The 49,638-nt window shown below is 60.7% G+C and carries 31 protein-coding genes, 11 tRNA genes and 1 other RNA gene (1 of these 43 running past the window's edge); 18 read left to right on the forward strand and 25 right to left on the reverse strand.

What is annotated here, in order from left to right; genetic code table 11:
• On the forward strand, positions 1–489 hold the 3' portion of the coding sequence (locus tag BV106_RS15160) for a hypothetical protein (protein ID WP_038166048.1). It extends 192 nt beyond the left edge of the window; only the last 489 of its 681 coding nucleotides appear in the window; the start codon falls outside the window, past its left edge; the stop codon is at positions 487–489.
• A gap of 4 nt (positions 490–493) precedes the next feature.
• Here the strand turns inward: BV106_RS15160 and BV106_RS15165 are convergent, their stop codons facing one another.
• From BV106_RS15165 to BV106_RS15175, 3 genes are all read right to left on the reverse strand, one after another.
• Entirely contained in the window at positions 494–1,459 is a 966-nt protein-coding gene (locus BV106_RS15165) for an FAD:protein FMN transferase (protein WP_051945901.1), read from the reverse strand.
• A gap of 120 nt (positions 1,460–1,579) precedes the next feature.
• Positions 1,580–3,295, reverse strand: a complete 1,716-nt coding sequence (locus BV106_RS15170) for an FMN-binding protein (RefSeq protein ID WP_038166050.1) — start codon at positions 3,293–3,295, stop codon at positions 1,580–1,582.
• A 244-nt stretch (positions 3,296–3,539) separates the two neighbouring features.
• A complete protein-coding gene (locus tag BV106_RS15175) occupies positions 3,540–5,303 on the reverse strand; it encodes a glycine--tRNA ligase (RefSeq protein ID WP_038166052.1) in 1,764 nt (587 codons plus the stop codon).
• Positions 5,304–5,411: 108 nt separating this feature from the next.
• Here BV106_RS15175 and BV106_RS15180 point away from each other — a divergent pair, with 108 nt between their 5' ends.
• The 3 genes from BV106_RS15180 to BV106_RS15190 all read left to right on the forward strand — a co-directional run bounded on the left by BV106_RS15180 (position 5,412) and on the right by BV106_RS15190 (position 9,406).
• The gene (locus tag BV106_RS15180) at positions 5,412–6,281 is read left to right on the forward strand and encodes a carbon-nitrogen hydrolase (protein WP_081891764.1); all 870 of its coding nucleotides are present in this window, start codon (positions 5,412–5,414) and stop codon (positions 6,279–6,281) included.
• 332 nt (positions 6,282–6,613) lie between these two features.
• Entirely contained in the window at positions 6,614–7,675 is a 1,062-nt protein-coding gene (locus BV106_RS15185; RefSeq protein ID WP_038166057.1) for an agmatine deiminase family protein, read from the forward strand.
• A gap of 132 nt (positions 7,676–7,807) precedes the next feature.
• The gene (locus tag BV106_RS15190; RefSeq protein WP_038166059.1) at positions 7,808–9,406 is read left to right on the forward strand and encodes a hypothetical protein; all 1,599 of its coding nucleotides are present in this window, start codon (positions 7,808–7,810) and stop codon (positions 9,404–9,406) included.
• 37 nt (positions 9,407–9,443) lie between these two features.
• Here the strand turns inward: BV106_RS15190 and BV106_RS15195 are convergent, their stop codons facing one another.
• On the reverse strand, positions 9,444–10,829 hold the full coding sequence (locus BV106_RS15195) for a replication-associated recombination protein A (protein WP_265595699.1): 1,386 nt from the start codon (positions 10,827–10,829) through the stop codon (positions 9,444–9,446).
• Between the two features lie 130 nt (positions 10,830–10,959).
• Here BV106_RS15195 and BV106_RS35645 point away from each other — a divergent pair, with 130 nt between their 5' ends.
• The 3 genes from BV106_RS35645 (at position 10,960) to BV106_RS15210 (ending at position 14,137) form a co-directional block, all read left to right on the forward strand.
• Positions 10,960–11,373, forward strand: coding sequence for an Rrf2 family transcriptional regulator (locus BV106_RS35645; RefSeq protein ID WP_050029745.1), 414 nt, complete (start codon positions 10,960–10,962; stop codon positions 11,371–11,373).
• Between the two features lie 620 nt (positions 11,374–11,993).
• Positions 11,994–12,349: a transfer-messenger RNA gene (ssrA, locus tag BV106_RS36820) on the forward strand.
• A gap of 1,350 nt (positions 12,350–13,699) precedes the next feature.
• Positions 13,700–14,137: a hypothetical protein gene (locus BV106_RS15210; RefSeq protein ID WP_265595700.1), complete on the forward strand. Its 438-nt coding sequence runs from the start codon at positions 13,700–13,702 to the stop codon at positions 14,135–14,137.
• Positions 14,138–14,189: 52 nt separating this feature from the next.
• Here BV106_RS15210 and BV106_RS15215 read toward each other — a convergent pair whose 3' ends face one another.
• On the reverse strand, positions 14,190–16,658 hold the full coding sequence (locus BV106_RS15215) for an Amuc_1098 family type IV pilus outer membrane protein (RefSeq protein ID WP_081891766.1): 2,469 nt from the start codon (positions 16,656–16,658) through the stop codon (positions 14,190–14,192).
• 116 nt (positions 16,659–16,774) lie between these two features.
• Positions 16,775–17,599 (reverse strand): hypothetical protein, encoded by an 825-nt coding sequence (locus BV106_RS15220; protein WP_081891768.1) that lies wholly within the window; start codon positions 17,597–17,599, stop codon positions 16,775–16,777.
• A gap of 512 nt (positions 17,600–18,111) precedes the next feature.
• On the opposite strand from BV106_RS15220, the gene BV106_RS35650 reads away from it, so the two are divergent.
• Together BV106_RS35650 and BV106_RS15235 are read left to right on the forward strand one after the other, a co-directional pair.
• Entirely contained in the window at positions 18,112–19,302 is a 1,191-nt protein-coding gene (locus BV106_RS35650; RefSeq protein ID WP_265595701.1) for a histidine kinase, read from the forward strand.
• Positions 19,299–20,057, forward strand: a complete 759-nt coding sequence (locus tag BV106_RS15235; RefSeq protein WP_038166073.1) for a LytTR family DNA-binding domain-containing protein — start codon at positions 19,299–19,301, stop codon at positions 20,055–20,057. Before BV106_RS35650 ends, BV106_RS15235 begins: the two co-directional genes overlap by 4 nt.
• Positions 20,058–20,572: 515 nt before the next feature.
• Here the strand turns inward: BV106_RS15235 and BV106_RS15245 are convergent.
• On the reverse strand, positions 20,573–22,765 hold the full coding sequence (locus BV106_RS15245) for a TonB-dependent siderophore receptor (RefSeq protein WP_038166077.1): 2,193 nt from the start codon (positions 22,763–22,765) through the stop codon (positions 20,573–20,575).
• Positions 22,766–22,893: 128 nt separating this feature from the next.
• Positions 22,894–23,961: a prenyltransferase/squalene oxidase repeat-containing protein gene (locus BV106_RS15250; RefSeq protein WP_038166079.1), complete on the reverse strand. Its 1,068-nt coding sequence runs from the start codon at positions 23,959–23,961 to the stop codon at positions 22,894–22,896.
• Between the two features lie 210 nt (positions 23,962–24,171).
• Between BV106_RS15250 and BV106_RS15255 the strand changes: the two genes are divergently transcribed.
• The 4 genes from BV106_RS15255 to BV106_RS15270 all read left to right on the forward strand — a co-directional run bounded on the left by BV106_RS15255 (position 24,172) and on the right by BV106_RS15270 (position 27,740).
• Positions 24,172–25,287 (forward strand): hypothetical protein, encoded by a 1,116-nt coding sequence (locus BV106_RS15255; RefSeq protein ID WP_038166080.1) that lies wholly within the window; start codon positions 24,172–24,174, stop codon positions 25,285–25,287.
• Between the two features lie 110 nt (positions 25,288–25,397).
• Positions 25,398–25,724 (forward strand): hypothetical protein, encoded by a 327-nt coding sequence (locus BV106_RS15260; RefSeq protein WP_265595702.1) that lies wholly within the window; start codon positions 25,398–25,400, stop codon positions 25,722–25,724.
• Between the two features lie 381 nt (positions 25,725–26,105).
• Positions 26,106–27,182 (forward strand): fatty acid desaturase, encoded by a 1,077-nt coding sequence (locus BV106_RS15265; protein ID WP_265595703.1) that lies wholly within the window; start codon positions 26,106–26,108, stop codon positions 27,180–27,182.
• Between the two features lie 108 nt (positions 27,183–27,290).
• Complete coding sequence (locus BV106_RS15270; protein WP_051945903.1) at positions 27,291–27,740, forward strand: isoprenylcysteine carboxylmethyltransferase family protein; 450 nt, start codon at positions 27,291–27,293, stop codon at positions 27,738–27,740.
• 454 nt (positions 27,741–28,194) lie between these two features.
• Here the strand turns inward: BV106_RS15270 and BV106_RS15275 are convergent, their stop codons facing one another.
• From BV106_RS15275 to BV106_RS15295, 5 genes are all read right to left on the reverse strand, one after another.
• Positions 28,195–30,051, reverse strand: coding sequence for a hypothetical protein (locus BV106_RS15275; protein ID WP_038166082.1), 1,857 nt, complete (start codon positions 30,049–30,051; stop codon positions 28,195–28,197).
• A gap of 123 nt (positions 30,052–30,174) precedes the next feature.
• The gene (locus tag BV106_RS15280) at positions 30,175–31,587 is read right to left on the reverse strand and encodes a DUF1552 domain-containing protein (protein WP_038166083.1); all 1,413 of its coding nucleotides are present in this window, start codon (positions 31,585–31,587) and stop codon (positions 30,175–30,177) included.
• A 50-nt stretch (positions 31,588–31,637) separates the two neighbouring features.
• Positions 31,638–34,142 carry a DUF1592 domain-containing protein gene (locus BV106_RS15285; RefSeq protein WP_265595704.1) on the reverse strand — a complete coding sequence of 835 codons (2,505 nt, stop codon included), beginning with the start codon at positions 34,140–34,142 and terminating at the stop codon, positions 31,638–31,640.
• A gap of 91 nt (positions 34,143–34,233) precedes the next feature.
• Complete coding sequence (locus BV106_RS15290) at positions 34,234–36,798, reverse strand: DUF1592 domain-containing protein (RefSeq protein WP_265595705.1); 2,565 nt, start codon at positions 36,796–36,798, stop codon at positions 34,234–34,236.
• A 70-nt stretch (positions 36,799–36,868) separates the two neighbouring features.
• On the reverse strand, positions 36,869–38,131 hold the full coding sequence (locus BV106_RS15295) for a DUF1552 domain-containing protein (protein ID WP_051945905.1): 1,263 nt from the start codon (positions 38,129–38,131) through the stop codon (positions 36,869–36,871).
• A gap of 289 nt (positions 38,132–38,420) precedes the next feature.
• Between BV106_RS15295 and BV106_RS15300 the strand changes: the two genes are divergently transcribed.
• Both BV106_RS15300 and BV106_RS15305 read left to right on the forward strand, forming a co-directional pair.
• The gene (locus BV106_RS15300) at positions 38,421–40,361 is read left to right on the forward strand and encodes a sensor histidine kinase (RefSeq protein ID WP_265595706.1); all 1,941 of its coding nucleotides are present in this window, start codon (positions 38,421–38,423) and stop codon (positions 40,359–40,361) included.
• A gap of 6 nt (positions 40,362–40,367) precedes the next feature.
• On the forward strand, positions 40,368–41,105 hold the full coding sequence (locus BV106_RS15305) for a response regulator transcription factor (protein ID WP_038166086.1): 738 nt from the start codon (positions 40,368–40,370) through the stop codon (positions 41,103–41,105).
• Between the two features lie 67 nt (positions 41,106–41,172).
• Here the strand turns inward: BV106_RS15305 and BV106_RS15310 are convergent, their stop codons facing one another.
• From BV106_RS15310 to BV106_RS15350, 12 genes are all read right to left on the reverse strand, one after another.
• Positions 41,173–42,387 carry a hypothetical protein gene (locus BV106_RS15310; RefSeq protein WP_038166087.1) on the reverse strand — a complete coding sequence of 405 codons (1,215 nt, stop codon included), beginning with the start codon at positions 42,385–42,387 and terminating at the stop codon, positions 41,173–41,175.
• A gap of 182 nt (positions 42,388–42,569) precedes the next feature.
• Positions 42,570–42,642 (reverse strand) — tRNA-Leu (locus BV106_RS15315).
• A 15-nt stretch (positions 42,643–42,657) separates the two neighbouring features.
• A tRNA-Glu gene (locus BV106_RS38515) sits at positions 42,658–42,733 on the reverse strand.
• Positions 42,734–43,253: 520 nt separating this feature from the next.
• Positions 43,254–43,329 (reverse strand) — tRNA-Leu (locus tag BV106_RS15320).
• Positions 43,330–43,339: 10 nt separating this feature from the next.
• A tRNA-OTHER gene (locus BV106_RS38520) sits at positions 43,340–43,418 on the reverse strand.
• 16 nt (positions 43,419–43,434) lie between these two features.
• Positions 43,435–43,510, reverse strand: a tRNA-Leu gene (locus BV106_RS15325).
• Positions 43,511–43,645: 135 nt separating this feature from the next.
• Positions 43,646–43,718 (reverse strand) — tRNA-Gln (locus tag BV106_RS15330).
• A 132-nt stretch (positions 43,719–43,850) separates the two neighbouring features.
• Positions 43,851–43,927 (reverse strand) — tRNA-Pro (locus tag BV106_RS38525).
• Between the two features lie 451 nt (positions 43,928–44,378).
• Positions 44,379–44,452, reverse strand: a tRNA-Gly gene (locus BV106_RS15335).
• Positions 44,453–44,550: 98 nt separating this feature from the next.
• Positions 44,551–44,626: transfer RNA gene (locus BV106_RS15340), tRNA-Ile, on the reverse strand.
• A gap of 226 nt (positions 44,627–44,852) precedes the next feature.
• Positions 44,853–44,929 (reverse strand) — tRNA-Asp (locus tag BV106_RS15345).
• A 256-nt stretch (positions 44,930–45,185) separates the two neighbouring features.
• Positions 45,186–45,262 (reverse strand) — tRNA-Met (locus tag BV106_RS15350).
• A gap of 1,429 nt (positions 45,263–46,691) precedes the next feature.
• Here BV106_RS15350 and BV106_RS15360 point away from each other — a divergent pair.
• Genes BV106_RS15360 through BV106_RS15370 form a run of 3 tightly spaced genes read left to right on the forward strand, consistent with a single transcriptional unit; the run spans position 46,692 to position 49,294 of the window.
• Entirely contained in the window at positions 46,692–47,345 is a 654-nt protein-coding gene (locus BV106_RS15360) for an RraA family protein (protein ID WP_038166090.1), read from the forward strand.
• Positions 47,346–47,354: 9 nt separating this feature from the next.
• Positions 47,355–48,851 (forward strand): M81 family metallopeptidase, encoded by a 1,497-nt coding sequence (locus BV106_RS15365; RefSeq protein ID WP_038166091.1) that lies wholly within the window; start codon positions 47,355–47,357, stop codon positions 48,849–48,851.
• 53 nt (positions 48,852–48,904) lie between these two features.
• Positions 48,905–49,294: a RidA family protein gene (locus BV106_RS15370; protein WP_038166092.1), complete on the forward strand. Its 390-nt coding sequence runs from the start codon at positions 48,905–48,907 to the stop codon at positions 49,292–49,294.
• The last annotated feature ends 344 nt before the right edge of the window (positions 49,295–49,638 follow it).

Here is a 49,638-nt window from a genome sequence, read left to right on the forward strand (position 1 = left end):
CGTACTGACGACCAGACCTCCGCAGAATGGGCCGGACGTTGTCTGGACCGTCTCAAGTCCGTGGACACAGACTACTGGGCGCTGACGGGGTTACTGGGCCTCCCGCTGGAAGCGGCAACTGGCGCCCTGGCTGCGAGGAACTATCATCTGCTCGGGATCCGGTTTGCCACCACATACAAGGACGGCCGGTGGTTGATTGCGACGTTCTGCTTACAGCGTCCCTCACCCATGTCCAAGGTGGCTGCCCCCATCGTCGAGGTCGGCTGGAGTGAGGGCGTGGTGACGGAGGCCTCGCGGTGGCGTGCAGTGATTCTCTCTGAGCAGCGCGAAGTGGCTGGAAACCTGTTTGGAGAGGGCAGTGGCACCTACTATCTGCGGGCCAAGTTGCCTTATGGCTGCTGGCGCATTGCCGAGGATGTCTTTGAGCTGCGTGAAGACTGGATGGTGCCGAAGTCGGAAACGCCACTAGCGGACTATCCGGTTTTTTGAACGATCACTTTTCCTCAAGATAAAACGCATGCAGCCCAAGGCGCTTGGCCAGGGTTGTTCCCTCCTTGGGGCCTAGTGCAAGCAGGGCGGTGGACCAGGAGTCGGCCTGAAAACAGGTGTCTGCGACCACGGAGACGGATACGGCGCGATGCGTGACCGGGCGACCGGTGCGGCCATCCAGTACATGCGCATAGCGGTGCCCGCCTGTTTCATAGTACTGGCGGTAGGTGCCGGAGGTGGACAGGGCTTGATTCACCAGCGGCATGCGGAGCATGGCCTCGCCTTTCACCGCGTCAGGTTGCTGTATGCCCACTTGCCACGGGGTGCCATCGGCCTTGTTCCCCCGGGCGACCAACTCGCCACCGACATCAAGAAGGAAGTCACGATATCCTGCAGCCTCCAGCTTGCGCACGATGTCGTCTGCGGCGTAGCCTTCAACCAGGGCGGAGACGTTGATCTGAAGATCAGGGTGCGTTTTCCGGAGCTGGGGAGGATTGAGTTTTACCTCCAACCGTTGCCAGCCACACTGGCTCTGGGCCTGGATGATGGCGGCTTCATCCGGCGGCGTGTCACGACGGCCTTTGGCTCCAAAGCCCCAGAGATCAATGAGCGGGCTCAGAGTGATGTCGAAGGCTCCACCGGTCTCCTGACTGAGTTTCTGGGCCTGCGTCACCACTTCGGCGAGTTCCTTTGGCACGGTCTGCCAGTCAGTGTTGCTTGACTGGTTGAACCTGGAGACTGGGGAGTCGGGCTTCCAGTTGGTGAAAAGGGATTCCAGTTCATCGAGTCTGCCTTGAATGAAATCGGCAGGCTGGCTGTCGAGCGTCTGGCCAGCGGGCAAGACCAGTTGGATGCTCCAGGTGGTGCCCATGGTGCGACCTTCTGCATGGACTACCTGCGGGCCGCGGTCGCGACAGGCAGTCAGTGACAACACAAAGGCCAGGAGGATGAGGCAAGGCTTGGTGGTCATGGGCAGATGGATTTATTCTCACACAAAGGCACGAAGGCACAAAGGTTTGAAATGCCTCACTGCTCCAGTCGGCAACGCTACGGAGTCATTTCTTTGTGCCTTCGTGCCTTTGTGTGAGGATTACTGAAGGAACGGCAGGATGTGCGCTCGTTGCCAGAGGAGCACTGCAGCGAGGGCTACGAGAACCAAGGCAGCAATGTCGCGCTTGCCGAAGCCATCGCCATGACCGGCGTAGCGGAGGAACTTGAACAGGGCTCCGGTGGGGCACCCGTACTTGCAATAGGCCATGGGAATGAAGAGGGAGGCGACGAGGCCAACAATGGCGACGGTGAGGGTGCCCCAGCCGGCCACGCGGATGAGCCAGGCATCGAAGGGCTCCAGGGCGTTTAAGTTCACATTCAGCCCCAGCATGGAGATGATGACCACGGCCACCAGAAGCGTCCAGGGGATGCGCTCCAGCCAGCGGCCTACATTGGGCGGGATGTGAAAGCGCACCTTGGTGCCGAGTCGATTGGCCAGCACCATCTGGAGCGTGCCATGAGGGCAGTAGTGGTGGCAGTAAAACTGACGACGGAAGAAGACGGGGATGGAGAGCGCCAGCGCGGCCAGCAGCACCAGCATGGGGGCCGTCTGCCAGGGTGCGCCGTGACGAGCCCAGCCCACGAGCAGTCCCTGCGAAAGCATGGCCCCGCTGAAGGCACCTGCATAGCCGATGAGCACGGCATGATGCAACCAGCGCAGCCATTTCTTCCCACGCCAGGGGGAGAAGGTGAGGATCGCGGAAAGCACCAACACCGCCAGCAGACCCCAGTCGGCCGCCTTCATGGAGATGCTGGAGAACGCATCGGTGGCCTGAGGGCGGGGGGCGCTCAGCACGGCGGCGCGTTTCTTCAAACCCTCCGCTACGGACCAGCTGGTCTCGGTGGCTCCAGATACCCCTTCGATGTGGGACTGGGCGAAGTCGATCTTGCCCAGTTCGTCCAGCGTCTTGCCATTGAAGAGATTCAGGAAATAGCTGTCGTCCGTGACATAGCCCACATAGTCCTTGGTATCGAAGCTCTTCCGCAGTCGGATGCCGGTGACCTTCTCCCCGGCGGCATCCAGCATGACGAGGGTGTCAGTGGGGCCCTTGTAGCCGATGATCGTATCCGCAGAAGGGGAGGTGCGCGTGACGTGGGCGATGCGGGTGCCTTTCTCATCCAGCACTTCCAGGATGCCAGCGCGCTCCGCCAAGGGGCGGAGGGATGCTGCACCCTCAATGAGCGGCTTCACCTCCTCCAAAGTAATTTCCTGGGGGAATCTCAGGGACTTGCCCTCCTGACCCAGACGGCGGCGCACGCCATCGGCTATCGCAGTGCTGGTGAGGGTGGCCCCGCTCACGGCATCCACCTTGAGCTGCGCGTCGTGATCGCCCAGCTTCAGCCCTTTGAAGGCCTCGAAGAACGGCCGGTGACGGATGATCTCTGCCAGGTGGTCCGGGGTGTCATCGCTGTGCAGGATGCGGAGGCCGATGACCTTCTTCTGCGCATCACAGACGATGAGGCTGTTGGTAGGGCCGGCGTAGCCCAGAATCTTGTCTGAGAGCGGGGCGGTCTGGGTGACCATGCCGAGCACGCTGCCGGATTCACTGAGCACCTGCTGCACGCCCGTCTCCGGATCCCGCGGGCCCATGGAGACCGCGCCCGGGAAGAAGTCCTTCACCTTGGAGACCGGCACGGTGGCCTCCCGCTGCGCCTTCATCCACTGGTGCTGGTTGTGCAGCAGCCAGACGATGATGGCCAGCACCCCCACGCGGTAGAGCCGGATCAGCAGCGGAGTGAGGCGGGAGGAGGACATGGCTCTGGTCTTGGTGGAAGACTAAAAACGCATGCCAGGGAGTGAATTGGACTGACAAATACGGATTTAACCACCGAGACACAGAGTGCTCAGAGACTGATCTTAGACAGGATTAACAAGATTTTTAGAAGATTCACAGGAGAGGGCAAGGGAGGCTGATGGAGCCTCCCTTGAAGTTTGAAGGTTGAACCTTGAAGTTTTGATCCCCCTCTGTGTTCTCTGCGCCTCTGTGGTTTAACCAGAACTAGCTCAGGCGCTGAAGCAGCCAGCCGAGGAGATCGCTGATTTTCACGCGCTCCTGGGCGTTGCTGTCGCGCTCGCGCACGGTGACGGTGTCTTTGAACTCGTCGCCTTTCTCGCCGAGGGTCTCGAAGTCGATCGTGACGCCGAAGGGGGTGCCGGCTTCGTCCTGGCGGGCGTAGCGGCGGCCGATGGCGGCAGTCTCGTCATAGAAGCAGTTCATGTGCTTCTTGAGCAGGTCGTACACTTCACGGGCCTTGCCCACGAGTTCCGGCTTATTCTTCAGCAGCGGGAACACGCCTACCTTGATGGGGGCGATGCGCGGATGGAGACGCATGATGGTGCGCACTTCCGTCTTGCCGTTGACGTCGGCTTTCTCTTCTTCTGTGAAGGCCTGGGCCAGCACGGCGAGAGCAAGGCGGTCGAGACCAGCAGACGGCTCGATGACGTGTGGGACGTAGAAGCCCTTGAAGAGGCGGTCGAACCAGGCGCGGACTTCGGCCTCCGTGAGAGGGGTGCCCTTGGTCTTGGCGGCCTCGAAGGCGATGCGCTTCTGGATGAGGGCTTCCTTCTGCTCGTCGGTAAGCTTGGCGGCGGCCACCTTGAGTTCGTCGTCGAAGAACTCCTGGGGCTTGCCGCTGTGCTTCTGGTGCTGGCTGAGATCGAAGTCGCCACGGGCGGCGATGCCTTCCAGCTCCTCGGTGCCGAAGGGGAACTTGAAGAGGATGTCCACACACGCACGGGCGTAGTGGGCGAGGTCGTCCGGACCCTGCCAGTAGTAGTCCAGCACATCCGTGCCCAGGCCGATGGAGTTGTAGTACTCCACGCGCTGGCTCACCCAGTAGCGGTGCCACATGTCCCAGCCCCAGTTGGGCTGCGGTGCGGAGAGGTCGGCACCTTCTGACCACGTGACCACGGAGCCAGCCAGGATTTCCACGGCCTCGTCCGGCTTGATGAAGAACTCGAGCTCCATTTGCTCGAACTCGCGGGAGCGGAAGGTGAAGTTCTTCGGCGTCACCTCGTTGCGGAAGGCCTTGCCGATCTGGCAGATGCCGAAGGGCACCTTCACGCGGGAGGAGTCCACCACGTTGCGGAACTGGGCAAAGATCGCCTGAGCGGTCTCCGGGCGCAGGTATGCCACGTCCTTCTCCGTGGCGGTCGGGCCCACGTAGGTCTTGAACATGAGGTTGAACGGGCGTGGCTCCGTGAGCTGGGCACCGTTCTCGGGATTGTAGGCACGGGTGTTTTCCACCTTCTCGCCCTGCTCGCCGCCGGTCGGCTCAGGCGTCTTCACACCGCGGGATTCGTAGAAGAGCTTCGCCACTTTCAGGGCGGATTCACGGGGCTTGCCGAAGGGGGTGAGCACTGCGAAGGGTACGTCACTCTTGGTGCCTTCCTCACCGGTTGCGCCGGTGAAGTGGTACACCATGCCGCTCTGGAGATCCACGTGGTCGGCACGGAAGCGCTTCTTCGTGAGCAGGCAGTCCGCCATGGGGTCCGTGAAGGTGTCCACGTGACCACTGGCCTTCCAGATTTGCGGGTGCATGATGATGGTCGCGTCCAGGCCCACCACGTCTTCACGCTCGCGGGTCATGGCGCGCCACCAGGTGTCGCGCAGGTTGCGCTTGAGCTCGGCTCCGAGCGGACCGTAGTCCCAGAAGCCGCCGATACCACCGTAGATCTCGCTCGACTGGTAGATGAAGCCTCTGCGCTTGCAGAGACTGACGAGCTTTTCCATGGAGGACGTGTCTTTCTTGTCGGTGGACATGCTGGGGTCTGGGTTGAAAGGGACCGCGAAGAAGCCACCTTTCGGGGGAAAAGCAAACGGGCTTTTGTTTGCTTGCAGCGCCCGCCAAATCCGTACAGTTCAATGACAATGAGCATCGTAAATCTCGGACTGATCCAAACCCACGCCACGGATGACAAGGCGGACAACCTGCGCCGCACCCTGCAACTGATCCGGGACGCGGCCGCGAAGGGCGCGAACATCGTGTGCCTGCAGGAGCTGTTTTTGACCCCCTATTTCTGCAAGCGCGAGGACACGGATCTCTTTGATCTGGCGGAAGATGTGCCGGGCGACACCACCGCGCAGTGCCAGGCCCTGGCCAAGGAGCTGGGGGTGGTGATCATCGCCTCCCTTTTCGAAAAACGCGCCCCCGGCCTGTACCACAACACGGCGGCGATCATCGACGCGGACGGCACCTACCTGGGCAAGTACCGGAAGATGCACATCCCCGAAGATCCGGGCTTCAACGAGAAATTCTACTTCACCCCTGGTGACCTCGGCTACCGGGTCTGGGACACGAAATTCGGACGCATCGGCGTGCTCGTGTGCTGGGACCAGTGGTACCCGGAGGCAGCCCGACTCACGGCCATGGCCGGAGCGCAGATCCTCTTCTACCCCACCGCGATCGGCTGGCTGAAGTCCGAAAAAGACTCGCTGGGCACCTCCCAGCATTGCGCCTGGGAGACGGTCCAGCGTGGCCACGCCGTGGCCAATGGCTGCTACCTCGCCGCAGTGAACCGCGTGGGGACCGAGGAAGAGACGGAATTCTGGGGCCAGTCCTTCGTGGCCAGCCCGTACGGCGAGTTCGTCGGCAAGGCGTCCTCAGACAAGGAGGAAGTGCTCATCGTGCCCTGCGACCTGAAGGCTGTGGAGGACTTCCGCCGCATCTGGCCGTTCTTCCGCGATCGGCGCATTGATAGCTACGAGGACGTGACCAAGCGGTGGCGCGATCGCGATTGAGGCTGCTTTCTAGAGACAGGATTAACAAGATTTCGGGCAGATTAACAAGATGGGTCCGGAGTCTTGGGGGAAGGGTTTGGACAGAATTAACAGAATTTACGGAATTGGGGTTTCCTGATTCGGGCCACGTTGGGAGGGGGAGTATTTGGAACCATGCTTCCTCCAGCCTGCGAAGCGGGCGTCTTAACGGCCCGCTTGCGGGCCCCTCAACCAACGAAGTGTCTCAACCAGCGCAGCGTCTCAACTACCTTCCCCAGCGGGGATGGTATGTGGCGAGGTTGCCAACAGAAAGGGATTGAGTCGAGCCTGATTCTCGCTTTGGAAGGGGGACGATGTCTGCCAGCAACGCTACCCTTGATTCAAGCGAGAACTACTACATGCCTGCCGAGTGGGCACCGCAGGAGGCGGTGTGGCTTTCCTGGCCGGCGAATCGTGACAGTGCGCCGGAGACGCATGAGGTGCTGCAGGCGAAGTTCGGGGAGATTGCTGCGGCAATCACGAAGTTCGAGCCGGTGCGGATCAATGCGGCGGGAGACTGGCACAAGCGCATCTGGGCCGCGATTGAGGCGCAGAAGGGCGACATGTCCAAGGTGGAGCTCTATGAGCACCCGACCAATGACGTGTGGTGCCGGGACCACGGACCCATCTTTGTGAAGCACAAGGAGACGGGCAAGCTGGCGCTGACGGACTGGCAGTTCAACGCCTGGGGCGGCAAGTTCCCGCCGTGGAATCTGGACAACGAGGTGCCGGAGCGGGTGGCCAAGGCGCTGGACCTGCCGCGTTTCTCCTCGCCCATGATCCTGGAAGGCGGCTCCATTGAGGTGAACGGTGAAGGCGTGCTCCTCACCACGGAGGCGGTCTTGCTGAACAAGAATCGCAACCATGAGTGGTCGCGCAAGGAGATCGAGGCAGAGATCAAGCGTCACCTCGGCATCAGCAGCATCTTCTGGCTGCGTGAAGGCATCGAAGGGGATGACACCGATGGGCACATCGATGACATCACCCGCTTCGTGCGTGAGGATGTGGTGCTGACCATGGTGGAGAAACGCCAGAGCGATGCCAACTACCGGATTCTGGAAGAGAACCGCGAGAAGCTGGCGGATCTGCGCACGACCAAGGGCGGAAAGGTCGAGGTATTAACGCTGGAGATGCCCGAGCCTCTGGTGCCCAAGGTGGGCTGGCGGCTGGATCGCCTGCCCGGCAGCTATGCGAACTTCCTGATTGTGAACGGCGGCGTGCTCGTGCCGGTGTTTGATCAAGGCAAGCGCGATGATCACGCCCTGGGCTTCATCCGCGAGTGCTTCCCCGGTCGCGAGGTGATTGGCATCGAGTCCTCGGACATCGTGTTCGAAGGTGGGGCACTGCATTGCATTTCCCAACAGCAGCCGCGATAGATGGCCGCGCTAGCGGTCGTTTGGGCTGGGAAGCTTGCTCCTTGGTCCGGTTGCTGCGTGCTGGCAAATACTCCCGGGCAGCATGCTGGGCCTTCGTCCTGAGATTTTTTCTTGGGACGTGTATATAATCAGATGGGTGCTTTCCAATTGACCGTGTTTAACAAGATCTTCTTTGGCTTCGTTGCAGGAGCATTCGTGGTGACGGGCTTCTATGCGGGAATGCGGGTCCAGCGAAAGGCGGACGCCGCAGAGCGCCGGCTTTTTGAGGACGCGAAGCGGGATGATGAAAAGCAGACCAGCAAGTGGGTGAAGATGGCGCTGCGCCAATTGGGCCTGCAGAGGGAAAAATCCCAGCCGCCTCCTAGTGCACTGATGATCCAGGCGGTGGCCCAGCGGGCCGAAAGTCTGAGCAAGTATCCCTGTCAGGTGGCCAAAATCTCGGGGCTGCCAGACTTTACGACCCAGGTGTACCCGGACTGGCTTACAAAGGTGGAGTTCATTGGAACGCCTGAGGATCCTTCGGAGCGTTATCAGGTGGTGTTCGAGGCCTGTAATGGGAAGAAGAGGACGGAGGCCTCATGGATGCTGCCTGGCATGAGATTCCGGCTTCAGCTGGAGCCTTTTGATGAGCAACCGGAATCCTTGAGGCGCAGGCCGATGGTGGATGATCTGAAAGACGTCACGCTGCCCCTGTACTGGGCGAAATCGTATGAACACGATGATGCGTTGCTGAAGCTTCTGGCGACTCCGCGGGAGAACGTCTTCGCGGGTCAATTCGTCGAGTCGGTCGTCCGCTCACCTATTGAGGTGGAGATTGGCGGGCAGATGAAGTCCTTCTTTTTTTATGGGAATACGTGGGGTGTCTATCGCCCTGCACCGGACGCCCGGATCATGAGATTGGACCGCGGTTCACCCCGGCGCTCTGTCCGCGACGTCTCCCGTTTTTTGGCGGAGAAAGGGATCACGGTGATTTTTGCCCCGGTGCCTCAGGCGGCGAGTTTGTTTGAAGACGTTGCCGCCGGAGTGGATCGAGGGCTGGAGAATCCGGCTCCGGCTCCCAATGGGGCGACGCTGGGATTGCTGAAGACCCTGCGTGAAGACGGAGTGGAAACCGTGGACCTCACCGCAGTGCTGCGCAAACAACGCTATGCCGAGTTTGAAAACAAGCGGTACCCGGTCTCGCTGGTGAATGACTCGCATTGGTCGCCTACAGGAGCCAAGCTTGCAGGAGAGGCCGTCGCCTCCTACTTGCAGGAGTTTCATCCAGAGGTGGCACCACGCGTGAAGGAGTCATTGGGCATTTCTGAGCGCTGTGATGTGTTCTCCAATGCTGGCGACATTTCTACTTTGCCAGCGGTCAAGTCGCTCCGGGTTGAGACAGGGCCGGTCTTGGCCTTGCGTCATGGACTCACGGCAGCGGATGAAAAGGCTGCGGCGTGTCTTGAGTTCGACGACGGAAATTGTCCGATTCATGTGATCGGAGACTCCAATCTCGACGTTGCCAAAGAGGTAAAAGGTGGATTTGCCGCCCATCTGGCCAAAGCACTTCAGCAGCCGGTGTGCCTGACCGCCGTTGCCGCTGGTGGCAACGGTGTCGCGCTGGATACCTGGTGGCGGAACCGGAGGTATGAGCGCGCGAAGATTCTGGTGTGGCTCGTGGCGGAGCGCTTCCTGGACGGCGATGGATGGATCGATCCAGAGGCGCTGACTCCTCTCAAGCCGGGAAGTTGAGAGGCTGCGTGAGGGTCGCTCTGAGGCAGCTCTGTCCTCAGCCTTTTCTCGACTCCTCGAACTGTTTCCGCCAGTACTCCAGTCTTTCTCGCACGCGGGCTTCCATGCCGTTGTCACTGGGCATGTAGTAGATGCGGCCTTCGCCTTCGGGCAGGTAGGACTGGGGGACGTAGCCGCCTTCGTAATCGTGGCTGTACTTGTAACCTTCGCCGTGGCCGAACTGCTTGGCTCCTTTGTAGTGACCGTCACGCAGGTGCTTGGGGACGGGGAGGGTGCGGCCGTTTTTGACATCGTCCATAGCCTTGCCTATGGCGACGGTGGTGCGGTTGCTCTTGGGGGCGGTGGCGAGGTAGACGGTACAGTGGGCGAGGATGTGAGCCGCCTCGGGCATGCCAATGAACTCGGCGGCATGTTGGGCGGCTACAGCCACGCGTAGGCCGTTGGAGTCGGCCATGCCGATGTCCTCGCTGGCGGAGATGACGAGGCGGCGGCAAAGGAAACGGATGTCCTCGCCCGCATAGAGCATCTTGGCCAGCCAGTAGATGGCGGCGTCGGGATCGGAGCCGCGGATGGACTTGATGAAGGCGCTGATGGTGTCGTAGTGCGCATCGCCGTCGCCATCGTACACGACGGTCTTCTGCTGCACGGACTCCTCGGCCACAGCCAAGTGAATGTGCACCTTGCCCTCGGCCCCGGCTGGGGTGGTGAGGGCGGCGAGCTCTAGGGCATTCAGGCACTTGCGACCGTCGCCATCGCAGACCACGGCGAGGTGACGTTTCGCCTCGGGAGTGATCTCCACATGCAGCTTGCCGAGTCCGCGCTCCTCGTCGGCAATGGCCTGGTCGATGAGCCGCTCCAGGTGCTCGACCGTGAGAGGTTCGAGGGTAAACACCTGGGACCGGCTCACGAGCGGGCTGTTTATGTAGAAGAAGGGGTTGTGCGTGGTGGCCCCGATGAACCGCAGGGATCCGCGCTCCAGATGGGGGAGCAGCACGTCCTGCTGGGACTTGTTGAAGCGGTGGATCTCATCGACGAAGAGCACGGTGCCGATGCCGTTGAGACGCTCTTCCTTCTCTGCCGCGTCTGCGACCATGCGGATCTCAGCCACGTTGCTCTCCACTCCACTCAAGGTGACGAAGCGGGAGTGCGTCTCGTTGGAGATGATGGTGGCCAGGGTGGTCTTGCCCACGCCAGGAGGCCCGTAGAAGATGAGGGAGGAGAAGCGGTCCGCCATGATTGCTCGCCGGAGGAGCTTGCCCTCCCCCAGGATGTGCTCCTGCCCCACGTACTCATCCATGGACCGGGGCCGCATGCGGGCGGCCAGCGGCGCGTGACGGGAGAAGACGGGCTTGCCCTTCGTCGGCATCTGGCCGCGAACTTTGCGAGGGGGTTCGTCGTCTTCGGGGTTGAAAAAGTCGGCCATCGGAATCGAAAACATCGCCCACGGGGCAGGGGAGGGCAACGGCAAAGCAGGCCGTCTCGCCCGCGAGAAAATCCAGACAAAATTAATAGGGAATCTTGAAATGTGTCCTCGTCGGCGCTAACGACGGGAAGTGAAAATTTCGAAGAAAGCCGAATACGCCCTGCGAGCGGTGCTGGCCATGAGCCGCAGCGCCACGGGCACGATCTTCTCCATCCAGAGTCTGGCGGAAGAAGAGCGTATTCCCCTGAAGTTCCTTGAGCAGATTCTCCTCATTCTTCGCAAGGGGGGCATCATGCACAGTCGCCGCGGAGCCGGTGGGGGCTACCAGCTGGTGCGCCCCGCCACCCGGATCACCGTCGGAGAGATTCTTGAGCTCGTGGATGGGCCGATCGAGCTCCTGCCAGATGGCAACTCCCTTTCACCAGGTTTGACCTCCGCTTTCCAGGAGCTCCAGGGCGAAATGCAGGCCTGGCTCACGAAGATGACGCTCGCGGACGTGATGCAGCGGGAGCAACTGCGTGGAGCGGTGAGCTTCGATATTTAGGGAGTTGAGACGCCCGTTCCGGGCTGGTTGAGGGGGCCGCAAGCGGCCTGTTGAGACACTTCGTTGGTTGAGACGGGCTACGCCCTGGAAGACGCGCAGTCAGGGAAGATGGGTGCCGCCGTTGTTGCAAGCGGGTGCTCTGACGCCAAGGGCGTCGTACAAATTAGCCCAGGGTAAGGCGAGGCACGAGCCGCCACCCTGGGTACATGGGCGGGGGACCGGAACTCCGAAGTGAGTTCTACAAACTGCGACCGCACCCCAAAGATGTCTATCGCATGCAGGACAGTCGTCTCTGGGTGATCTGGGCGGTCTGTAGAACTCCCTTGGAGTTCCAATGCTCTCGCATAGATGCCCGGGGTGGCGACCGCTTCGCGTTCTGATCCCGCGACTGCGGGACTGTTTTGTATCACGCCGTCGGCGTGGGGATTGCGCCATCAGAAATACCGGATCACCGTCACGAATCGGATTTTGGCCCTCAATCTGACGCCCATGAGCAAAGCGGGCTGGTTGAGACGGGCTACGCCCTGGAGAGGAGCATTGAGATGGGGAAATGTGTGAAGTTTCCGTATCCCCTTGCTTTTCTGTCACATGGCGTTATGATCGGTCAGTGACTTTCACTTGGGGGCGTTCTGGTTTCGACGGATTGCTAGAAGTGGAGGCTGCATGCCGCGGATGATTCGTTGGCCGCGTTACCAATTCGGATCAAACAAACTAAATGCGAACTCTAACGAGCTTGCCCTCGCCGCTTAATTGACGGTGACGTTCCTCCAGTGAAGTCTGTGAATTGGAGGGGCGACTACTTACAGGCTGGCCAAAAGGGCGGGCGACCGGCTCCGAGGCGAGATCTACAGGCCGCTGGGTGGACGGTATCCTGGCAGTAGGAGACTGGACATCGAGATCAAATTATTGCCTGAGCATGGAGACGCTTTCATGGAAGGTGGTTCGGACAGGGGTTCAACTCCCCTCGCCTCCACCAAGTGAATATCAGCCACTCGCCTAAGTAGGGAGTGTGGCGGTGGTTCTGGGAAAGTTGCACGCGATCAGGATGCCTTCCAGAACACTCGAGCAATTCCGCCGAGTTCGTCCCTAACCGGGAGACAGAAGTGTTAATCGGCTGCGAACGTGCTCTTGGGGCCGGACATCCGGTACGGGCAGCAAAGGATCCTTGGCGGCGAGAGCATCTACACAACGCTTTCAGCGTTGAGGATACTGTCCATACATTGCCCAACGTTGACTTGCTGGAAGCTCGTCCAACGTTGGGCTGTGCTACAAATGCCCTTCGGGGATTGAGTCGGACTCGCGCATCAATTCTCACCTACTGGTATTTGATTTCGAACCGTCCAGTTCACCCGTAGTTGTGGACGTCCAGAGAACTGACAATCGCGCGCGTCTGGGGTAGCGCCAAGGAATCTGTTCAGTCTAAAGCTGTTCCTCGAAGAGGATGTGGCTACAAGTCCAACGTTGACGAGCCTGAAGCGAGGTTGCCCTGACAGGCCTCAAGGTGAGTACTGTGACCTCACGCATCCGATCATGCTTGTTTAGAATTGCCGGCCATCCTTCAGCGGATCTATTTTGTCTTGAAGGTCCCAACGTGCCTGATTGCAAAATTAAGTTCATCTACAATGAGGTGGAATTCAAAGGGCTGCAGATTGTGCCAGTTTGGCAGGGGAAGTAGAGGTCCTTCCTTGAACATTTGAATGCTGGGCAAGGGGGGGCAGCTGCGGAGGAAAAAGTGCAGCATGAATAGCTGGCCAAGAGACGCGAATGCTCATATTCTGAGCACCAGATGGAACACGTCCTGTTCGAGCAAAATGCGGTTACCGTGACCAATGCAAGATTCATTGTGGGAGGACAGACATACGCTGTGCGAAACGTCACTTCAGTAAGGCCTGTCAAGTATCCGCCTAAACGCACTACACCGGCGGTTTGCCTTTTTTTCTGTACTGCAGTGGCGACGCTTACCTTTGCATTGGGTGCTATTGAGCTTGTCATTTGTGCGGGGCTCGCGACTGCTGCATGTGTTTGCTGGTTGTTTAAGCAGAGGCCAGTTTTCGCGGTTATTCTAGTCACTTCCAGTGGGGAAGTGCAAGCCTTGGAGCACTATCACTGGCCCTTCATCGATCGTGTGATTGTTGCGCTTAATGAGGCTATTGTGTCGCAGCATTGACCCTGGTGGCTGCTGCCTGTGAGGCGCGTGGAGTTGTGTAGCATGCCCGGAATTTGCAACGCTGCAGACTGCAATCCTCAACATCGAGATCGATTACAGCGGTTCTTCGAGCTGAAGTTGTAGTTTGTGTTTTCAAGCCAAGTGAACTAATCGCATCTGATGAACAAGCCTCCGGTGACAGGAACTCCTGCAGCATGGGAAAGCGTGGGAATGTGGGTCCACGCCGCAGATGGCACTCTTCCCGATGGAAATGAGTTCGAGGATTGCGTGGAGAAGATGGATCGCGCTCTCGAAAGGTGGCTTAAAAGGCAAGGGCACTGTGAGGGTGATTGCTACTTTCGATGGGACTTCTTTGGAGATCGGACCCAGTACTTGGAAGTGAACAAGCCGGAGCTGCTAGGCGAGCATCTTATAGAGTTCGTGCAAAGGGAGCTGAAGAAGAAATGGCCACATTGGCGTGTGGTCATTCCTACTCCGGAGGTGCCGAGAGATGCGGTGATGATTTATCCAGACGTGATACGAGTCTGGAATGAGGGCACTGCTCCCTTGGCAGAATTGCTCTTGGCAATCAGGACCAAGATGAAGTGCGTTAAATGAGGAAATGCGGTGGGCCAGAGACTCCTGCTGACCCACCGCACCCTTTGCTCTCTCACGGGTTCACCGCGGGCAGCAGTCCCGGGCCGCCATCCAGGCTGACGGGAGGGGTGCTCGCTCCGCCAGACACGGGCGCTGTGGGGGCAGGCGCGGGTTTGCGGACAGGTTCGCCGGAGGGATCAATCAGCTTGGCAGTCACGAAGATCATGAGGTTGCGCTTGAAGTGATCTTCGGCCTTGCTCTGAAACAGGCGCCCCAGAAAGGGGAGGTCGCCGAGGATCGGCACCTTGTCCTCCACATCCTGGACATCCTCGCGAATGAGGCCTCCCATGGCCACGGTCTGGCCATCCCACACGGTAACGGCGGTAGTGACCTTGCGGGTGGAGAAGACGGGTTGCTCGATCTTGTTCTCCGTAAGCGTCACTGTGGTGGGGTTGCCCAGCGCATCGGTCGAAGCGGTGTTGATGGGGCTGCCATAGTTGATGAAGCCTTCAAACTCCGTTACCTCCGGGGCGAGATTGAGATCGATGGTATAACCATCCGGGCCAATCACGGGATCCACCTCCAGGCGGACGCCGACGGGGCGCATCTCAAACGCGGTGGGCGTGGTGGGGGTGACGGGGAACGATGAGGTGGAGGAAGTGCCGGTGGTGGATGAGGTGCTGGTTGCGCCAAAGTTCTGGGGGATCTGCGGTGGATCGAACTCCGTGGGATAGATGAATTCACGGATGACCTCCACGGTGGCGCGCTGACCAGAGCGGGTGGTCACGCTGGGGGCGCTCATGAGATCCACGCCCTTCTTCTGGCTGAGCGCCCGGATGGTGACCTGGAACTGGGGATCGGTGAACACACCGGCAAGGGTGAAGATGCCCGGAGCCACGCTGGAGGCCTGGCTCTGTCCGGAGATGAGGCCATCGATCGAATCGGCGGCGATGGCGGAGCTGCCAGAGCGGTTCCCGGAAGTAACGGAGTAGCCGCCGATCGCTGTGCCGTCCTGGGTGAAGGAGTAATTGCTGGAGGTAGCCGCGGTGCCGCCGGAAGCGAAGGTCCTGCCGCCAATGTCAAACTGCCCCAGCAGCCAGTCAAAGCCGAGTTCATCGGTATTCTTCTGGCTCACTTCCACGAACTTGGTGGTGATGTAGATCTGCTGTGGCACGGCCTTGGTGAGTCCCTCTACAAAGGCTTCCACCTGGTCCAGATTGGGCTGGGTGTTGCGCACAATGAGCTGGGAAGTGGCGGCCACGAAGGTGGCGGAAGAGCCTTCGGGGAAGTTGATGCCGTTGTTGCGGAGGATCTCCAGAGCTGTCGCCTTGGGCTTGAGCGTGGCCGCCGCAGCGGAGGTGCCGCCGCTGGCAAAGGGATCCGCCGCAGCAGGAGCAGCCGCAGAACTGTCTTGTCCCAGGCTCAGGAAGGATGGCGGCACTTTGAAGGTGCGGGTGTATTGTTCAGTGCCTACATCTGACAAGGGCACCACCACCACGGCATAAGGCTCGATCTTGTACTTCATGCCCGCGAGTTCGGTGATGTACCGAAGCGCCTCGACCATGGGCACGTCTTTGAGATCCAGGCTGATTTGCGAGGTGGAGGGGGATGCACCTGCCTTGAGGATCAGGTTTACGCCTCTGCGGCTGGGGTCGCGCTCCACGGTGTCGTAGTCGCGGCTCTTGATGCGCATGAACTCGATGGCTTCATCAATGCTGGCGCCTTGGAATTGCACAGCGGGGAAGATGATGCGCTGCATCTTCTCCGTGTAGTAGCGGGAGGCATCGGGGCCGCCGGTGTAGGCATCGGTCACGGTGGAGGTCACCGCCGCAGGAACCTGGTCCTCCCAACCGGCATTCACCGCATTCAGCATCTTGGCGCGTTGATGATCGCGGGCAGTGTCATAGTACTCGGCCCGCTTCTGCTCGGCGCGCTCCATGCCACGCCGCGCTGCCGCGTTGTACTTGTCGATGCGGAGTGCCTCTTGGAAAGTGCGGATGGCGGCATCGTAGTCGCCAATGTTGTAGTAGCTGTATCCCATCTGTAGCGTCGTCTCCACCTGGGCCACGTTCTTGACGTGCTCTGGTGTGAGTGCAGGCTCGTAGCGGGCGGGATCATCGAGATCGGCGAGGAGCTTTCGCGCGGACTCGGAAGGGGCGCTGAGTTTCAACACCCCTTCCAGCAGGGCTCGTGCCTCTGCGTAGCGTCCGTTCTTGGCGCGCTCCCGGGCGAGGCACACAGCGGCATCTCCGTAGCGGGCCATTGCTTCCTCCCTGAGCGCCTGGGTTCTAGGTGCATCAGGAAGAAGGTCGATGGCTGCCTGATACTCCCGGGCGGCGGCCTCGCAGTCCGCGTCTTTCATGAGCGCATCCCCCCTTGTCAGGCATTCCCGGGCCTCGGTCTCGCGCTGCATACGCCGGGCGAGTTCGCGTTCTGCGAGACTGGAGACTCCTCCAGCCGCATTGGGGGAGCCGGCCATGGCGGGTGCCAGGGCGCAGCAGCATAGCACGGAAGTGTGACAAAAGATGAGGGCGGGATTCATGAGGGTAAGGGTAGCAGGCAGTCAGAAGCAGATGGGGAGGGGGCGCGTTTCATCGAACTCGCGACCGTGTGACGGTCGGGGTGAAATCGATGCGTGGGACTGGGACGGTAGAAGGGCTAGCGGGAGGACAAGAAGTAGCGCCGTGATCCTGTCACAGTCATCTTGACGGTTTCGGAGCTTTCAGAGATCTCGTCGATGGTCTTGGGGGTGATGGCGGCGAGGAAGTCGGGATCGCTCAAGAAGTCGAAGATGTCCCCTATCGCCACGGTGCCGTCTTCACCGACGCTGATATCGGCCAGGCTTTCGGCGATCTGCTGGGCCAGGTCGGCAATGATGGACTGGGCGTCCGGATTGATCAGGGTCAACTGTCCGGTGCCGCTGAAGCGGAGTTGGGGATAAGTCTTGGTGATCTTGGCTACAAAGTTGCCATTGGCCACGAAGCCGCGTCCTCCGTTGTTCACCACGCTGCTGGATGCATTGACCGATGAGTTTGAGGTGTTCTGCGAGCTGGTGCTGGATTGCTCGTCCAGAGTCACTTCCGATTGCGAGTTGAACACACACGTGACCTCCCTGGCCTCCATGTCTGACATGCCTGTGGCATTGCCAAAGAACGCCACGCCCTTGTAATACAGCACGGCGCGATTGAGATAGCTGCCTACGGATGAGGTGGAGGTGGTGGTTGTGCTGCTGGATGAAGAGGAGCCGGAGGCAGCCGAGGGGCCGAGGTCGGCATTGTTGGCCCACTGCACGTAGCCGCTGCCATTCTTATACCGGATCGAGGCCTGATAAACGCCCTGATCGTCGAGCGTCGCACTGTAGTCTCCATTGTCGAAGGGCCCTCCCACCCAGGCATGAGCCGAGGTGTGGCTAATCAAGAAGAGTAGGCCCGCCAAGAGGCAGGTGAGGGGGGATTTACGATGGCGTTGATGTTGGGGGTTCATAGATGGGGTGTTGGGGATTTCTGGCATGGTTGGGATGAGAGAATTCAGGGAGACGCGGTGCAACCGACCTGCCGGTCTGGTGTTGTGAATGGGTGTCAGTCAGTATTCCGGTCTGCCCGAGGGCTTCGCTCTGAGCGGAGAATGAAGGAGGGCATCAACGAGGTCGAACCTCTTGGTACCAAGCCGGGGAATGATGTCGCAGACGCCTCGAAAATGATGACGAACCAAACTCCCCTCCGCCGGCTGCAACGCCGTCCCTGGCCCATCCCAGGCGGGATGAGCGGTGCACGAATAATGAGAATCCTGTTGCAGTACGCCGGTGAAAACGGCTTGATATCCGGAGCCTGCACGCGAGTGCGCTGGACGGACCGGACAGAAAAGTGCAAATCGTATTCACTCAGGTTCGAGGGCGGTTCACGAGATAGCGTCGCTCAAATTGCCCTTTGTCTGTGACTGAAAGTAAAACTGAAACTCCGCCGATGAAGACCGGCGGAGGCTCCAATAAGTATTTCATGAACCCTGATGTTCCTGCCAGTGTTGCGATCGTGCAGGGTGGAGGTCCCGGCCGCCCGGCTCAAGAAACGGGACCATTGGATGACGACCTCAGGTTTGAGCGGACGACCAAGGTGGTGAACGTCCTGCTCTGGCCGGTGCTGGCGATCCTGTTTGCCACGCAGTTCAAGTTTTCAGCAGCGCAGTCCTGGACCTTTGCCCTGATTTTCGGCACCATGCTCTGGCTGCCGTGGATGCTGTTGACCCCGGTCATTGTCAGAGGAGTGAAACGCTGGTGCATGACGCCGCATCACCTGGCCATGGACATGCTCGCGTGGACGGTGGGGATGGTGTTGTGTGTGGGCTTCTACGCCGTGGTGGCAGAAGCGGGCATGGATGAAGCGAGGGGCAAGGCGCGGGAACCGCAACGTCCGCCGCCATCCTCCTGGCGGGAGAACTCACCGCCTCCCAGGCCGCCGATGTTTCTCCCTCAGGTCCTGGTGGGGATGCCGGTGTATCTGGGGATCACTGCGTTTGCCGTGATGTCTGTGGCCAGGGTCAAGATGCGGGAGCGGGAGCGTCGTGTGCTGCAGGCTACTGCGGAGCTGCATCGTTCCCGGTTGGAAATGCTCTATGCGCAACTGCGGCCACACTTTCTGTTCAACACGCTGAACACGATTGCCTCACTGGTTCATCGTGAGCCGGAGGTGGTGGATCGTATCGTCACCTCCCTAGGGGTGCTGCTGCATGAGACGCTGGAAAGCGACGTCAACCGTGAGGTGACTCTGGAGCACGAGATCGAACTGGTGGAAATGTACCTGAAGATCGAGCGCGCGAGATTTGGCGATGGATTGAAACTCACGACGGACATCGAGGCGGACTGCCTCATGTGGATGGTGCCAGTGTTGATCCTGCAACCGGTGGTGGAGAATGCGGTGCGACATGGGCTGGGCCCTCGCAAAGGTGTGGGGACGATTGCCATCAAGGCGCGCATCGAGCCGGAGCGGCAGATGCTGCGCCTGGAGGTGCGGGATGACGGAGTGGGCATCAAGGAGCCGCTCCGCGACGGGATTGGCCTGGAGAACACCCGCGCCCGACTGCGGGCGGCGTATGGTGATCTGGAAGGGCTCGACGAGCGAGTCACGGTGCTGCCCTGCGAAGAAGGGGGCTCCATCGCTGTGATCGAAATTCCACATGGAAGGCGCCTATGAAGAGCTGGAATCTGCTGGTGGTCGAAGATGAGACGCCTGCCCGGGACAGGATGCGACGACTCCTGGCGGCTCATGCTGACATGGAGGTGGCAGAGGTGGAGGACGGGGCGCAGGCTATGCGCTGGCTGGACAGTCATGAGGTGCACATCATGCTGCTGGATGTGCAGCTCCCTGATGTGAGCGGGCTTGAGATCCTGCAAAGGATGAAAAACGTGCAGCCGCCGGTGACCATCCTGGTGACGGCATCCCGAGCGCATGCACTGGACGCCTTTGAGTTCAGCGCGATCGACTACCTGCTCAAGCCGGTCGAGAACCGGCGTCTGGATGTGGCACTGGACAGGGCGAGGAAAATACTTTCTACTTTGCAGGATCAGCCGCCTGTGAAACCCGCGCTGGAGGCCGGGCCAGGGGCGATGCCTCCCTCCCTGGCGAGGATCCTGGTGCGCTCTGGCATGCGCGAGCAGATCGTGAGGGTGGAGCACATCCTGTGGGTGGAGGCCGATGGCAATTATGTGAATCTGCACTGCGTGAAGGAGAAGCACTTCATCCGGGAAAACATCGGCAAGCTGGAGCAAATGTTGCCGGCGTCGCAGTTTGTGAGGGTGAACCGCTCTGCACTGGTGAACATCGAGAGCATCGTGGAGATCCGCCATTCCGGAAAGGCTGCACGGGCGGTGCTGACGGACGGGAGTGAGCTGCCGCTGACTTGTGCGATGCGGGAGTTGAGGGACCGGATGCAGTTTGGAGGCGGATGAGGTCGGTGATTCGGTAAATCAGTAAATCAGTAAATCAGTCAAACGGTGTGTCGGCGTCGGGGCGTCGGGGCGTCGGGGCGTCGGGGCGTCGGGGCGTCGGGGCGTCGGGGCGTCGGGGCGTCGGGGCGTCTTTCTTGCGCGTTATATCATGAACCCGGAGGGTTCGCCATGCGTAGCCATGGGTCGGCCGAGCGGAGCGAGGACTACCCATGGTATGTCGTGGGGCAGATGCTACCGCGGAGCGGTAGGCCGACGGGTCCAAATGACGTGTGGCGTGAGTTGTGGGATGATCGTCTGGGGCGGGCGATGCGATGGGCCTACCGCTCCGCGGTAGAGCAGAGGGCGGGCGTCCTGGGGTAGTCCTCGCTACGCTCGGTCGACCCCAGGCTATTCATGGTGAACCCTCCGGGTTCGGGGATCGCGAATTCGGAATGGCGGAGTGGGCAGATGCGTTCCCACAAAAAAGCCCGGGACGGCGTGGCCGGTCCCGGGCTTGAGGAGGATGGACTGTTTTCCTAGAACTTCCAGGTCACGCTGGCAGAGACGTTGAAGGGCTCGCCGGGGAGGACGTAGAGTTCGTCATAGGAGCCAACGAAGTGGCGCTTGTCGAACACGTTGTTGAAGTTCACCTGCACGCGGTAGTTGTCGCGCTCGTAGTAGAGGGCGGCGTCCACCAAGCCGTAGCTGGGAAGGTTGAAGGTGTTGTACGTGTCACCTGACTGGCTGCTGTAGTAGCGGCCGCCCAGACCCACGCCGAAGCCCTTGAGCGGGCCGTCCTGTACGGTGTACTTCAGCCAGGCGCTGACGGTGTGGTCCGGCACGCCGAGGAGCGGAGTGCCCACTGGGATGTCATTGTCCTCCGTGACCTCGGCATCGAGGTAGGTGTAGGCGGCTGTCAGCTTGAGGCCGGGCAGAAGTTCGGCGGCGGTCTCGAACTCGAAGCCGCGGCTGCGCTGTTCTCCGCTGACGATGGCGTCGTAGGGGTTGGCGGTCGCCAGATTGCTGGTGGCCACGTTCTCACGGGTAAGGTGGAACACGGAAATAAGCCCGCTGAGACGGCCGTCCAGAAGGTCGTACTTCAGGCCGCCTTCCCAGTTCTCGCCTTCTTCGGGTGCCACGGGAAGATCGCTCTCATCACGGGAACCCCACTGGGGTCTGAAGGCGCGGCTGTAGTTGGCATAAGCGGCGAGTCCGGGGATGAACTCATACGTGATGCCGGCCTTGGGGGTGAAGGCATCATCCTTCACATCCGCAGGCACGCTGCCATAGGAGCCGGAGTCATCCAGCCAGAGCCACTCATAGCGTCCACCCACCGTCAGCGTGAGCTTGTCAGTGAGCTTGGCGTGGTCCTGGATGTAAACGCCCAGATTGTCCTCGTTGGCCGTGAACGAGCCTTTGATCTTGGGCTGCGGGATGCGCTGGTGGTAGTTGGGGCGGAAGAGATCGATGGCGACGTATGAGCCGGGGAAGTCATCGAAGTTGATCTCATGATAGGTGGCCTTCTGCTCGGAGTGGTAGTAATCCGTGCCGATGGTCAGGGAGTGCTTGATGGAGCCGGTCTCGAAGGTGAAGTCCACCGCTGTGTCCACCAAGATGCGCTGGTACACTCCGCGATTGTAGTCGTACGGATTGGTGTAGAGGGTGCGCAGATCATCGCTGAGGGAGGAGGGGTACAGGATGTTATCCCAGTTCTGCTCCACGCGGTAGTAGCTCAGATTCTGACGCACCGTGGCGGCGTCATTGAAGCGATGCTTGAACTCGTACCCGAGGCGAAGCGTTTCGATGTCGATCTTGCCTGATTTACCGGGAATGCCGATGAATCGGCTCACAGGTATTTCGCCGTTGGGGTTAGGCAGGACGGTGCCGCGTGCAGGGAGCGGCATGGCGAAGACGCCGTCGTCCTTCACATAGTGAGTGAGGAAGGTTAGGCTGGTGTCATCTCCCCACTCGAAGGTGAGAGACGGGGCGATGAAGAGGCGGTCGTAGTCGTAATGGTCAACGAAGGAGCCGCTCTCCTTGTAGAGGGCATTGAGACGCAGATAGATGCCCAGGCCATCGCTGGAGACGGGAGCCACCGGGGCGACGTTTTTGGCGTCCTTTCCTGAAACCGGTGCCAGCACGGGTGCTGGAGTGAGCAGGGGGATGTTGATATCCAACGTGCCTTGGTAGAAGTCCCACATGCCGCCCGTGAAGCCCACTTCGCCACCAAATTCGCGCTTGGGCTTCTTGCTCACGAGGTTCACGATGCCACCCAGCGGAGCCTGACCGTAGAGGGACGAAGCTGGGCCCTTGATGACCTCCACACGCTCCAGGCCGAAGGTTTCGGCACCAGTGCCATCATAGTCACCGCGCAGACCGTCCTGATAGGTGGTGAAGGCTGCGTCAAAGCCGCGGATGCGGTAGTAGTCCCACTCGGAGTAGTAGCCGCCCGGGGTGACGCCGGCGACGTTTTTGATCACGTCTTCCAGATTGCGGGCACCCTGATCCACGATCAGATCTTTGGTGACCACCGAAATGGCCTGGGGTGTCTCAAGCAGAGGCACCTCGGTTTTGAGGCCGCTGGAGATGACCGCAGGGGCCACGTAGCCAGTGCCTTCTGAAGCTGCTGTCACCGTGACGGTGTCCAAGGTGGTGACTTGAGCCACGACCGCGCCGGGAGTAAGCGCGCCGAGCAAGAGTGCGGAGATCGCACGAGGTTTGAGTTTCATCAGAGTCGAGTGGTTGAATTCGACGTTTTCTTAAAGCAATTGAATCTGAGAAGCAATTGCAATTAGTGGGCTGGTTTTATCCTCAGGCTAGGGTCCTTGGCCGGAGATTGAGCAATCTGGAGCGTCGGTCAGCCTTGGGGGACCGGTGCCACTGCGATCTGGGTGGCTGCGTCCCACTCCAGTAAACCGACGACCGCCCAGGCGGTGCCCCAGTAGATAGAGGTGGGGATGGGCTTGTTTTTGTCCCGGCCCCGCGTGCTGGGCACGAGCCAACTGCCGTCGGGCTTCTGCGTGTCGTTCAGATAGCGAATCGCCCGTTGTACTGCCTCTGAAGCAACGGGCTTGGGCTGACATTTCGCGAGGGCGTAGAGGGCCAGACCTGTGCCGTAGGCGTCGCCCGGTTCCGCGGCGAGCCAGCCCCAGCTCCCGTCGGGATGTTGGAGCTTGAGCAGAGCCTCCCGCAATGATTCATCCTGAGGATGAAGCAGGAGGCGGGTGGCATGCCATTCGGTACTCTGCCCCGAGGCGGCGGTGGCCAGAAAGGTGTGAGCCCGGTCCTGGGCGGTTGCCAGCCTTGGATCGGGCGGAATGTTGACCGCTTCTGGGGCGGATTTAGGCTTCAGGGCAAGGAGGACCCACATGGTGGCCACTTCATCGTTCTCGCGGGCAGGACGCTTACTGAGGGGAAGTTGGCCACCGGCCTTCCAAGAGCCGTCCTTCTGCTGATGATCGAGAAGGAGGGCACGTAACGCCTCCACCCAAGGCTGGGAGCCGCTAGACGAGTCTGCCTGTGCGGAATACTCGGGAGGCAGGGCGAGCAGCAGAAACGCCATCGTTGCGGTATTGGCGGCGGCAACTTTCTGTAGGCCGTCCTTTGCACCCGACTGGTTCCAGTTCTTCCAGTCCACGGACCATTTCGAGGTTTCGTCCAGATACTTCACGTCCACCGGCAGTCCAGATTGGGCGGCCCGATGGAGGCTCCAGAGCATCGAAGGGACCTGATGACAGCTCACGCAACTGCGGTCGTCGATCCAAGCCTGACCTTTCTCCTGGAGAAAAGAAAGGCTGCGTGCGGCGATGGCCTTGGGAACTGAAGACGCTGGAGCCTGCGGAGGGGTGGGATCCGCAGCTATGCCGTGGAGCTGAAAACTCCCGGCAATCATCGCCAGAACAGCGAGGCGGTACGCGGCATTCATGATGCAGTGGAGGTAACGAACGGGTAATGGCATGTCTTGCCTGATAGGCGGTGGGGAGAGGTTCTTAGGCGCGTCTGATTGATACTGCCCGAACCTCCATTGGACCCCTGTCCGGTTTTAGGACGCGTCTCGCACGGCTGCCCCCACTTTGGATGTTGGGGTTGCTGCCGAAACCGACGGGCAACACTGCTATCCTTAACCCCCACTATTATGAAAAACCGCCTCTACCAGGGTCGCAATGCGATTGCCATCGGCTGCTTGCTGACACCCATGTTTGCTCTTTCGGCTCTTGCCCAGAGTCCAACGTCGCCCACGGCCTCTCCTGCCGAACCAGATGCGCTTCGCCTGGAGGTGCAAACGCCAGCGGAAGGCTTTACCCTCTTCAACGGCAAGATGTACCGGATCGCGAATGGTCAAGCCATGCCAGTGACGGAGGAAAAAACGCTGCGCATCACCAGCAGTGGGGCGACGGACTTCTCCGGCCAACCCCTGAAGATTCCGGCTGGCTCCATGCTTACTGCGGACGGTCGGGTGGTGCCCATGCCCGGCGGCATTCGGTTTACGGACGGGTCAGCGGCGACCACGGATCCCAACCCGGCCCCGGCGACGCCGGCCAACGCTGGCGCTGCGGCAGACCGTGCCTCGCTGCCGCCGCTGGGAGGCAATCCCGGATACCCTGACCGGGGTGTCACGGGTGAGAACCTCTCCGGGCTTGCTCCGGTGACGGGCAACCCGGCTACCTCATCTAGCAGTACACAGCAAAGCGGGCAGAACATGACTACGCCAGGAGCTGCGGGTAGCGGAGGCAGTGACCGAAGCAGCCGCAATTCATCGGATCGTGATCCGAATGGCGGTGTGGCCAATCCTGGCCTCCCGGTGATTATTGGGCCGGGAACTGGAGTGAGTGGCGGCATCCCAGGAGAGAATGCAGTAAACGCTGGAAATGCTGCGGGCAGCCCGGTGACAAACCCGGTTGCCAACCCTGCTGCTACCAACACCGGCGCTACCGGCACGGTGCCAGGAGCGCGGAGCACGGACTTCAACAGCAATACCACGAACCCCAACGCAGTGCCGGCCAAAGGATCCAATGCGACGCAGCCCACTGGGGGTGGCGCTAACCTGACGCCCGGCAGCCCTGCCTCCAATGAGATCAACAATCGACGTACGCCAGCCGCAGGGCAGGGGCAGGGGACAAACGCTCCTGGAACACGCTCATCCACCGGATCTTCTGGCACGAGCACGGGCTCGGGCACTCGTTCCAGTTCAGGGTCTAACACGGGGGCTGGCTCGAATTCGGGCACAGGCACCGGCAATGCTGGGCGGTAGGCGCGACGTTTAGAGACAATTGAGACATGGCTCCCCATCGCTGCAACAGCGGTCGATCCGAGAACACTGGTTTTTTCAGTCAAACTAAGAACAACTCACCTGTGAACTCCATGAACTTGAGAACTTCTCTTCTGTTTGCCGGCGTGGGAGCCGGTGCGAGTCTGGTTGCTGCTTTGGCGGCCGGATTGATTTCGATCGGCGGGCTGACTCCCTCGTCAGCCCGTGCGCAGAGCGTGGTGGTGGAAGCTCCGCCCGGTGCAATGGTGCCGACTGCCCCGCGCATCGAGCAGTACAAGGTGGTGGACATCTCCACCGTCTCTGTGGCCAGGGCGTCGGGCGGGCCCGTGGGGACGCTGGAGGCCGTGCTCAACGGACTGGCGGCAGAGGGGTGGAGACTCCGCGAGGCTACGGGAAACTACCTGATCTTTGCCCGCTGAGCGGGGCGGGGATTGGTGTTGAGCGGGAGGGATTCGGCGCGAAAGGTGTCGATGCAGCACAGTCCAGAAGATGGAGTGGCTATGGAGGGGTGAATTTCAAGGAAGCGTGATTTGTTCTTTGTTGTGCGGTATTTGCCTTGGAAAACTCTGTCGGGATCGATCTTTTTTGAAGAGAAGTGTCGTCCGCTTTTGCTGGAACTTCCAACCTCTATGATACGCCATTGAGCCTGGCAGGCTGATCGGACAGCGAAGTGCCTGACGGAGCCGAGTGTCGGTTCATGGAGAAAACCCCGGGGCGAAAGGTGATGCCGCCGCATAGGGATCCACGGAGGGGATTGAATGGGGTGTTGCAGACGCGCTTTCTGGCGTATCGTTGTTGAGATGAAGAATCAGAACGCGCTCAAGGCTGGGCTGTTTGGCGACCTCCCCGTATCCCACCCAGAACCGGAATCGGAGAGCTGGAAGGAGATTGTGCGCAAGTACCAGGTGCCGTCTTCCTGGCGCGCAACCTGGCAGGTGGTGAACACGCTGGTGCCCTACCTCGCCCTGTGGGGGCTCATGTACTGGGCGATGTCGGTGTCTTACTGGCTGGTGATCCCGCTCGCCATCCTGGCGGGCGGATTTGTGGTGCGCACTTTCATCATCTTTCATGACTGCACGCACGGTTCCTTCTATGGATCGCGGCGGGCAAATGACATCCTCGGTTTCATCACCGGTGTTCTGACCTTCACACCGTACCATCATTGGAAGTGGGAGCACACGGTGCATCACGCCAGCGCGGGGAACCTGGACCGGCGCGGCATGGGGGATGTGTGGACCCTTACCGTCCAGGAGTACCTAGATGCTTCCCGCTGGAAGCGCTTCTCGTACCGTCTTTCCCGGAACCCGGTGGTCTTGTTTGCTCTGGCTCCCCTGGGCCTTTTCCTCGTCCTGAACCGGTTTGCGGTGAAAGGGGCCAAGGAGAAGGAGCGGCGTTCGGTTTACATCACCAACGTGATGCTGCTCGTGATCGCAGGTCTGCTGACCTGGGCCTTTGGTTGGAAAGCGTATCTCGTCATCCAACTCACCATCCTGGTGGTGGCGGGTACAGCTGGCGTGTGGCTATTCTATGTGCAGCATCAATTTGAGGACGTGTATTGGGAGCGGCATGAGGAGTGGGACTTTGCGCAAGCCGCGTTGCAAGGCAGCTCCTTCTACAAGTTGCCCAAGATCCTCCAGTGGTTCTCCGGGAACATTGGCTACCACCACATCCATCACCTCAGCCCGCGCATTCCGAACTACCGCCTGGAGCGGGCTCACAAATCGGAACCGCTTTTTCAAAGCGTGCCACCGCTGACGTTGCGCAAGAGTTTGAAGTCGCTGACTTTCCGGCTGTGGGATGAAGGCAAGCGCAAACTGGTGGGATACAAGGCCGCCCGGCAGGCACGTGCGGAGAGGGCGAAGAAAGCGGCGGAGTGAGGGGGGTAGAGATGAAGATACTGAGGTTTTAACCACAGAGACACAGAGGGCACAGAGCTGTGATCTTTTTTAGATGACGGAGGTTTTGAGGGGAGCTAGTGGGTGGTGATGCCCCAGCCTCTTTGGATCTGGATTCAAAACCTCCTTTGTGTGGTGGTGCTGATTCTCGGGCCCGCGACGGCGGGCTTTGGGGATACCCTTGAAGGCGTGTCCCGCTGGGCAGTGCAGGTGCTGGGAGGCGCTTTGATTCTGCGTGGGGCGTGGCTCGGCATCGCCGGGGTGCGGGATCTTGGAAGCAGTCGCTCACCGCACCCGCAGCCGCTGGAGAGGGGGCAACTGGTGACACGTGGCGTGTATGCACGCGTGAGGCATCCGCTGTACAGCAGCCTCATGCATGTGGCATTTGGTTGGGCGGTTGTCTGGGGTAGTCCTGCTGCAATGGTGGCCTTTGTGGGATTGACCGTGTGGTTGATCGCGAAGGCCCGGCTGGAGGAGCGGTTGATGAGGGGGAAGTTTCCTGAATACGTGGCGTATCAGAAGCGGGTAAGGGGATTTTGACTGGAGGAGGGAGTTAGGCGCTAGAGGCACCCGCAAGATCGCCGCAACTCGTTCGGAGTAGAGGATGTTCTTGCTTGCCCCCAACGTAGACTCGCTTGAGGCTCGTCAACGTTGGGCTTATGGCCGAATCCTCTTCGAGGAAGAGCTGCCCGGTTGAGCCGCGGGCATGGTCTTTTTGGCCTTCAAGGGGTGCCCAGTTTAGCTTGCGGGGGACGAGATTCACCAGTCCAAGGAGCGGCGGTTTGTGCTTGCACAACCGCCGATGGGCAGCGGAGCGTTCGATCAACAAATGCCCAACGCTCTATGGTGCCCCAAGGCTGCTGGTTGTTTTGTAAGTGTGTCTCCTCCGGCCAAGTCCGGCGGTTGTGCAAGCACAAACCGCCGCTCCCTGGATGTTCGAGCCTTTGGTGTCGTGGCCCCTGATGATTGGAGGTCAGGCAGTCGGCGCCCAGGCCTACTTCTTCTGCGCGGTCTTTGCATCCTTCCCGCTGGCCAGCTTGGCTTTGTTCTTCTGGGCTTCTGCCAGGGCCTTGTGAAGATCCGGGCCGGCCCACACTTCTGTGCACACGGCTGGGTCGTTGGCAAAGTCACCGGTAAGGTTGATGATCAGGGCATCGCCCACGGCGAGGTCTTTAACCGTGCTGGGGTGATCAAGGGTTCCTTTCCACACCTTGGTGTCCTTGTTGATGCGAATGAGGCTGCGGCCGATGTCGGGCGGGCGCTCCATGTCGCCGTTGTAGTTCTTCACCTCGGGGATCTGCCAGCTCACATTCACGGTGACGCTGGTGGGATCGGAGGAATTCAGCGTGGGCTGGATGGACTCCACCCGGTAGGTCATGGCGTTGGTCGCCAGGCGGGTGAATTCATCGGAGATGAGGCTGGCCTTGGTGAACTTGCCCTGCTCATCCTGGAAGAGGTGAAAGCGGCAGCGGGTGCCCACCGGCAGGTCGCCGAGAGTGGCATCGGTGTTGAGATACTTTATGCTGCCGAGGTTTTGCGGGAGGAGGCTGAAGTTCACGACTTCGCCCGTGCGGTCCGTCTTGAACTGGCCGGTGCGGGACGCGGCATCCACTTTGACAATCTCTCCTAGAACCACGTGCTGGGCGAAAGGCGGAGGGGCGATTCCTGGCTGGAGCTGGTACCAGGGCAGATGCTCGTTGCCGAAGTCGGTGCGGAAGGGGAATTGATCCGGGTACTCCTTCGCGGGGTTTTCCTCGAGTTCAGGAGTCTGAAGACGGCCGAAACCATAGCCCATCAGGCTCTCGCCATAGAACTGGTCCTTGGTGGGCCAGCCGGAGCCAAAGAAGCGGACGACGCGTCCCTTGCGGAAACCCTCAAGCATGTTGGAGACCTTGAGAGTCACCCGAATGCCGCTGTTGCCATAGCCGTCGGTGGGGATCCGCTCGGAGGAGATGATGCTGCAACCGTCCTTGTCCACTCCGGGGTTCCAGGTGCGCAGATCCTGGTTGGCGACGCAGAGATTGCCACCCTTGCCCTGGGCGAGCACCTCGCCGTAGAGAGTCTGGTACAGCTTGGCATCGCCGCTGAAGAAGGTGACGGTCACCGTGTTGCCTTCCGTTTTGTCCACCCAGCCTGGCAGGCCGCGGTGTTTGGTGAAGGTGTCGAACTTCTCGCGTATCTGTTTGGTTGCCAGCGCATGGGTCTCTGTGCCGATCCAGATGTCTGTGCACGTCCCAGGGTTCGAGGAAGTGCGACCGGTGAGGGTGAAAAGAAGCTCGTCACCCGGTTTGAGGTCTTTCGGCTTGATGGCGTCCGCTCCACGCCAGTAGCGGGTGCCGGGCGTGACCAGGAGCTCTTTCTTGCCAAGATCATCCTGCTTCTTGCTGACGCTGTGTTTGGTGGTGAGCAGTTTGCCTTCCGCCAGTTTCACCTCATCCAGCCGGTAGGTGAAGCTGTGGCTGGCGTCCATCGTGTACTGGTCCTGCATGGTGGCCAGCCGGGTCCAACCTCCCTGGGTGTCCTGGTTCAGGAAAAACAGGAAGAATGTGCCCAGCGGGAGATCGCGGAGCGAGGCCTCTGAATTCAGATACTGGGCGGTCCCATAAGGAGGCATGGTGAACTCCACCAGTTCCCCGGTTTTGGTGGCGCGAAACTGGCCAATGCGGCGGATGAAATCGATGCTGACGAGTTCTCCGCTGATCCGCTGGTCCGAGTGATGAGCAGGGAATGCCGGTGAGGATGAGGGGCTGGTGGTAGCTGCTGGGGCCTCGGCGGCGGTTGAAAGGGAGGTCGGCAAGAGGGGGCTGCAGGGCAGGAGGACGCAGAGGGCGTGGAGGAGGCGGCGTTGCATCGGCGGAGTTGTCAGTGGGCAGTGCGTCAGTGCGTCAGAATTGGACGGGGATGGAATGGTGCGTGAGGTGGATTTGGGACTGGGAGGAACAATCCCCAATCACAATTCCCTAATCCATCTCTCTTACACGATCTCTGATATGGGGCCGAGGCTGTCCACGAAGGCCTCGGCGTTCACGTCCATCTTTTGCAGCATGGTGAGCAGCACGTTGTTGAGGCGGGCCTTGGAGTCCTTGGGTTTGCCGCAGAGGCTGCGCCATTCGTCGTAGCTGAGGTTGTACTCCTGCTTCAGGTGAGGGCGGTTGTAGTCGATGTGCTGACCGTGCTTCAGGCCCAGATCCTTGCCGCCGGCAAGGAGGATGGGCAGGTTGCTGTTGCAGTGGCTGTGGCCGTAGCTCATGCCGCTGCCAAAGAGCACCATGGTGCGATCTAGCAGGGGAACATCTCCTTCTTTGATCGCGCTCAGCTCATTGAGGAAGTGGGAAAACTGCTCCATGAGGAAGGCGTCGCTCTTTGCCAGGCGTTCCAGCACCACGGGGTCGCCATTGTGGTGGGAAAGATTGTGACGGGCCTGGGTGATCCCGATCTCTGGAATGGCAAGGCCGTTGCCCTCGCTGCCGTTCATGTAGGTGACCACACGGGTCATGTCTGTGCGCAGGGCCAGCACGATCAGGTCGAACATGGTGCGCCAGTACTCACCGGCCTGGGCCTTGGGCACATCCTTCTGGAAGGGGGCTGAGCTCTTGTTGTCCACGGTGGGCTTGGGGACGTCCAGCCAGGAGTCCAACCGCTCGGTGCGCTGCTCAACATCACGAACGGCATGGAGGTATTCGTCCAGCTTGGTGCGATCTTCCGTGCCCAGTGCCAGGCGCAGGGACTTGGCGTCATCCATGACCGCATCGAGGACACTGCGCCGCTTGGTCAAGCGGGCGCGCTGGGCGGCGATGCCGCCGGTTTCCTCACCAAAGAGCCGGTTGAAGATAACACGAGGATTGTCATCCGCTGGCAGCGGCACCCCATCACGCGAGAAGGCGAGGGTGTTGCTGTTGAAGGGCTGACCCGTGCCTGAGGAGATGGAGAGTTCCAGGGATGGGAAACGTGTCTGTTGTCCTGTGACCTCAGCCATGACCTGGTCACAAGACACGCTGTTCTCATACTTGCGTCCTCCCTGGGCATCGATCTTGGCCCCCGTGAGCCAGGTGTCTGCACAGACATGAGCTTGACCGAGACCGTTGGGATGATGCAGACCGCTGAAGACGGTGAAGTCCGACTTGTACTTGGCCAGCGGCTTCAGTGACTCAGAGAGTTCATAGTCCCGGCCAGCCTGCTTCACCTGCCAGGTCATACCGTTCACACCATTGGGCACGTACACGAACACACTGCGGCGCGGCTTGGCCGCGGCGGCCACACTGGCGGCAGTAGCGCGCACTTTCATGGGCATCATGGCATCCAGTAGAGGCAGCGCCATGGTGGTGCCCAGGCCGCGCAGAAAGCGGCGGCGGTCGAGGAGCCAGTTCTGGGAGAGGATGTTGCTCATGGAGTTGGTGAAGTGAAAAGTGATAAGTGAAGTCAGTCGCCTGCGACGGGTTAGCGCTTCTGGAAGAGAGGGCTGGTGACGAAGGCTTCGATGAGGGACTGGATCTTGTAGTCGGTGGACTGAGCCTGATCGGAGATCTGCTTCAGTTCCTCTCTGTCGCTGAAGGTCATGCCACGCCGCAGGGCGTAGGTGGCAAGCTTTTCCGTGAAGGCGAGGGCGAACTTGTCGGAGTCGGAGACGAGCAGTTGCTTGAGTTCGGCTCCGTTCTTGAAGGCGCGGCCGTCGGGCAGGGCTCCACTGGGATCGAGCTGGGGATCCGCGCCGGTGCCGTCTCGTACCGTCTCCACGGTGCGCCAGCGTCCAATCGCGTCGTAGTTGTCAAAGGCGACGCCCAGAGGATCGATCTTGTTGTGGCAGGCGGTGCAGTTCGGGTCCGCGCGGTGTTGCTCCAACTTCTCCCGCACGGTCACCTTTTTCTCGCCAGCAGCCGGCGTGGTGAGTGCGGGCACATTCGCAGGAGGCGGTGGCGGGGGCTTGCCGATGATGGACTCCAGTACCCACACGCCGCGGTGCACCGGGCGATGACGGGTGCCGTCTGAGCTGAGGCTGAGAATGGCCCCCTGGGTGAGCAGGCCTCCGCGGTGATCCTCGGGCTTCAGAGAGACGCGCTGGACCTTGTCCCCCCGGATGCCCGGGATGCCGTAGTGCGTGGCCAGTCGCTCATTGAGCATGGTCCAGTCGGAATCGAGGAAAGTACGCAAGCTGTCGTTGTTCTCCAGCACCTCGCCAAAGAAGCCGACCGTCTCTGCCACCATGCTTTGCTCCAGGTTTTCGTCGTATTCCGGGTAGAGGACCTTGTCCGGCGGGAACATGCCCACCTTGCGCAGTTGCAGCCACTGGCGTGGGAAACTGTCGGCGAACTCCGCCGCCTTGGGATCGGCCAGCATGCGGCGCACCTCGGCACGCAGCACGTCGGGTTCATGGAGTTTGCCGGAGCGTGCCTGGTTGAGCAGGCGGTCGTCCGGCATGCTGCTCCAGAGGAAGTAGGAGAGGCGGGAGGCCAGCTCCCAGTCGGTGAGTCTTGCGGAGGGCAGGGTGGCGCTGCCTTCCTCCAGGTAGAGGAAGCTCTTCGAGCACAAGATGGCCAGCAGTCCGCCACGGACGGCGGACTCGAAGCCCTCACCCAGTTGCTGGGCTTTCTCCACGGGTTTCAGGAAACGGTCCATCTCCCCTGGTTGCACCGGGCGGCGCCAGGCCCGCTCGGCGAAGCGGCTGAGGATCTCCCGGGCGTACGCGGCATCCTTGGCCTGAGTGGGCACATCTGCCCCGCGGAAGAAGGCGCGCTGGTGGGCTGCGGTGGGCCAGGACTCCACGACGGGGCCGTCCCACTCCACGGAGTCGATGATCAATGTGGGCTGGATGGGCTTGTAGTCATCATCCGTCAGCTTCATCTGCCAGGGCACGCGGCTCTTCGTGGTGGTGAAGGCATTCGGCGTGCCGGAATGTCGGGAGCGCCGGGCCTCCGGATTGGGGCCGGGCACGGAATTGATGAGTCGGATCGGGTACTTGCCAGCGATCAGGTGCACGCGGGCTTCCACTGTGATGGGTGCGTTCTCCGGAGCATCCACGTCTTGCTCCAGCAGGGTCTTGTCCACACTGGACATGTACACCTTCAGGCGCGGGGCACGTCCGCCCTCCGGGCGCAGACCGCTGAGCTTGACGCGCAGGATGTAGTCTCCCGTGGTCTTGATCTCCAGCGGCCAGGTGTCCGTGGTGTAGTTGTTGGGCACGATCTCGATGCGGACCTGATTAGCGATGTCCCGCGCCTCATATTCCTTGGCAAAGCCTTTCCACCGCATGTCGAACGGCATCCAGCGGATGACATCCCGCTTGGGTTCCGGGCGCAGGGAGAGGGCTTCGTCCAGGACTGCCTCTGCGGCGGCGAGGTGCTTCTCCACATGGGCGGGAGACAACGTCAGCACCGGTCCGATGCGCTCGAAACCATGCCAGTCTGGGTCCTCCGGCAGACCGGAAGGGCCTTTGACATCAAAGTTCACCCCCAGCAGATCGCGGACGCTGTTTGCATACTCGCGCCGGGAGAGCTTACGGAAGGAGACACGCTCCGCGCCAGAGACTTGATTCTGGGCCTCTGCTTCACGGAGCTGCCCCACGATCCACTCGGCGACCTTGGCCACTTCGGCTGGAGCAGGGCGGGGCTCATCATCCGGAGGCATGTCGCCGGAGTTAATCCGGTTCATGATCTCCTCCCAATGCCCCATGGTCTTGGGGGAGCGGGCATTGATCAGCAGCGTGTCGGTACGCAGATCTGCTTTTTGTTTCTTCTCCCCGTGGCAGGAGTTGCAGTGTTGCTGGAAAAAGGGCCGCACGACGTCATCGAGTCCCACAGGAGTGGAGCCTGCGGGCGCGGATGAGGCGGAGGCGGCCACTCCGGCGGCCGCGGTGGACTCCGCCGACCAGACCGAGGTAGACCCCGATACGAGGAAGCCCGCCGCACTCATGGCGGCTAGGGGAAATGAAAGGAGAGTGCGGGACACGGGTGAAGTCATGGATCAGGACTGAGCAAATAAAGGGCAGAGGGCTGCCACCCTTTCGGGGAGTGCCCCCCGAGTTTTCGGGGTGGGGGCGTCACTTCTGGCGGAAGATCTCACTCTCCACGCAGCGGACGATGATCTCCCGGAGCGGGAAATCGGCCGCCGCCGTGCTCTCCACAATGTGGCGGATGGCGGGTCGGTCTGATACCTCCAGATCACGACCCAGCGCGTGGGTGAACAGCTTCTCCACCAGGCAGCGGGCGAACTGGTCGCGGCGGTTCAGCAACTCGGACTTGAATCCGGTGACGTCATCAAAATGAGTGCTGCCAAATTGCCCGCTCGCATCCACGGGCAGCGCGGTCTTGTTGTTGAGATAATGGCCGCGCCAGCGTCCGATGGCGTCGAAGTTCTCCAGCGCAAATCCCGGCGGATCAATTTGGCGGTGGCAGCTCCGGCAACTGCCGCTGGCCTGGTGTTTCATGAGCTGGTCACGGATCGTTTTGGCACCGCGGATGTCGGGCTCGATGGCGGGAACATTGGGCGGGGGAGGAGACGGCGTGGCCCCGAGGATGTTCTCCAGGAGCCAGACCCCGCGGATGACCGGGGAGGTATCCACCCCGTTGGCGGTGAGCGTGAGCACACTGGCATGGCCCAGCACCCCGCCGCGGCGTCGGTCGGTGAGATTCACCTGCGTGAAGCCGAGGGAAGGCGCATGACCGGCCCCGTCAGGAACCAACTCCTCGGGCGTCAGTCCCGGCACTGCGGTAGCAAGGTTCTTGGAGACAATCTCGGGGGCCATCCCGTAGAGGCGGGCCAGGTCCTGGTTCACCAGCGTGTAGTCAGAGTCCAGCAGACGGGTGGCGGGGCCGTTGGTATGGAGGAGCTGGCGAAAGAAGAGACGGGTCTCCATGCGCATCGCGGGTTCGAGGTCATTGTCATAGTAGGTGGCGAACTTGTGCACGTCAGGGGCCATGGTGCCGAGCTTACGCAGGTCCAGCCAGCCATTGAGAAACTCCTCCACAAAGGCCTCAGAGCGCGGATCGGCGAGCATTCGCAGTGCCTCCCGGCGCAGAACCTCCGGCCGGCTCAGTTCACCGCTCTCCGCAAGCTTCATCAGGGCGTCATCCGGCATGGAGGACCACAAGAAGTAGGAGAGGCGGGAGGCGAGCTCATAGCCAGTGAGCCTGGACGTCCTCTCCTCGCGATAGAGGAACTCCGGCGAGCACAGGATGGCCTTGATGCCCTCCTGAATGGCGACCTCCGCCTTCATCCCGGCTTGTTCTGACTGTCGGACCAAAGCCAGCAGGGGAGACATTTCTTCATCGGCCACAGGGCGACGCCAGGCTTTGACGGCAAACTCTTTCAGCACTGCCTTGGCGAGCTCGCTCTGATAAGGCGCGCTCCCAAAAATGGCCCGGTGACTCTCCGGTGGCCAGGTGTCGTGCAGAGGGCCGGTGACATCGATGTTGGAGACTTCGATGCGCGGCGACTGGAACCACATGAAGAGATTCCAGTCATTGGACTTGTCTTGCTCGTACTTGGCCCGCTGCTCAGCATTCAGCAGACGCTCGAAGTTGGCTTTGAAATAATTGCGCAGACGGTTGTTGCTGTCGCTGGGGCCATTGGGGAATCCCAGGCGGGGAAACTGCCCGCGATCCAGCCACACGCGACACTCCAGCCACGTGGGCTGATCATCGGGCAGGTCCCAGACGGCGAGCTGCCGCTGGCCTGACTGGTATCCGGTCGCGGCGGTGTCCAGGGCCTCCTTGTTCTCGGGATCGATGCCCTCCAGCGTGCCAGTGTAGAGTCCCAGACGGATGGGCTCAGTAGGATCCCAGAGGGAGGGGAACTTTTGTTTCCTCAAATCCAGAGCAGGATCTTTAGGATCAAGGTCGGCGTAGCGATGTCTGGCCTCTGCGCGAATACGGATTTGGTACCAGCCGCTTTCCGGCACGCCCGCTCGCAGTTCATCCACCGGAGCGTAACCGACCTGCGGCAGGCCCCGCATGCGCTCGGTAAGCGACTGGTGAGGCGGGCGCTGGCGCAGCGTCTTCCGATAGTACGCGTTCTCTGCGTAGGCGAAGCCCCGGGTGGTGCGGTCAAAGGGCGGTGACAGGTGCCACTGCTGAACGGGGGGCTGAGGGCGGAAGTGAACGGACCGGGTCACGATCTGCTCGGCAGACTCCAGGTACTGGCGCAGCAGGAAGCTGGAGGTGACGAGCTTCTCCCCGTTGCTGGCGAAACCATGCACCCGGGTGTCCTCTGGGAATTCGCGACTGGGGTCGAAGCTGCTCACATCCAGATGCAGCAGATCCCGGATGGTGAGCCGGTATTCGGTACGGTTTAGCCGGCGCAGGGTGGCGGGGCGGTGGGCGGCGCTTCCTTCCGCAGTGATCTGGGCCCGGGCATGAGCCACGAGCCGATCCTCCAGGGCCTGGACGATGGCGTGGCGTTCCTCACGGTTCGGCTGATCCTTGTCGGCTGGCGGCATGTTCTGCCGCTCGATCTGCTGCAGGGCTTTCAGCCAGTCTTTGGCATTGGCCGGGGTGATGATGGCGTCCAGATGCTCCATGCTGAACCCGCCTTTCTTCGTGGAGTCATCATGGCAGTCCAGACAGCGTTCAGAGATGAAGGCTCCCAACTCAGGTCCCGCTGCCAAGAGGGGACTGGAGACTAATGGAAATAACAGCGATGAGACAGCGACGACCAGCTTCATGTGAGGAGGGAAATCAGATCACACCGTTCATCGTGCCCGTGCTGTAGCCGAAGCACTCTGCGTCCCGGCCAAAGCGTTGCGCCATAGTGAGGTAAAGGTTGCTCAGCGGCACCTTCCTGCCCTCCTGCTCCGGCATTCTCACATGTGTCTGGTGGCGGTAGCCTCCCCCGGCCACCAGCACGGGCAGATGGCGGTTGGTGTGCGCGCTGCCGTCCCCCATGCCACTGCCAAAGAGCACCTGCGTGCTGTCCAGCAGGCCGAGGTCAGAGAGCTTGCTGATGAAGCGAGCGAGCTGCGCCATCTGGTAGCGTTCCACCTTGCGCATGCCTGTCATGAGGGTGGGGTCCTTGCCATGATGGGAGTAGGCATGGTAGCCCTTGGCCTCGATGCCCACTGCGCCAGTGTCAAAAGCACCGGGAATCTCGATGGTGGCCACGCGGGTGGAATCGGTCTGCAAGGCTAGGGCGATGAGGTCAAAGAGGATCGGAAGCTGTTGTGTCACCGTGCCGTTCTTGGGCTCCTTCATCTCCACCTTGGGCCGGGGGCGGGAGACCCAGTCCCGCTCCTGCTGGAGGGTCTTTTCCACTTCACGGATCGAGGTGAAATATTGGTCGAGCTTCTCCTTGTCGCCGTGACTCAGCCGGCTGTTCATCACCCGGGCCTGTTCCTGGATGGTATCGAGGATGGACCCTTGGTGCTGATACCGGGCGGTGCGCAGCGCGGCCTTGTCCGCGGGGTCATCCACGAAGAGCATTTGAAACACCTGGCTCACTTTTTGGATGGAGGGCACCATCACCCCAGAGCGTGTCCAGGAGAGCTCCACGCCGCCACCGTTGTTGCTGCCGGCAGAGGTGTTCAGCACGGGGAAGCGGCTGGCTCCGGCCACGTGCTCGGCACAGTACTGGTCCAGCGTGATGTTGCCGTCCGGCATGCCTGCGGCCTCGGAGGATCGCACCCCAGAGAGAAACGCATGGGTGCCGGAGTGGCCTCCGTTCAAGCCGTGGTCCAGATGGGAAAAGACCGTGAACTTCCCCCGCACCTCCTCCAGAGGCTGCAGGCTCTCCGGCAGGGCGGCGGTCAATCCCGTGTCTGCAGGGAAGAACGCGTCCGCAATCATGCCGAACGGATTGGCCACGCAGACAAAGCGCTGCACGCTGGTCTGCCCGGGGCTGCCCTGGCCCATTGCCTCCAGAAACGGCAGGGCGAGGCAGGCCCCTGCTCCGCGGAGCAGATGGCGGCGGGAGAGACGTCGGCGGTGAGTGAGGATGTGGCTCATGGGTGGAGGCAACGGCAGGCGTTCGGAGAGTAACGGACTGGCGCCAGAATTACCTCCCCCGAGTTCTCGGGGTGAACAGGTGAAAATGGCGGATGGCAAACGCAGGGCGCGAAGCTAAGCTGGTCGGGTCCCACTGATGAACGCTGCTCTACGCGAACGAGATTCCTTGCCTCTGCCAGCCCGGCGGAGGAACGGGTTATCGCGCAGGACGGCGACCTTGATCTTGGCGGGGGTTGCATGGGGGCTGGCTCTGTTCTCCCTCCCGTGCCACGCCGGTATTTTGGAGTGGTTGAGCCCGGAACTCGCCCGCATGGAGCGGGAACGCGTGGACCTGGAGCAGCAGCTTCCCGGCCTTCCGACTGCGCCGGCTGTGCACCCATCCGAGCGGATCGGCTGGCACAGCCTTTACCTGGGCGCGCCCGAGGCGGAGCAGTGGGTGGATCTCCGGCTGGGCCGGCCACAGGCTGTCGATGCTGTGGTGCTGATTGCTCCCCCACCTGGCGGGGCGACGACGAAAGCTGGCTACGGCTTTCCCAAGCGCTTCCGTGTGGAGGCGACCTTGGCAGACGATGAGCAAGACGGAGCCGATAACGACGGTCTTGTGGTGCTGGCGGACTACACGCAGCAAGATTTCCCCAATCCTGGGAATCTGCCGGTATGGATCCCGGTGGGGGGAAGGGTGGTCAAGGAACTCCGCATCACGGCGACGCGTCTCTACACCGAGGGCGGGCGCAGCTTTGTCGCACTGGGGGAAGTGATGGTGATGCAGGGGAAGAGAAATCTCGGGCCGGAACTGGAGGCCGTGGGGCCAGACCGGGTAAAGGCCCGCAGCAGCCAGGGCACGCGGCCCGACTGGGGGAGGATTAATCTGGTGGATGGGCACACGGTGCTGGGGCCACCGCTGGGGCACCGCGCCAGTCCAGCGTTGGGATTCCGCAGCAAGCCGGCCAGTGAGAGTCTCGGGCTCACGCGACCTTGGGTCATGGTGGACCTGGGTGAGGTGGTGCCTGTGGATGAGGTGAGGTTGTTTCCTGCGCATCCGCCAGCCTTTGCCCACAGCCCGGGGTATGGTTTCCCGGTGCGTTATCACCTTGAACTCCGGCTGGATCAGACGGAACTGCCGGAGTACCTGGCGCCTCCGCAGTCCGGCAGCTACACGGCTCCTCCCGGGGATAACGTGGTGACCCTCGTGGGGGACGGTCGGCGGGCCCGGTTCGTCCGGTTGAATGTGGATGAGCCTCACGTCAGCAATGGCAGTGCCGTCTTTGCCCTTGCCGAACTGCAAGTGTGGTCAGGCGGGCAGAATGTGGCGCTGGGCAGGCCGGTCACTTCCTCCGATTCCACGGAGGCAGAGGGCTGGGAAAAAGGGGCGCTGGTGGATGGCTATGCCAGCGTGGCAGACATTGTGGACTGGCCCGACTGGCTGGAAGGCCTTTCGAAGCGTCGGGAACTGGAGCAGCAACTGGCGGCACTGGCCGTGCTGCGCGGTAGCATCGTCCAGCGCTGGCAGCGGGCGGGCTTGCTGATCCTGGGTGGATTGGCTGCGGCGGCGGTGATGGCCATGGTGGGTTGGAATTTGCGACAACGGCAGCTGCGGCGGTCGGAAATGGAGGCCCTGAGGGAAAGAATTTCCCAGGACCTTCATGACGAGATCGGCAGCAGCCTCGGCAGCATTGCCCTGATCAGCCAGGACGCTCTGGCCATGGCACCGGATGATGACCTCAGGCGGGAGTTGCAGGAAATACGGGATACTGCCCAGCAGACGCTGGACTCCATGCGGGACATTGTGCGGCTGGCCCAGAGCGGGGTCTATGGGCAGGGAGACCTGACCGCGCATCTGCGGGAGATCGCCGACCGCATGCTGCGTGGCATCCCGCACGAGTGGACCTCCGACCCAACGGTGGACCGGGCATTCAACGCGTTGCCGATGAACCAGCGGCGGGATCTGGTGCTGATGTTCAAGGAGACCCTGCACAACATCATGCGTCACGCCCGGGCGACGAGAGTCCAGATTCACCTGACCCGCGAGAGCGCCATGGTCGAGGTCTCGGTTCAGGACAACGGGTGCGGGTTCGCCTTCACGGCTCAAAAGCCGGGATCATCGGCCAATGGCAGCGGCATGGGCCTGTCCAATCTACAACGCCGCGCTGCCAAGCACGGCGGGCGTACCCTCATCGATTCCACTCCCGGACAGGGCACCCACATCCGCCTTCGTCTCCCACTTTCCTAGACCCTCATGGCTGACGCATCTGCCCCTTCTCACTCCCCTGTGCCAGTCCCCGTGCCTGTCTGGTTGGTGGAGGATCACAAAACCTATGGCGAGCGGCTCATGCGAGCCCTCAACCGGCTGGACGGCATCACTTGTGGTCAGCGATTCACCGCGGTGGAGGATGCGGTGGCCAGATTGCAAGCCGTGGGTGACGAGCTCCCGTCCGTGCTTTTGCTGGATGTGGAGCTCCCGGGTATGAGCGGCATTGAGGGAATCGCAGCGCTGAAGTCGCATGCCCCGAACTTGGCCATCGTGATCCTCACCGTGTTTGAAGATGACGACAAGATCTTCCGGGCCATTTGCGCGGGGGCCGCAGGCTACCTGCTGAAGACCGCTGGAGTCGATGACATCGCTGCAGCCATCCGCACTGCTGCCGCGGGCGGCTCACCGATCAATCCCGCCATCGCCCGGCGGGTCCTGGAGATGTTCTCCAAAGTAAATGCGGGACGGGCAGGGGATCAAGGAAACAGCAGTCCTGCTCGAGAGGCCGCGGGCAAGGGTGGCCAGGCCACGTACGGCCTGACCCCCCGGGAACTGCAAATTCTGGAGCTGCTGGTGCAAGGTCACACCATCAAGCAGGCAGCGGGGGAGATGGGCATCGGCTACTACACAGCGGATGAGTACATCCGCAGCGTGTACGAGAAGCTACAAGTACGCAGTCGTGGTGGAGCGATCGCCAAGGCGGTGAAAGAGCGGCTGGTGTAGCCAATGAGTGGAAGGCGGAGGATCCGAAACTGGCACGGGGGCTGCGGCTGTTGGGCGGAAGGTGATTTCAGATGCTGGTCTTGTTTTCTGATTGGACGATAGTGGGCTTGTGCCTCCATGAGGGCTTGGTCCACGGCATCAGTTTCCATCCCAGACGGGTCCATCCGTTGAGGAGTTGCAGAATTCTCCCCTGCAACTGTTTGACGGCTGAAGTCGACTCATGAAGCTCTTTTTTCACCCGGGCCAGTTCCTTTCGCGCTTCTTTCAGCGCCTGAAGGCTGGAGTTCGCATTGCCGGCAATAGCGTCTTGGTCGGCTATTTGCCGCCGCTTAAGAGACTCAAGCTCTGAGACAACATCGGCACGAGCATTCTCGGTGATCTCGAGAAGCTGCTGCAACTCCAGGATGTGGGACTGTAGGATGAGTGGCGATAGCGGGCGGGGAGCAGACGGCATCGTGGCCAAGAACGACCTCCCGATGGAGGGGCCGCGGAGAGGGGGTGCGCACCAGAGCGGCGGAATCACATGTGCTATCTGGCTGGCGTCTGAGAAGCAGACGGCCGATTTGCTGACATTGGACAGTCCGCAGAGCAGATGCCCGCAGCGTGATAGAAGCAGAGCATCGAGGAGCACCTCAAGACCGAGGAGATACCGGTGATGATGACGCTGATGATCGAACAACCAGTGGTAGTCCGAGGGGTAGCTGCCCGACGCTGAAGTGCGATGGCCCGGATTGACGAGAAGTCGAGAGCCAAAGTGTCCGCGGAAAATCTCCACGGTTTCGTGTTCATCGCACGCCAGAAACACCGTTCTGAAATGAAACTCACGATCCAAGGCGGCTGCTTGGTCGAGAAAGGTCGACGCCGTGGGAGGTATGGGGTGCTCAGGGAGGAGTCCCGTGCGCATGTCCGTGCCGCGAACATGGACTCCCAAGACATCTGACTGCACAACCGGAGGTAGAATGGCATTCGCCTTTGCCAAAATTTCAGGCTGAACTTGGATGTACTTGTTAATCAAGTCTCGCGCCCGTGATAGCAGCGGGGCCGGAAAGACCGCATCGGGGTCAGTGGTGAACGGTCCATCCACCGAGCCCTGGTTGTCGAGTGGGTCGAGGGCAAGGGCTTCTGAAAGTGAAAGGCCGGCCGGCTGTTCGAAGTAGTATTCCCAGGCGTTCCGGGTGCCCAATTCATCGCTGTCTTCATTGTAGCGGGTGGGATGGTTCTCCATATCCACCACTGGGAGCATGCCCTGCCGGTCCGCCTCATCGAGCCCTTGCAGTATCACCGTGAAATTGGACCAAAATCCCCAGCCCGGCGGAGGCCGGTAGATAATATAGGGGCGCCCTTTAGGTGACAGCACGTGCGTAAATCGCAGGCCAGACAGGGGATGGCAAGCACAAAAGAAAAGTGTTTGGCTTCCAGGCACGGCCTAGGGGCGGAATGGAGTGGGGGACGAGACAAAGTGGGTGCTCGCGACAGGAGTCGCACCTGTACTGGCGGCGCTCTCAACGCCGTGCCTCTGCTGTTGGGCTACGCGAGCGGGGAATGGGAAAGTTGGCAACCCCAGCCGGATTCGCACCGGCATTCTTCGATAGAAAGTCGAAGGTCTTGGCTGATTAGACGATGGGGTCGAGTGAGGGGGAAAGGGAAGGGGGATAAACCTGGCTCTAGAAATGGCGGAACGCGGAGGACATGCTCCCCATCGCACCGTGAAGGTACGACGATCTCGTTAGCACCGAGTCCCAGCGCGCTTGTCTGGTTCACGTTCCGTGGAGAGAAGTCAGGGTTAAGACTGAGTATGAAGGGGGACGTAGCACCAAGAAAGGTGGGAAGCCCGAGATGGGTGTTTCTTGGCGATTGAGGTCCGACATCTGGCGACGAAGTCGCTGTGGAGTGCGGCGAGAATCGCCGCTCTAGCCCTTGCTTGTGACGTAGTAAAAGGTATGCGCGGCCTTGGACGGAGGAATGGCCTGCTTGAGGCAGGCCTCCGATACCGGTCTTTGGTTCGAGGCTATCACAAGGACTCCCGAAAGCGGCGGTTCCCGCGCGCACTCCAAAAGCGCTTCGCGCTCAGGTGGCGGAGTTGAAGAGTAGTTTGAGGGTGTGTCGGCCTTGCTGGATCACGAGAAGTTCGAACATAGGGCAATGAGATGGTCCCGATGGCAGGAGTTGCACCTGCACTGACTCCGGTTTGAGCGGAGCGCCTCTGCTGTTGGGCTACACCGGGGGAGAGAAAATGGTGCTCGTGGCAGGACTTGCACCCGCATGGGTCTATTACGGTTTCAAGGAGTTAGAAGCTCCAGCCGATACACGAGCATGGTTGAGAGGAAATTGGTCCCGGCGGCAGGAATCGCACCCGCACTGGCTCCGTTCTAAGCGGAGTGCCTCTGCTGTTGGGCTACGCCGGGAAAATGGTGCTCGCGGCAGGATTTGCACCCGCATGAGTCTGTTACGGTTTCAATGGGTTCGAAGCCCAAGCCGATACGCGAGCATGAACAATAAAGTGGACCTGTGAGTTGCTTGCTGCCCCGCAATTCACCAAGCGGCTCCGGATGGATTTGCACCATCAACCACCCGGTCCAAAGCCGGGTGCTCTGTCTGATTGAGCTACGGAGCTCCTCGTGGTGATTCAAAAACATGGCGGCAAGGGGGATTGGTCGGGCGCGTCCGAGTTGCACGGCTCAACTCCACACCGAATGGAGCATGCTGCTGTCACATCCCGCGCCCGGGATCTTTGAGGACTGAAAATGGTCACGCAGGCAGGACTTGCACCTGCTTCCACTTGTCTCCCGGACAAGTGCCTCGTCTGCTTTGGCCTCTGCGTGAACTGAGGTTCATGAAACACTGAAGGAAAGTTGGACGCACGCCCCGGACTTTCACCGGGTAATCCGGTTTTGCAGACCGGTGGCGCGAGGGCTTTGCCTTGCGTGCGATTGGCGGGAGAAATTGGGGTGATCAACGGGACTTGCACCCGCACGTCAGCCTTCACAGGGCTGGATGCTAACTTTTACATCATGATCACCATTTGGGTTTGAGCCGGAGATGTTGGCGGAAGCCGGAGGGCATGCTCCCCATTCCACCGCTAGAGTGGAACGATCCGTCTTCGAGGCGGTCCCGGCGCGCTGGTCCGGTTCAGCTTCCATTTAAAAGGGGGTGGATAAAAAGCGGAAGTCAGTGGACATGCTCCACAGCCCAGGAAATCCAGGCCCGGCCGGTTTCCAGCCGGCGGCGGCTCGCTTGTCCGCTTTGACTTCCAAAATTGTTGAGGTTGGGAAATGGTGCGCCATGCCGGATCTGCCCCGGCGCCCGCGGTTTGGAAGACCGACATGCTTCTGTTACACCAATGACGCGTAAATGAATGAAGTGGTGGCTGTGTCCGGTATCGCGCCGGACTCTCTTCGTCTTCAGCGAAGCGCTAATCTGTCTCAGCTACACAGCCTTTGAAAAATGGTCCTTCCGGCAGGGTTCGCACCTGCGACCTGCGGCTTATCGGGCCGCTGCTCTACTGACTGAGCTACGAAAGGTGGTGAAAATAAATGAGGTTGGATGAAATAGAGCGGAACACCAGGGACTCGCACCCTGAACGCCTGGAATGCAGGCGCGGCTGGGTTCAAAGCAGCGTCCTCGTCTGGCCGGTCGTGTTCCCTGCTGATGGGGATTGGTCGCGCACCCCGGTGCTGCCCCGGGCGACGCCTTGTCCCAAACGAGTCGGGTTCGCTGGCTCCCTCATGCGCGATGACTTGAAAAAATTGGCGGCCTGTGCGGGCTTTGCTCCCGCGACCTTCCGCTCGACAGGCGGGTGCTCTTCGTGGCTGAGCTAACAGGCCGTTGTGGTGGATGAAAAAAGTGCCGCGTCCAGGTAATGCTCCTGGTCGATCCCGAAGGATTTTGGTTTTACGGACCAATTCGTGTCTTTAACGAGCTACCACGGCATAGGGAAAATTGGTTGCGGGACGTGGAGTCGCACCACGATGGGAAAGCTTATGAGACTTTCCAGGTTCTCAACCTTCCCGCGGTTGAAATGAATGGATCGATGGCCTGGGCTCGGAACCGCATAAATGGATCAGAGCCAGGAGGGGAAATTGGTAGCGGGGGCAGGAATCGAACCTGCTCAATCTCCGGTTTATGAGACCGGTGCCTTCCCATTTGGCGACCCCGCCGTTGTGATGATTGTCGAATGGCACGGCGCCCCGGTGCTGCCCCGGGCGGGCTGAGTTTTGGAGGCTCTGCTGCGCGGCTGGCGCACGCCGTATTCGACCTTTTAAAAGTGCATTGTTTCCTGAAGCGGAAACAGCGTTGCTGATGTTTGAATAAAAAAGATCGCTCACCGCTGCCAGCTCTCTCTTGAGCTCGCACCCGCAGGTGATTTCACGGCGGATGTTTCGGTGTTTTGAGGCACACCTCCCGTTGGGGGCAGCATTCCACCTTCTCGGTGGGTTTCTTGCTGCGGGCCCAGGGCCTGCTTGGACTGTTGTTGTAGGAGTAGGGCTCCTGAGGTGAGGGGGGCGGTGCGATGGCATAAGTGTGCCCGAGTTAATCCATCAGTTTCGACTTAGTTGATAAGTCGGATGGATAACTTGACAGTGGGAGGGCGTGCTGCCACTGTTATGGTGGAAGCCAGACCATGGAACCCAGTCTCTGCTCGGGACGGTTTATGTATCGGTGACCAATCCGGCTCCGTCGTCAGTTGCCGCTGACGGCGGGGCCTTTTTCACCTTTGGGGGCGGATGTTAGTGGGTGGAGCACGCTCCTTTCCGGGAGTGGACCGATAAAGGTCCGTGTGTAAGTGGTTGAAAATGAAGAACCCTGCGAGCCTTTTGAGGGCGGGCAGGGTTCTCGGGAAAAGGGATCCTCTGATGGAGATCTTGAGAACTAGCTGCCGGCGTGTGCGCACAGAATGCCCATAAACTCGGATTGCTCGTGATACGGCAATCCTCTGAGGGCTTCTTTGGCGCGACTGCGATCCCGCCAGGATGAGCCTGGAAGTATCGAGAGGTCGCTGTGCCGGAGTGAGTTCATTGTTGAAGGTGATACATGTTTAAATCAAAGTTACTCAGGCGTCAATGTTATTTGAATAACTTTGTGCAGATTTTTTCCGTGGAGTCTGATACATGTGGCCGTGAGGCGGTGGGCGCTATGTTGATGCATCGAACCATTTCGCTGGTCGTTCGTGGTATCTCCATAAACGAAAGCGCCCCGGCAATCAGGCGGAACGTGGAGACCACGCTCAGGCTCGATTGCCAGGGCATCTCTATGGACAAGCGCCATGGGCGCAGGCGTGCTAGGTGCACCCGCGCATGAGGAAGAGAATCAGGAGGATGGGAATGGGGACGCCCAGAAGCCAGAGGAAGATCCAGCCGGCCTTTCCTTCTTGTTGACGTTGCCAAAGGGATTGGAGTTTTGTTTTCATATCCCTGAATCGGGGGCTGCCGCCAAAGGGATGGATTAAAGATGAGGGGAGGGGGCATCTTCCGGGGGGCGGGAACGGCCTGTCTTTTCTGAGGCCCGTATTTGAGCTTTTCTTCCTTCTCTCAATACAAAAGTGCTCTCTACGCAACACCGGCACAGGGGCTGCGTTCTGTCCCCCTCATGTCTGATGCCGATCTCCTTGCCCAACTTGCCCCTCTGTACGCCGCTGTTGTTGCCGATGTGCTGGACGGACTGGGTTTCCCCAACCAAACGCTGCCCGCGAATCTGCGTCCGCTCACCCCGGTCCACAAAATTTATGGAAGAGTGTTTCCTGCCCAGGCCACGACGGTGACAGAAGTGCCTGCTGAACCGTACAAGCTGGAAATTGCCGCAGTGGACGCCATGACCCGCGGCGATGTCCTGGTGGTAGACGTGGGCAATGATGAGACCTGCGGTTTTTGGGGTGAACTCCTGACCACCGCCTGCCTTTACAAAGGGGTGCATGGCGTGGTGATGAGCGCCTGCACGCGCGACATGTGGAAGATCCGGGAACTCGGCTTCCCGGTCTTCGGGATTGGATATCACCCCGCAGACAGCAAGGGCCGGGCAGACATTGTTGAGATCTCGGAGCCGATCCGGCTGGGTAATGTGGTGGTGAAGAAGGGCGACTACATCCTGGGTGATGAGGATGGTCTCGTGGTGATCCCGCAAGAAGTGGCGCCAGAGGCAGTGCGCCTGGCAAACGAAAAGGTTCAAGGTGAAAACATCGCCCGCGAGGACCTGGCCCGCGGGGTGCCCATGGGCGAGGTCTTCCGCAAGTACGGCATTCTCTGAATTCGAGACATGAGCCCCCGAATCCTCATTGCTGGTTTGTTTCATGAAACCCACACCTTCGTGGAGGGGGAGACGGGTCTTGCCGACTTCGCCACGCTGCGGGGGTATGAGATGCTCGGCTGCTGTGGGGATGCCTCTCCTCTGGGGGGCGTGCTGGAAGCTGCCGGGCGCTTTGGCTGGGAGGTGATTCCGGCCATCGACATGCGGGCGTCCCCGGGTGGCATGGTTCCAGATGAGGTGGTGGAGACCTGGTGGCGAGAGTTTATGGCGGTGGCAGATCCTGCCCTGAGGTCTGGCGTGGATGCCGTATATCTGGTGTTGCACGGGGCGATGGTTTCTCCGGGGTATGAGGATGTGGAGGGAGAGTTGTTGAGCAGGATCAGAGAGCTTCCGGGGGCGGGTGCGTTGCCGGTGTTCGGTGTCTTTGACCTGCATGCCAACTACACTTCTCGAATGGCGGCAGGGGCCAACTGCCTGGTGGCGTATCGCGAGAATCCTCACACGGACGGACGCGCGATGGCCGTGCATGCTGCGGAATTGCTGCAACGCTGCCTGAGCGCGGGAAAAACTCCCCACCAATACTGGCGGCATGCTCGTGTGGTCTGGCCTCCCACCGGGACGGGCACGGCGGTGGTTCCCATGCGGGATCTGGAGACCATGGCGCGTGCTCTGGAGGCGCGATTTCAGGAATTCTATGCCGTGAACGTGGTGGCTGGCTTCTCCTTTGCCGACACGGAGGAAACCGGGGTGAGCTTCTGCATCTCCTCCAGCGGGGAGGCAGTCGAGGCGGAGTCAGCGCTGAAGGATCTCTGCAATCTGGCGTGGGAATGGCGTGAGGCTGGAAACGTTCGCGATGCCTCACTGGCTGGGGTGATGGACCAGGTGATCCAGGCGGCGCAAGCGCCCTTTCGTGGTCCGGTGGTGATTGCGGAGCCGGCAGACAATATCGGAGGCGGCGCACCAGGAGACGGAACGGGGCTCCTGCGGGCCTTCGTGAAACACGACCTTCAGGATGCGGCTATTTGCATCAACGACCCGGCCGCAGTGCGGCAACTGCACGGTGCCGCTGCAGGCAGCCGGATGACGCTGCCCATTGGGGGGCGGGGTAGCTCGCTGGATGAAGGGCCGCTTTCGCTGGAGGTGCAACTGGTGGCGCTCCAGCCGGGTCTGTTTCGGCTGGAGGACCGCCGCAGCCACCTCGCCAGCATGTGTGGCGACGCCTTCGACATGGGACCCTGCGCGGTGGTTCGTCACCGTGGGGTGACGATCCTGCTCACTTCCAACAAGACACCACCCTTTGACCTGGGGCAGTGGAACTCGCAGGGAATTGCTCCGGAAAAGCTCCGGGTTATAGGAGTCAAGGCCGCGGTGGCGCACCGTCGGGCCTATGACGGGATCGCCTCCCTCTTGCTCTGGGCGGACACCCCAGGCCCCTGTCGCAGTGATGTGACGAAGATGCCCTACCGCAGGCTGCGTGCTGACGTTTATCCCTTTGTGAACAGCTGAAACTTCGCCTGAAATCAGGCATCCTTGTTAGACAACGAACTCTTAAGAAACTCATGACCGTATCCTATCCTCGCGATCCTGGCACTCCCGTCTCTCATCTGCCCTTCAGCCCTGTGGTGGTGGCAGGAGATTTTGTTTTCATTTCCGGGCAGGCCTCGGTGGATGAGGCCGGGCAGATCGTCAGCGACACCTTTGAAGGGGAATTTCGACGTTCGATTGAAAATGTCCGCAAGGTGCTGGCCGCAGCGGGGTGCACCCTGGCGGATGTCATCCAGACCCGCAACTACGTGCGGGAGCCGGCTGATGTGCCGCTCTACAACCAGCTCTACCGAGAGTATTTTTCTGAACCATTTCCGACCCGGACGACCATCACCAACTGTCTGCCTCCGGCATTGAAGTATGAGATCGAGGCGGTGGCAGTGAAGCCAAAGGGCCAAGATTGAAGATTGGGACACTGAAAAGCGGAGTGGATGATGTGACTCTGGCCTTGCCCACTTCCGCGGCAGGGTTGGAGTTCCGCGTTTGCGCCAATGCCATCAGGGATAAGGATAGTTTTGCTGTTTTGCCTAGGCAAGCCCGGGATAGCGACAGCGCATTTGCCATGCCGGTGGCAGGAATGCCGCTTCAGAAGGGCCGAAGGTCCGGCTTGATAGCAGCCTTGGGCAACGCCCAAGGAATAGATGACCAAACAACCCATGAGGGCTGAAGGCCCGGCCTCATCAAGCCTGCCCACGACGAGCATCCCTGAATGACCCCGGGCCTACAGCCCTCAACATCTAAACCAACG

This window comes from Verrucomicrobium sp. BvORR106 (assembly GCF_000739655.1).
Classification (GTDB): Bacteria; Verrucomicrobiota; Verrucomicrobiia; order Verrucomicrobiales; family Verrucomicrobiaceae; genus Verrucomicrobium.

What these genes read in the sequence shown, in the direction of transcription:
- BV106_RS15190 (WP_038166059.1), top strand. Translation starts at nt 7,808, where the DNA reads ATGGGTGCTTTCCAATTGACCGTGTTTAACAAGATCTTCTTTGGCTTC.
- BV106_RS15250 (WP_038166079.1), bottom strand. Translation starts at nt 23,961, where the DNA reads ATGAATGCCGCGTACCGCCTCGCTGTTCTGGCGATGATTGCCGGGAGT.
- BV106_RS15265 (WP_265595703.1), top strand. Translation starts at nt 26,106, where the DNA reads ATGAAGAATCAGAACGCGCTCAAGGCTGGGCTGTTTGGCGACCTCCCC.
- BV106_RS15210 (WP_265595700.1), top strand. Translation starts at nt 13,700, where the DNA reads ATGAACAAGCCTCCGGTGACAGGAACTCCTGCAGCATGGGAAAGCGTG.
- BV106_RS15185 (WP_038166057.1), top strand. Translation starts at nt 6,614, where the DNA reads ATGTCTGCCAGCAACGCTACCCTTGATTCAAGCGAGAACTACTACATG.
- BV106_RS15255 (WP_038166080.1), top strand. Translation starts at nt 24,172, where the DNA reads ATGAAAAACCGCCTCTACCAGGGTCGCAATGCGATTGCCATCGGCTGC.
- BV106_RS15220 (WP_081891768.1), bottom strand. Translation starts at nt 17,599, where the DNA reads ATGAACCCCCAACATCAACGCCATCGTAAATCCCCCCTCACCTGCCTC.
- BV106_RS15270 (WP_051945903.1), top strand. Translation starts at nt 27,291, where the DNA reads ATGCCCCAGCCTCTTTGGATCTGGATTCAAAACCTCCTTTGTGTGGTG.
- BV106_RS15305 (WP_038166086.1), top strand. Translation starts at nt 40,368, where the DNA reads ATGGCTGACGCATCTGCCCCTTCTCACTCCCCTGTGCCAGTCCCCGTG.
- BV106_RS15195 (WP_265595699.1), bottom strand. Translation starts at nt 10,829, where the DNA reads ATGGCCGACTTTTTCAACCCCGAAGACGACGAACCCCCTCGCAAAGTT.
- BV106_RS15165 (WP_051945901.1), bottom strand. Translation starts at nt 1,459, where the DNA reads ATGACCACCAAGCCTTGCCTCATCCTCCTGGCCTTTGTGTTGTCACTG.
- BV106_RS15260 (WP_265595702.1), top strand. Translation starts at nt 25,398, where the DNA reads ATGAACTTGAGAACTTCTCTTCTGTTTGCCGGCGTGGGAGCCGGTGCG.
- BV106_RS35650 (WP_265595701.1), top strand. Translation starts at nt 18,112, where the DNA reads ATGAACCCTGATGTTCCTGCCAGTGTTGCGATCGTGCAGGGTGGAGGT.
- BV106_RS15280 (WP_038166083.1), bottom strand. Translation starts at nt 31,587, where the DNA reads ATGAGCAACATCCTCTCCCAGAACTGGCTCCTCGACCGCCGCCGCTTT.
- BV106_RS15235 (WP_038166073.1), top strand. Translation starts at nt 19,299, where the DNA reads ATGAAGAGCTGGAATCTGCTGGTGGTCGAAGATGAGACGCCTGCCCGG.
- BV106_RS15295 (WP_051945905.1), bottom strand. Translation starts at nt 38,131, where the DNA reads ATGAGCCACATCCTCACTCACCGCCGACGTCTCTCCCGCCGCCATCTG.
- BV106_RS15170 (WP_038166050.1), bottom strand. Translation starts at nt 3,295, where the DNA reads ATGTCCTCCTCCCGCCTCACTCCGCTGCTGATCCGGCTCTACCGCGTG.
- BV106_RS15365 (WP_038166091.1), top strand. Translation starts at nt 47,355, where the DNA reads ATGAGCCCCCGAATCCTCATTGCTGGTTTGTTTCATGAAACCCACACC.
- BV106_RS15215 (WP_081891766.1), bottom strand. Translation starts at nt 16,658, where the DNA reads ATGAATCCCGCCCTCATCTTTTGTCACACTTCCGTGCTATGCTGCTGC.
- BV106_RS15245 (WP_038166077.1), bottom strand. Translation starts at nt 22,765, where the DNA reads ATGAAACTCAAACCTCGTGCGATCTCCGCACTCTTGCTCGGCGCGCTT.
- BV106_RS15275 (WP_038166082.1), bottom strand. Translation starts at nt 30,051, where the DNA reads ATGCAACGCCGCCTCCTCCACGCCCTCTGCGTCCTCCTGCCCTGCAGC.
- BV106_RS15370 (WP_038166092.1), top strand. Translation starts at nt 48,905, where the DNA reads ATGACCGTATCCTATCCTCGCGATCCTGGCACTCCCGTCTCTCATCTG.
- BV106_RS15175 (WP_038166052.1), bottom strand. Translation starts at nt 5,303, where the DNA reads ATGTCCACCGACAAGAAAGACACGTCCTCCATGGAAAAGCTCGTCAGT.
- BV106_RS15180 (WP_081891764.1), top strand. Translation starts at nt 5,412, where the DNA reads ATGAGCATCGTAAATCTCGGACTGATCCAAACCCACGCCACGGATGAC.
- BV106_RS15360 (WP_038166090.1), top strand. Translation starts at nt 46,692, where the DNA reads ATGTCTGATGCCGATCTCCTTGCCCAACTTGCCCCTCTGTACGCCGCT.